This window comes from Nitrospirota bacterium, from assembly GCA_016219645.1.
GTDB lineage: Bacteria > Nitrospirota > Nitrospiria > Nitrospirales > Nitrospiraceae > Palsa-1315.
The window spans coordinates 2,552-57,524 of the sequence record JACRLR010000010.1; the positions used below are offsets into that span (position 1 = coordinate 2,552).

A 54,973-nucleotide genomic window follows, 5' to 3' on the forward strand; every position below is an offset into this window, starting at 1 on the left:
GGAAGTGGGAAGTGGGGGGGCGGCGGGTTGCCAGGGTCCAAGGGGCAAGGTGCAAGATCCAAGTTGGGGGGAGGAGGGTTGGAAGCGGATTAGGGAAGGTTGAGGTTGAGGCGTGGGAAGTGTTGGAGGTTAGAGGTGTGAGGCGCCAAGTCGGGGGTAGAGGGATATGGGGGTAAGGGGTACAGGCTGAAGGGTGCTGCGCGAGGCAGAATGGCTGAGCCACTGTCAACCCATTCCCGGCGGGACCGTAGTCGACTGGGGGTTATTACAAGTATTCCACATGCCCTTGCATCTCTCCTGGTTCAAGGAGCTGATGGATAAGCATCAGGCCACGAATGATGTCGCCGACAGCGGTTCCCTGAGGGGCGTACACGATTCCCGCGTGGGTGTATCCTGTGGCATGCAAACGTAAGAAATCGTCATCTTGAGTGAAGAGGACATAGCCACCTGTCTGAGCCCGAGCCAGATGGTCCTCATCCGACGCGCTCCGTAGGCCGGCATCGAGTACCGTGAGCACCTCGGCGCCACGTTGCCGCAGCCCTTTTACTACAGCCGTAGCTACGTGCTCATCGACGTAAAACTTAATCGGTTTTCTCATCTCGCAGCGGCTCTTGAAGCTTCAATTGGAGCTTGGAAGGACTGCGCTGCCGCAATGCTTCCACAAAAGCGGCACTTTCTTCGATGGTTTGGTCGATCTCGGCGCGGTGGTCAAAATAGTAGGCGAGTGCGGCGTAGACATCCGCCAGCGTCAAGTCGTATTCATCGGCGATTTCATCTGCCCCCTTGCCGAGCCGCTCATGCCAAATCGCAATAGTCTGAACCGTAATGCGATGTCCGGCGATACGAGGCTTCCCTCCCGCGATGCCTGGTGTAATCTCGATGTGCTGGTCCAGCATTTTGGTTGCCATCTCACTCCTCCATCTGGATTGAAGGGGGTCAGGCATCATTTGTCGGAACGACCCGCTGGGCGCTTTGCGCAAATGGTGCCTGACCTCCTGGCCCTCCGTATGCGCTACAGTGCCATAGCATCCACATAGCGTCAAGCGCTGTTCCCCCGATTGCGCGAGAGGCGAACGGCGAGCAGAATGAAGGTGGAGGTGGGCAATTGCATGCGAGGCTGGCGGGACGTGCGAGAAAGGCTCAAGTCGCGAGTGGGGAGGGGGTAGTAGTCAGTGGTCACTTGTAAGTGGACAGTAGTGAGTAGCGAGTGGGGAAGAGTGTTGGAGGGGTGAAAATTGGTGAGTCGTTAGTGGCGAGTGGCAAGTGGTGAAGATAGGGTGAGGCAATTGGGAAGGTTAAGGTTGAGGTTGAGGTTGAGCAGGAAGGCGGGGGAGAGAAGAAGAAAAGACATGATGGCGCACGCATGGGCATGCGCGACGATGACGGAATGAGAACAAAGAGGCGAATTCGGCTACATCACGAGGGTAACGGCCGAGCGGTCGATCTCGACCAGCGTGTGGGCTTGGAGCACAGTCTCATTGGTTGGCAGGTGACGTTCCAACAAGACACAGATGCCTTGAGAAGAGATGTTGCCCGTCTTGATCAAGAGCAACTTCCAGGGCCGTCCTTGCAGCACATGCGAATAAAAGAAATCCGAGTCCTTTGAAACAACCACCCGTTGTTCAAGCACCGAGACCTGATTGATGATGGAATCCTTCGTCTTGTTCCCGGTCGGGAGATCCAGCGTATGCGTCGCGTCGTGTCGTGTCCATGCTGAACGAGAATGGCACAGAGCCGACGCGGGAGATGCGCATCGACGAGAAATTTCACGTCAATGCCAAATGCACGCTCTTGGCCGCCAGCATTTTTCGCGAAAACTCAAGGCACGCAAGAATATCATCCCGTTCCAGATCGGGAAACTCGGCCAGCACACGTTCCACGGAATCGCCCCCGGCTAGGTATTCGAGGATGCTTTCGACGGGATACCGCAAACCACGGATACAGGGCTTCCCATGGCAAATTTCTGGATCAACTGTGATGCGCGTGAGTAAACTGTCGTTTGACATGGGGCTATTGTACAGATCCTCGTGGAAGATGCCAAGACGATTTCATGAAGCTTGTAGATCACTGCTGTCCAACACAGGCTTTAACCAGCGAAAAGATATGGGGTCATTGTGTGACTTTGCACAGCGCGCCACTGTTACGCGATAGGCCTTGCATCCGCCCATCTCCCCTCGTGCGTAGCCGTCCCAGCTTGTCTCTCTGGTCTGTCTCGTCTCTCTGGTGTCTCTAGTTAACCGGGTCTCTCAACCGAACAGCCGAGACGGCAGGACGGACAAGATGGACCAGACAGACAAGACAGACCAAATAGACCAACGAGAGGTATTATGGGGAAAACTTATCTGAATCAGCCGGTTAACACAACTGATTGGAGGTTTGGGGCAAAGAGTGTTGGAGGCGTGAGGTTTGAGGTTGGAGGCAGGAAGAGAGGTTGAGGTCGCGAGTGGCAAGTGGTGAGTAGTAAGTGGTGAGTGGGGGGAGCGGGAGGAACGTTGGAGGGCGGAGGGGGGAGGTTGGAGGCGGTACCAAGAGAGGTTGAGGTTGAGGGGAGGCGAAGGGGTGCAGGCTGAAGGCCGAAGGTGGGAAAGGCTGAGGGGGAAGAATGTTGGAGGTGGGAGGTCTGAGGGTGGAGCCGGCAGAAAGAAAGAGTGCCTCACCCTCTTCTACGCAGCCGTGTCGATCAGGCTTTCCAAAGGAATCTGTAACGCCTGATCATATCATCAGCCATCTCTACCTTGACGAACATGTCTCTGATTTAATTGCCGATTTGTTACGGCCTCACGGCTGAATAGTGGGTACTCTCCGGCTTCGCCAATATCCCGGTTTTCTACGCCCATGCGCGACGGCAACAATCCAAACTCTCGCCCCCTTCAAGAGATAAACGAGAATGTAGGGAAAGCGCCGGACCAAGATTCGCCTGTGAGCCGACCCGTATTTTGTCCATCGTTCCGGCGAGGCAGCGACTAATTGGACCGCCCTTTCTATCTCCTGCTCAAAACTTTGGCCAAGATGCTTGCCGCACCTTGTATACCATTCCAACGCCGTGGCGTATTCCTCAGAGGCCTCGGGATGGAAAACAACGTCATGGTTTTTCACGAATTCTCTCAGCAGCCAGCTTTCGTACTGTTGACCAGGGAATAGACTTGGCCTCCCCTCGTTCTATTTCTTTAGTCCGGCGTTCAATCTCTGCAATCCAAGCAGCCTCCGCTTCGGGATCAGTTTCTCCCTCAAGCCCCGCCAATAGTTCTTCCACGATCTGAATCTTTTCCTTCTCGGGAAGCTCCATTGCAGCATCCAGAACTTTCTTTGTGGTTTGTTTCATCAGTTATCACCTCCTCCAGAATAGCGAAAAGTGTATGCCTCTCTATAAAGCAAAGCAAGCCAATGCAGGGGGGAAGCGGTCTGAAGAGAGGTTGAGGTCAAGGTTGAGGTTGAGCAGGGGGAGGAGTTCTGAATTAGGAATGTGGAATGTGGAATTAGGAGTTGGAGGCGGGTTGGGAAGGTTAAGGCTGAGGTTGAGCAGGGAGGGGGAAGAAGGTTGGGGCTACGGAGACGCGGCTCTGTCAGAAACGTGTGCATCCACGCAGCAAGCCGTCCAGGCTGCTACCTTGTGGGTGTTGTGGGACGAGGGGCTGGGGCCCCGTGCAGCATGCCTTCCACGCTGATATCCTCGTCAATATCGGGCCAGCGCACACCCTCCCCGTCACCAAGAATCTCCCAGTGTTGTCGCTGCTCCCGGGTGGCATCCGCTAAGCGCCATGACCAGACCAATGGCACACTGATCGTCCGTCCGTCTACTAAGTGCGCGATAACCTCATCGTCGCTGACTTCGATACTCATCACCCGAGGTTCAACGATCTTCGCCGCAGTGCTCATGCCATGCCTCCATGATCTGGGTCCAATGGATACCTCACTGAGCGCTAACCGTTCGGTTTTCACTGCCCGCTCCGTGCACGCTTCATGGTCGTCTCCGAAGGGCTTATCAAGCAGGTGCCTTGAGTGGCATGTCCCTTGGCGGTTCTCTATGGGCCTTGGCGCTTGACTGTCGCTGCTTCAGCTCATTTGATCGCTCCGCCCAAAACGTCAATTCCTGTTGTACCGTTAAACGTTCGATTTTCTCCTTCAATTGCTCCGCTCCTCGGTGCTTCATCTCGACACAGTCAAAGGTCTTGGTCTTCATATACGATTACCTCCTGGGGCGAGAATATGGAAATCGGAGCATGTCCCTTAAGAACGTTGATGGCATTATACAGGGGAATCTTGTCGTAATGCACAATGTGCTTAAAGTTCCAACTGACAATCATGGTGCATCCTGCGATGGTGGCGATGGCGACGTGTAACGCATCCTCGGCCCACTTCGGCGCAACGACGCCTGCTTCCACATACGCCGATCTCAGGTCGAGCGCAGATTGATTGATTTCGGCCACTTCCATGAACCCAAGCATGTCGGCGAACAATCGTTGAACATCAGGGGGTGCAGGAGCAATTTCTTCCTGAACGAGCGCCGAAGTCACCAACGAAAATCTTCCGTCCCGTATTTGTCGGAACAACGTTCTGCTGGTTTCGCGAAACTCTTCGTCAAAAACCCCGCCAAACACGGACGTGTCGGCATACACCCGAGGGATTGCCATCATTCCTCCCCGTTTTCTTCTGAAATAAAGACTGTGTCTGGGGCGTCGATGCTCGCCGCCGGCACCTGGACACGACCATCACTATCGGTCACAAATCCCATGTGGCCTCTTGCATGGAGGCTGAGAATGAGCATTTTTACTCCATCATGAGGTTTCGCACAAGGTTGGAGGCGGTGGGGAAGGTTAAGGCTGAGGTTGAGGTTGAGCGAGAAGATGTTGGAGGTGGGAGGTTAGAGGTTGGCAGAAAGAAAGAGTGCCTCACCCTCTTCTACGCAGCGGTGCCGATCAGGCTTTCCAAAGGAATCTGTAACGCCTGATGGAGGCGACGGATCATCGGCAACGTCAGCCTCCGTTTCTTCGCCAGCACCTCTGAGACACGACCACGGCCACCAATGACCGCTTCGAGATCTTTCCGGGTCATCCCAAGTTGGTCCATCCGGAATTTGACTGCTTCAATCGGATCCGGTGGACATATCGGGTAATGCTTTGCCTCGTAGGCTTCAACCAGGACGGCCAACACGTCCAACTCATCTCCAGCCTTCGAACCAGGCTTGGCATCCATGAGCTGGTGAATTCGCCGTAGCGCCCGTTCATAGTCCCGTTCCGACTTAACCGGACGAATATCCATCATGTTCCACCTCCCTATACACGGATAACATCAATCCGGTCATACTCCCGGTGCGAGCCGACAAAGCGGACATACACAATACGAAATGGATAATTCAGTTTCGCCACAAGTCGATACTTGTTTCCCCCGATATTGAACACCACACGATTATCTCGAAGGAGACTCGCGGAGCTGAATTGCGCTTTCACGGCCGACGGATGAGCCCAGTCGGCTCGGGTGACTTCCTGATGCCATGCTTCCAACGGTCCTTTGGCCAGAGGGTGTTGTTCCCAAAATACTCGAAGAGTCCGCTTGGCAATAATCCGCACCGCGAGATGGTAACACGATCCCAATCCGGGAGCAACGCCCTGCTCTCTCGCTTCTATTCAGGTTGAGGGGGGAAGAGTGTTGGAGGTTGGAGGCGGTTTGAAGAGAGGTTGAGGCGGTCCCCTTTTTATTCGAATGGTAAGACACGTGCTCTGGCGCGCTGAGGATCAATGGAAATCAGCGCCCCCTCTTCCAGTTGGCGGCGGAATTGATTGATTGCATTGATAAGCACGTTTCGAAGTCCATCCGGCAGCACGTCCTGTGCGCGCACTTGGATGACACTGGGGCCGACCGCCTGTGTTGCCGCCAGTAATGCAGAGAAATCAAGATCGTGCGTCACCACCACATATGCATGCTCTCTGGCCCAGGCCATGATGGACTCGTCAGTTGCGCGATGAGTACCGACGGTCGACCAGTGCACGGCTTCCCACCCTTCCGCGGTTAGCACGTCGATCCAGTCCGGTGAGAGATTCATGTCGATCAGAAACTTCATCAGGACACCAGGGGAAGGTCCTTTTCCTCCGATCGCCATGCCGCGTATGTGAGGGCCTGCAACACATCTTCCCGCTCAATGTAGGGATAGGCTGCCAGCACTTCCTCAAGAGCCTTTCCCGATGCCATCAAGCCCACTATTGTGCCGACAGTCACCCGCATGCCCCGAATACAGGGCTTCCCTCCCATCACCGCAGAGTCCATTGTGATCCGATCCAACTGTTTCATGGTTTCCCCCACGCCATTAGACGGCCAACCTTCTTGAGCCGTTGACGAATACGATTGTACGGAATAGCTCGCTCTGCGCGACGCTCATACCATTTGACCACGTCGATGAGGTCTTCCTTCAACGCCGGGTCGGCGAAGAGTCGCTGCATAATCACGTCTCGCCCGGATTTCGGCAAGGCCTCAAATGCCGTCATGAACACTTCTGCTGTGGCCACTGCTCTTTTCATAATGGTTCCCTCCGTTGAACGAAGACTGTGTCTGGGGCGTTGATGCTTGCCGCCGGCACCAGCACACGACTATCACTATCGGTCACACATCCCATGTGATCACTTGCATGGAGATTGAGAATGAGCATTTTTACTCCATCATGAGGTTTCGCGCAAGGTTGGGGGCGGTGGGAGGAAAGAGCGCTGGAGGTTAGAGGTATGAGGTTGGAGGCGGGTTGGGAAGGTTCAGGTTGAGGCTGAGGTTAAGGGGGAGGGAGGGGGAGTGTTGGAGGTTAGAGGCCTGAAGAGAGGTTGAGGTTAAGGTTGAGCGGGGAAGAGGAATGTTAGAGGCGGTTTGGGAAGGAGCTGACAATACATGGGGTCGTTGCTTGACTTTGCACAGCGCGCCACTGTTACGCGATAGGCCTTGCACCCGCCCATGTCCCCTCGTGCGTAGCCGTCCCAGCTTGTCTCTCTGGTCTGTCTCGTCTCTCTGGTGTCTCTAGCAGGCTGTTGACAAAGTCCGCCAGCGGCGTTCTCGCGGCGCTCAGAGGCTCAACGTACTGCAGAGAGTACGCTTCGCCTCGTCGCTTGCTGCGGCCTTGCTGGACGGCCTTTCTGAACAGCCTGCGATGGCTTCTGACGGACAAGGCGGTGACTGGTAAGTAGTGAGTAGCGAGTGGCAAGAGGTGAAAGGCTGAGGGGGAAGAATGTTGGAGGGTGGAGGTGTGAGGTCGCGAGTGGTAAGTGGTCAGTAGTGTCCGGCAGAATCGAAAAGCGTCATTTATGTAGCCGTAACCGGTTGATTTGCAAAGAAGCAGATTTTCAGTTCGTTTTCAAATCGGAGACACCATGATATCAATGAAACGCCGTGCTGCCATTGGCTTCCCGTGATCGAAGCCCGTTTTCTACCGGACACTAGTGGTAAGTGGTGAGTGGGGGGAGGCTGGGAGTTCCGAATTAGGAATGAGGAATGTGGAATTATGAATGAGGGGTTGGAGGCGTGGGGAAATGTTGGAGGGTGGAGGTTAGAGGGTGGAGGCGTATGGGGAAGGTTAAGGGAAAGGATTCTTGCTCATCTACAACGATTCGGCTAGACTACATGCGATGCCACGAGTGCTACATCCTCACATTGTCAGCGATGCCCATCTGTGTGGGGGAAGTCCACGCATTGAGGGATCACGAATTCCCGTGAGGACCATCGCTGTCTATGTTCTGCACCACGGTACAGCTCCCGAAGCGTTGCTCGGTTACTATCCTCAACTGAGCCTCGCCGCCATCTACGACGCGCTTTCTTATTACTACGATAATCGAGAGGAGATCGATGCCGAGATTGCTGCGAATGCCGCCCTCGAACCACCGGCTCCGTCTCTCGCCTAATCCGTTCCTGTAAACTCAGGCCCTTTGCCAGACAATGCGGCTGTACTTCGACGAAAATGTTCCAGTGCCCCTCGCCACTGCTCTTGCAGAGCATGGGATCGATTGTCTGACAACTCGAGATGCCGGAAACCGAGGCCTTTCTGATGAGGAACAGCTCATGTTTGCCACGCAGGAGCAGCGATCTCTGGTGACCTTCAACTGCAAGGACTTCCTGTCCCTTGCGACGCGCTGGCAAGAAGTCGGTCGTTCGCATACCGGCATGATCCTTTCCAAAGAACTTCCATTACCGGAGTTGATCCGTCGGTTTCGCCACCTTGCGATTCGCTGCCGCGATCGCAATCTCAGGGACATAATCATCTGGCTGCCGGTCATACGCTAGCCTACAGTGAGGGCGAGTGCTGAATTAGGAATGTGGAATGTGGAATTAGAGAGTGGGACGTAAAGTCTCAAGGTCCAAGTTGCAAGGTCCGAGGTCGTGGATCGGAATCTTATAACTCAGAACCCAGAACTCAGAACTTGCCCCCGTCTCCCCTGCCCCGCTTGTCGCGCGGGTATCTAGCCTCAACCTTCCCAGCAGCCTCCAGCTCAAACCGTTTTCCGCTGCTGCCAGTTTCTGGCGCCAAGACCAATCAGGGCTACTAATCCTGCACCGAAGAGGAGCACAGCTGGCGGCAGCGGAACTGTTGTGAGCGAAGTGATTATACCGGTGACATGCGAGTTTGCCCCGCCCTCGAAGGTTACGCGGAATGCATTGCCGTGAATAAAGGAACTCACGTCCGGTGCCGTCGCCGGCAAGGAATTGTCGGCAAATATGCTTGTGGGGCCGGTCAGAGTGAATTCAAATGAGACAGGATCGCGGGGGGTGGTGATGTTCACTGGTCCTCCTCCCGTAATCCCCGACTCCACATGGTAGCTATCAAGTGGCGTATTATTACCCACGCTAATTTGATTCGGGGGGTCCGAGCTCTGCGTACTGGAGTAGGTACCAAGGGTGAAATTCAGACCACTGGGCACTGAGATCGCGTCGGGGTAGTTACCACTGTCACCAGATTCTGAAGTGGTTGATTCAAACGTATAAAACCCATGGAGTGGTGATAAAAAGGTGTAGCGTGAGTCCACCACGTTCGTGCCAATTTCAACCACCAGTCCATGAAATTCAAAGGTCACCGGCGCAGCCGAGGCTGGAGAGGTGGCAATGCCGACACAAAGAAGGAGACCGACCGTGATTCCGAGGCTTCGTAGACACCGCCCTAGCGTACTCATAGGTCCTCCTTTGCTTACTATCGCTGTCTTAAAGATCGACTCTGCCCCACAAGACGGCACACGTATATCTACTTGTGTGACAAGATGTCAACCACGAAATTTAACTAGCGAGTAGGAAGTGGTAAGTGGTGAGTGGGGGGGCAGGAAGAAAGGTTGAGGCGGAGCCGTTGGAGGTGGGAGGATGGAGGCGTGAAGAAAGGTTGAGGCTGAGGGATGGGAATGTTGGAGGATGGAGGTAGGAAGAAAGGTTGAGGCTGAGGCTGAGGTTGAGCGGGGAAGTGTTGGAGGATGGAGGCGTGAAGAAAGGTTGAGGTTAAGGTTGAGCGAAAGAGGTCGAGGCTGAAGGCTGATGACTGAAGGGGGAGGAAAGTTGGAGGTTGGAGGCGGGCAAGGGCATGGAGGCAGCTTGGTCTTGTGTGATGTTGACCGCGTACTTTTCAAATGCTATCATTCTGCTATCGTTGCGATGTCAGAACCAGGAGGCGCATATGGCACAGGTGCTTGTTCGGCAACTCGACAGCAAGGTAGTCGTTCGTCTGAAGAAGCGGGCGAAGGAGCATGGCCGCTCCCTGCAATCTGAAGTGAAGACGATTCTGGAAGACGCGGTGCCGGACTACGAGGCAGCCTGGAAACGAATCGAGGGATTTCGCAAGCGATTGAAAAAGTCACGCGTGGCATTCAGCGATAGCGCTGATCTCATCCGCGAGGACCGCGACCGGTGAGCGGCTATGTTGTAGATGCCAGTGTGGCGATCAAGTGGTTCATTCCTGAAATCCATTCTGAAGCCGCACTCCAGGCCACGCGATTACGCCAGCTGCTTCATGTTCCAGCCTTCATTACCATGGAACTCGGCAACGTCATCGCCAAAAAGATTAGACGAGGGGAACTATCCCGGGAGAATGGCAGAACCATTCTCAAAGAGTTGCCACATCTTCCATTTCAGCGACATGCCGATCAACGACTGTTCCCTGCCGCCTACGACCTGGCGCTGGATACGCAGCAAAGTCTGTACGATTGTCTCTATCTTGCCCTCGCCGAGGCCATCGATGGGCGATTGATCACCGCCGACCGGAAATTCTACAAGGCATTAACCGGTGGGGTCTTTGATCAGCGATTGGTGTGGGTGGAGGATCTGGCGAGTCGTAAGTGGTGAGCCGCAAGGTTGGGGCGATTGGGAAAGGTCAAGGTTGAGGGGCTGAAAATTGGTGAGTAGTAAGTGGTTAGTGGCGAAGAGCGTTGGAGGTTGGAGGCGGGTCGGAAGGTTAACAAGGTTGAGGTTAAGGGGGGAAGGGAGGGAGGCAGTCAGGATTTAGGGGATATGGGGGAGGGAAAAGGACGGAGCTTTGGCTACTGGTCTTCCACCTTGAGGCGACGGATTCGAAGTTTATGATCAGTAATGACAATAAAGGCGCGTTTCCAGGATTCGACGGGCTCCGTCTGAAAGGCCGCCTGAACTCGTCTGGCGAGGGCGTCCCGGCCTGGTGCACGAAGTCGAACCAGCAAAAGTCCATGATGTGTTCCCGGGGCATAGCGGCGGACGTCGGAAAAGTCTAAATCCTGCATGATCAGGAAACGCTTGGTAGTCTGGGCAGCCTTCCAGATGTCGCTGTCCGGTCTGCCCGTCAACCCTTCTTGCGGAACCGAGTCAGTATCATGTCCCAGCTCAGCCAGCAGTCGGACCAACCGGACCGGGAGGTTCTCGTCCAGTTTGATCTTCATGCAATATGGGGGATGCTCGGAAAAGGCAAATCCTCTTCAGCGGAAGAAGCGGCGAAGGCAATCACCGCACCGACAGCACGCTCCGTCAAGGTGGGAAAATCATCAAGAATATCTTGGATGGTTGCCCCCTCGGCCAGGCTCGCTAGGATTGTGCGCACGGTCACCCGTGTGCCCTTGACCACAGGCTCCCCGCCGCAAATTGTGGCATCTCGCACAATATACTCTTCATAGTTCATAACTTTTCCTCCAATTAGTCGGATGCCTGTTCATTCCTTACATAAGGAACGGTCACAGGGCCCGTTTGGGGCTAACTCTCAGTGCGGGCCGTCCAATTCTAGCATGGTAACGCCTGTCTGACACCATAGGATTACTTCAACACTTCCAGAAGAGGTTGGGTCGGCAAGGTTCAAACTCCAAGGTGCAGGGTTCAAGTTGGGGGGGGAAGTTGGAGGTCTGAGGTTGGAGGCAGGAGGAGAGGTTAAGGTTGAGGCTAAGGTTGAGCAGGGGGAGGAGTTCTGAATTAGGAATGTGGAATGAGGAATTATGAATGAGGGGTTGGAGGGCTGAAAATTGGTGAGTAGTAAGTGGTGAGTGGCAAGTGGGGAGAAGAATGTTGGAGGTTAGTCAGGATAATAGCCTGACCATATCGGTCAGCGGTGAATCGGTAGATTTTGACCAGATCGAGTTCCGGGTCGATGATCCAATATTCAGGAACGGCATAATGCGCATAGCGCTGCCGCTTAATCGTCTCGTCCAGTTTTCGATTCCCTTCGGAAAGGATTTCAACGAGCAGTGCAGGGACGCCACGAATGTTCGCTTCTGTAATGATCGATCTTTGCGCGTGCGTTACAAAAATCAGATCGGGTTGAACCACATCAAAATCCGAAAGAACGACATCGCACGGAGCGTCGAAAACTTCTCCTAAAGGATGTTGCTGGAGAAAGTTATACAGCGCAGCGAACAGTCTTCCCGAAATACGTTGATGTTTGATGTTAGGCGAAGGGGACATGCAATGTTCTCCTTCGATCAACTCATGACGTTTCCCGTCATCAGGAATGAGTCGGTAGTCTTCATACGTGAGTTTAAGGTGTCCGGTCTCGGTCGTCATACGTGCCTCACGGGCTGCTCACCATTCGTGCGCATACAGTAACAAGGATATTGCGAAATCACAAGAAAGAAGAATGAGCCCCCTCCCCGATTTCTGAGGAATCGCGCCCTGTTTCAATCGGGTCTGTCTGGTCTATCTTGTCTATCTGGTCGTTCTGGTCTATCTAGTCTGTCTTGTCTATCTCGTCTGTCTGGTCTATTTGGTTGAGAGTCGGATAACAAGGGAGACCAGATGAACCAGATGCGGAAAACTTATCTGATTCTGCTGGTTTCCACAACTAAGTTAGGTATATAGGCTGAAGGGCTCAGAATTGGTGAGTAGTGAGTAGTCAGTGGGAAATGGCAAGTTGTAAGTAGTAAGTGGCGAGTGGGGAAGATAGGTTGAGGCTAAGGTTGAGGGGGGACGAATTAGGAATGTGGAATGTGGAATGATGAATGAGGGGGTGGAGGGCTGAAAATTGGTGAGTAGTCAGTGGTGAGTGGGAAATGGCAAGTTGTAAGTAGTAAGTGGCAAGGGGGGAGAAGAATGTTGGAGGTTTGAGGGGTGAGGTTGGAGGCTGAAAATTGGTGAGTAGTAAGTGGCGAGTGGCAAGTGGGGAAGATAGGTTGAGGTTGAGGAGAGTGTGCCTAGGGAGATCCTCTCCAGAGAGTCGCGAGGTTGCCGTCGTTCGGGGTCTGCGCGCTAGTGTGCTACGGGGTGGCCAGTAAGTGCTCCATGCGTTCGACGATGCAGGGGGTGGCAGTTCTAGTTCGTCTTACTAGCAGTAGCTGATTAGCTTGCGTATATATAATAGGGGCCGTCTGATAGGGAATTGAGTGGACTCCGTGGGACGTCGATCTCAAAGCGTGCCAAGCACTATCTCGCGGAAGCTGCAGACGCTCCCTCCATCAAAACAGCTAGAAGTTTTGGATTTTGTCGACTACCTCGCATCGCGTACGAAAGCCAATGCGCCAGGAGCCGCTGTCTACGCCTACTCCGCCGCGCTGGTGAGACGTAAACGATTGAAAAAGTTCTCGCTTCAGAAAATTGCAGCGCTCGTGCATGAAGTCCGCAATGGCACCCATTCGGCGCGCGGTCTTTGATACCAACTCCTGATTTAGGCCTATCTCTGGCCTGGTACACCGCGACAGGCCCTGGAGATGGTGCGCAGCGGGCGCTGTGCGCTCGTTTCGGCCGATGCCGCGATTGAGGAATTCGTCCGCGTGTTGGGCTACCGGAAATGTGGGCTGTCGCCGGAAGAAATCATCCCCCTCGTCTCTCCCCAACATGACGTGCGTGTCATCACCCAAGACATAGCCGACAACCTCTTTCTCTCAATTGCATTGGAGGGTGGCTGCACCGTGATTGTATCCGGCGATCACCACCTGCTCGACCTTCGGCGCGCTATCAGCAGGTCCGGATTGTGTCTGCAGCGACTTTTGTGCGCGCTTTGCAGCCAGATTAAGGGGTGAGGTTAAGGTTGAGGGGCTTGGGGGTTCTGAGTTGGAATGCTGAATTAGGAATTTGGGATGATGAATGATAGAGTAGATGTTGGGCAATGAAGCGGAAAGATCAAATTGGGGAAGAACTTATCGGTTGAGGCTATCTGACGAAGAGATGGGCCTTGCGTGAATGGCTCCCGCACTAGGCCGCAACGTGGCGCTTGATTTTGCGGAGTTCCTGTTCGAGTCGATTCAGACGGGATTGGATCGACTCCTGCTGTGTGATGTTGGTTGTCAGCAGAGTGTTCAAAAGTCGCTGGTAAGGGATTCCGGCGTTGCGCGATAGTGTCTTCAGTGCCTTGAGACTATCCGAGTCAAGATTGGCTGTAATCGTCACCCGGTTTTTCTTTGAGAGCCGTACGGATCTTGTTGCCGCGCTTAGGAACTAATGGGATCCGGCATGAGTGGCCAAGTGTCACCAAGATCAATCAATCCTCCGGCATTCGATCTACAATTCGATCCCATTCTTTGATGGCAGGCTTTACATGGTGATTCAGGTGTGTAAGAGCGGCATAGAGTCGCCCCTCGTATTCATCCCGGTTTGTGTCGTCCGGCGGAATCACTCTCAAGGTGGCTGACAGATTATGGATCTCTTCCACGGCCTCAAGGATATCTTCAAAGTGATGCTCGAGGGTTGGGGTGGAGGGCATTACCAGCGTCTCCGGTTCAGAAAAGGCTACGCGCGATGTTCGTTTAGTCTTCATGATGCCTACCTTTCATCAATCGCCGTTCAAGATTCTTGACCGTTCGCTGCCAGGCTGTAATTTCCGTCTTCCAATGCCCAATCAGTGTGTCGTCCGGAACCGACCGGTTCTGCTCACGAGCGATTTTTCTCAAGTGGATTGCGATCACGCTGCGCAAACCTGCGATCCTTGTTCGCAGTTTCTTATTACGCCCCATGCCTCTCCCAGTATCGGTAACGGTAACCGTACAGCCGCCTACCACAACCTGTCAATTCTGTGCTCCCTCGCCGATTGGAAGGGCGACAGTCCCCTCCCTCGCGGCTGTCCCTTCCTTTTCGAAGGCCAGAACATACGCGTTCAGGCCTTTCGCTTCAACAGCAGACTAGGGGCTGGGGGGCTGGGTTCTGAGTTGGAATGCTGAATTAGGAATTTGGAATGATGAATGATGGAGTAGATGTTGGGGAATGAAGCGGATAGATCCAAGTTGCAGGGTTCAAGTTTGAGCTCAGATCTTATAACTCAGAACCCAGAACTCAGAACTTCTGGCCCAAGATAGGGGGACAGGCGGCGCCGAGGAGGGCGGAACCTGATTCAACGGCCTGCCAGTAGGCGCTCGAGATGTTCGACGATTCGGGGAGCGGCTTTGCCGTCCCACATTGGGGGGATTGCGCCCTTCTTCCACTCCCCTGCCATCAATCGTGCGAGGGGGGGTGGGAGTTTCCGCGGATCGGTGCCGATGAGTTCATTCGTCCCGATCGTGACGGTCTCAGGCCGCTCGGTGTTGTCTCGCAGGGTGAGGCAGGGTACTCCGAGAACCGTCGTCTCCTCTGTGATGCCGCCGGAATCGGTAATCACCCCTTTGGCATGTTTCACGAGGTAGTTGAATTCCAGGTAGCCGAGTGGATCGACATAGTTCAGTTGCGGGGTCTTGCTGTCGAGCTCGCGCAGGTTCTTGGCGGTGCGGGGATGGACGGGAAAGACCACCGGCAAGCCGCCAGTTCCCTGGGCGATGGCATGCAACAGTTGCAGCAATTGCTGCTCCCCGTCCACATTGGCCGGCCGATGGAGTGTGACGACAAAGTAATTGTGCGGCGTCAGCTTCAGCTGTTCCCAACAGGCAGGCGGACGCAGGCGCAGGAGCTGCTTGAGCAAGGTGTCGATCATCGTATTGCCGACGAAGAAGATGCGATCGTCCGCGACTCCCGAGCGACGAAGTGTGTCGTTGGCTGTTTCGCTGGTGGTGAAAAACCAGTTGGTGATCGAATCGGTCACGACCCGGTTGATTTCCTCCGGCATGGTCCAATCACCTGAACGGATGCCGCCCTCCACATGCGCCACCGGTACGCCCAACTTCCGGGCGGCGATGGAACAGGCCATGGTCGAGGTGACGTCCCCGACGACCAGGCAGAGATCGCTCTTGTCTTTGAAGAGTACCTTTTCATAGTTCACCATGATGGCGGCAGTCTGTTCGGCATGGGAGCCGGAGCCGACTTCCAGGTTGATGTCCGGATCGGGGATGCCGAGTTCCTCGAAGAAACTGCCGGACATGGCGCGGTCGTAATGTTGACCGGTATGGATCAGGCGAAACCGGAGCGGCCCTCCCCGCTTCTCTGCTGCCTTCAACGCGTCGATGATCGGCGCGATCTTCATGAAATTGGGCCGTGCCCCTGCGATGAGATCGATTCGTTTCACTTTTGTTGGCCTCGTTTATTTGGTTTGTTTGGTTTGTTTAGTTGGGAGAACTCTCAACGAGAGGAACCAAATGAACAAAATAAACCAAATGAACCAAACAAACCAGAAAGACCTACCAGAGGTCTCATGGGGAACTACTTATCGTATTTATTCTTTTTCCACAACTTAAGATAGATTTTTGACAGACGGCGGGGCGAGAGCCGTTGGAGGTTTGAGGCTCAAGGGGAAGGGAAGTGTCGGAGGTTAGAGGCAGTTGGGGAAGGAGAGAGCGTTGACAGAGCACCACAAAGGCGATATTGTGGTGCCTATGGCTCGTGGAACTAAACGACTGTCCGTGGCGCTCGATCACGCCCTTCTGGCCGAAGCCAGGCGTTTGACGCGCTCGCGAAGCAAGCGAGCGACCATTGCCAAGGCTCTTGAAGAACTTGTGAAGTTGGAACATCGCAAGGCATTGGCGCACGCTGTAGGCACAGGCGTGTTTGAAACCACCGAAGCCGAATTCCGCTCTCGCCGCCGTCGCATACATGCCCGCCGTTGATCTCGGACCTCGCCTTATCGATACCAGCGTGTGGATCCGGGCAGACCGCAAAGCCCATGATGCTGTGAAGCATCGACTCAAGGAATTACTAGTTGCGGGGTTCGTGCATATCTGTTGGCCAATTCGAGCAGAGCTACTCATTGGCGTAAAAACTCCAGAACGGTGGGCAACCCTCAATGAGCAACTGGGGGCACTTGAACAGGCGCCACTATTGAATGAAGTATGGGAACGAGCAGCCCGTTTAGGTCATCAGCTTGCTCGAACAGGCCAAAGCGTTCCACTGCCTGATCTCCTAATTGCTGCCACTGCACTGCTGTATCGCCTTCCGCTTTGGAGTGTGGATAGCGACTTTAGGCGCATCGCTTCTGTCGCTCCGTTGGATCTTGACCTATGGGAAGGTTGAGGTTGAGGCTGAGGTTAAGGGGGAGACAAGAAGGCTGGAGGTATGAGGGTTGAGGTTCGAGGACTGCACTCTTCCCTGCTCAACCTCAACCTGAACCTCAACCTCTCTTTCTGGTGCTCAAGGACTCGATTCGCTGGGCGACATCCCGATATTCCGGGGCTTCGCGGCGGAGCCATCGGTAGGCCTCTAGCGCTTCAGGCATGCGCTCGAGGGATTCTAAAGTCCTTCCCAAAAGGTAGAGGATCTGGACTTGCTCTTTGGAGGTGGCAGAAGGGACGTGCAGGGCTTTACGAAAGGCTGCGACGGCGTCTTCCAGCTGGCCACTCTTCTTGAGGCACAGACCCATTTGGGCCAAACCCTTCAGCGCGAATGCGATATCCTGCGCGGCCTTCTCAAAATGTTCCGCTGCCTGTCTGAACAGACCGACATTCTTGAGCGTCGTGGCTCGTTCGTAGGATTCATGTGCATCAGGAATCTCGGTCGATGCTGCGGTATTGATGGTCAATTGCGGCGGTTCCGATAGGGGGGCAGGAACCATGACCCCCTCTCCTGAGGACAAGTCCGTTTCTTGCGTGAGGGACAATGCGTTGGTTTCATTCATGTTCTTAGTTCCGCTCGGCCATTAAATCATTGGCCTGCCGGTCGCAAATCTTGGACCATTCACGGTGCTGCTCAAACCCTTTAGGTTTCAAAGTCTTCGCGCATGCGAGCCTTGGGCCACGAGAGGGTAAAATGCGCGTGCTTGGGCAGGGCTGTGCAAAATTGGTGAGTAGTAAGTGGTCAGTGGCAAGTGGGGAGGAGAATGTTGGAGGTCTGAGGTTGGAGGCGGAATTTGGGAAGGTTGAGGTTAAGGTTGAGGTTGAGTGGGGAAGGGGGAGCTGTTGGAGGTTAGAGGTTGGAGGCTGGAAGAAAGGTTAAGGCCTGAAGAGAGGTTGAGGTTAAGGTTGAGGTTAAGTGAAGAAGAGCGTTGGAGGTTCGAGGGTGAAGGCCTGAGGAGGGTGAGGTTCCAGAGCACCACTAGTTAATATAAACTACTATCAATCAGTTAGGTTTAATCTAGTAATATATTTATACTTAGTAATTAAAGTTACATACTGTAAATGCAGCCATATTTATTAGTATCATAAACTTAGTGTATTAAATCCAATCGCGCCTCGCTTTTCCCGCCAGCCTCCTTCTCCGCTCAACCTCAATCTTAACTTTGACCTTTCTAAAAGTGGACTTCCCGCAGCGACTTGCGGTTGGCGTGGAACCACTGGATGGTTTTTTTGAGGCCTTCGCGCAGGGTGTGACGGGCTTGAAATCCGAACTGTTCTTTCGCCCGGCTGACATCCAGGCAGCGTCGCGGCTGCCCGTTGGGCTTGGTCGTATCCCATGAGATCTGTCCGGTAAAACCGGCTTCTGCCGCAATCATGGTGGCGAGATTGCGGATGGAGACTTCCTCTCCCGTTCCCAGGTTGACAGGCAGACTTCCTTCATACTGTTCGGCAGCGAGCAGGATGCCTTCCGCCGCGTCCTCCACATATAAAAACTCCCTTGTCGGAGACCCGTCCCCCCACAGGGTAAGCGTGGGGCTCTTTTCTTCTTGAGCCGTCACGCACTTGCGTATCAAGGCCGGGATGACGTGCGAGGTTTTCAGGTCGAAATTATCGCGAGGGCCATAGAGGTTGACCGGGAATAATACGATGGAATTGAACCCATACTGTTCGCGATAGGCCTGTGATTGAACCAGCATCATCTTCTTGGCGAGCCCATAGGGGGCATTGGTTTCTTCCGGGTACCCGTTCCAGATCTCGTCCTCTTTAAATGGAATTGGAGCAAACTTGGGATAGGCGCAGATGGTCCCCAAGGCCACGAACTTTTTGAGGCCACGTTGGCGGCCGACTTCGATGAGCTGGGTACCCATCATTAAATTGTCATAGAAAAACTTTCCCGGATTGGCCTGGTTTGCGCCGATCCCGCCGACTCTTGCTGCCAGATGGATGACCATATCGGGAGTGCGATCGCTATAGAGTTGCTTCACGGCCTCCATCTGTACGAGATCGTAGTCGTTGCTGCGTGGGACAAAGATCTCCCGGCAGCCTTTCGCGCGGAGCTGTTCCACGACGAACGATCCCAGGAAACCGGCTCCGCCGGTCACCACTACTCGTTGCGTACCCCAGAAGGTCATAAGACTAAGAAGGTTAAGGTTAAGGTTGAGGTTAAGGTTGAGTGGTCAGCATAAAGAAGGTTGAGCGATCAACATAATAAAGACTGAGGTTAAGGTTGAGTAGTCCTGCGAAGTGAACGAATCAATGAGTTTAGTTCTTTCTAGACTTCCTCGATCAACTCCATTGCAGGAACGCATTCACTCTGTTTAAAATATGCCACATTCTGTCCATAGATAAGATGATTTTTCGTTTCAGCTAATGAGCCGCGAGACGCGTAATAGAAATTCAGTTTGTCTTTTGTGTGTTGACGACCATATCCTTCGGCAAGATTGCCGGGAACCGAGAGGGCGGATCGTCTAATCTGTGACGTCAGCCCATAATCTTCCTTCCTCGGTAGACTCTCGGTCAGTGAAAATACCTCCTGAGCCAATTCCATGGCCTTTTGCCAAACCGGCATATCTTCAAATGATTGATACACGCGGTGCTCACCCCTCAATCTGATCGGAAGGTTAAGGTTGAGGTTAAGGTTGAGTGAAGAAAGTACCAAACCTTGTGTCCGGAACCTAAGGTCACTCAACCTCGACCTTAATCTTACCCTCTCTTTAAGGCCTTCCCCGCTCAACCTTCCCCTTAACCTTCCCCAACTCCCTCCCTGCTCAACCTTAACCTCAACCTCAACCTTTCTTGCGGGTTCCTTCCAGCTTCTCCCGCTCTGCTGCTAGGTCTGCGTCCACCATCATATAGGCGAGTTCCTGGAATCGTACCTTCGGCTCCCATCCCAGATCCCGTTTGGCTTTGCTCGCATCACCGATCAGGAGGTCTACCTCTGTCGGGCGATAGTACTTCGGATCGAGTTTGACATGTTTCTGCCAGTCCAGTTGAAGCCGACCGAAGGCCAGTTCCAGGAACTCCCGCACTGTGTGCGTCTCTCCAGTTGCAATCACATAATCTTCCGGCCTGGGGGCTTGCAGCATCATCCACATGGCTTCGATGTAGTCACCGGCAAAGCCCCAGTCGCGTTTGGCATCGAGGTTTCCCAGGAACAGATCCTGTTGGACACCCAGCTTGATGCGGGCTGCGGCTTTCGTGATCTTGCGCGTCACGAAGGTTTCGCCGCGCCGGGGCGATTCATGGTTGAAGAGAATGCCGTTGCAGGCGAAGAGGTCGTAGGCTTCCCGATAATTGACCGTGATCCAGTAGGAATAGACCTTGGCTGCTCCATAGGGGCTGCGGGGATAAAATGGCGTGGTCTCACGCTGCGGGATCTCTTGCACCTTGCCGAACATCTCGCTGGACGATGCCTGATAAAACTTCGGCTTCAAGCCTGACTCCCGGATGGCTTCCAGAAGCCGGATGGTTCCGAGTCCGGTAATCTCGCCGGTATACTCGGGAATATCGAAACTCACCCGCACGTGGCTCTGTGCTCCCAGGTTGTAAATTTCATCAGGCTGGATGGTCCGGATGATGCGGTTCAGTGAACTCGCGTCGTTGAGGTCGCCATATACCAGGTTGAGCCGGCGATGCGGCACATGCGGATCTTCATAAATGGGATCGATCCGTCCCGTATTGAACGAACTCGACCGGCGAATAATGCCGTAGACCTCATAGCCCTTCCCGAGGAGAAACTCCGCCAGATAGGATCCATCCTGCCCTGTAATGCCGCTGATCAGCGCTTTTTTCACAAGAACCCCTCTCGATACTGTGTTGGAAGTGGCTGAAGTATGTCTCGATTACGCGCGGTTGTCTAGCTCCTTTTGGGAAGGTTAAGGTTGAGGCTAAGGTTGAGCGGGGAGGCGGGAAGAGCGGTTAAGGTTGAGCGGGGAGGAAGACGAGAAGGGATGTTGAGGCAATTGTCCGAACTTTACCATAAGCCTTGACCTCAACCTTCCGGCTCGCTTTCTCAACCTTAACCTTAGCCTCAACCTTCTGATATCCTTCTCCCCCTCTTTAGTTGCACTTGCGCCTGACATTCGGCACACACTAGAATGCCCTGCCTGATGAGAGGAGTGTTCGACGTTGGGCTCGAAGATTATGGATGTGCGTCGAGGGGTTATACTCGCCTATATCATTTGCGGCACGTTTCTCGTGGCCCACATCATCAACGCAGTGATTGCGGAGGCCTTGTCTGTACCGGGTGGGCTGGTACGCCTCTCCCCTGCTCCCCACAGCGAGGCTGAGGTCAAGGTCTCAGTTCCTGCGATGGTTGAGCAGATTCGGACAAGCGGAATCTTTCCCCTTCCAGCCGATCCCCTCAATGTGAACAGCGATGGAGTCGATGCGCCCCCACCCCGTGCGCCGCTGAATCTGGCGTCGAAATTCACGCTCCTGGGCGTCGTGGTCGGCGATCGTGGAGGGGTCGCTGTCATTGTTGAAGAAATTCCGAGTAAACGCCAGCTATTTTTCCGGTTGCATGATCAGATCCCGGACGTCGGTGAGATCAGCGAAATACGCAAGGATGGGATGCTCGTTCGTCAGGGCGCCCAAGAAGAGTTCCTTGCGCTTGCCGCCTCCCTGATCGAAAAACCTCCGGCTCCGCCGGCCATACCGGAAAAAGCCGCAGTTCCCCCGCCGAAGAGTCCACTGCGTACCGTGCTTGATCGGAGAGAAGTCGACCAAGCGATGGGCGATATGTCGAAGTTGTTGACCCAGGCGAGGGCCGTGCCTTTTCTGGTGAATGGCGCAATAACCGGCTTCCGCTTGGACTACATCGCGCCCTCCAGCTTTTATGAAAAAATCGGTTTGAAGTATGGAGATGTCCTCCAGCAGGTCAATGGAGTAGAGATTCGCGACCCGGGGACGATGCTCTCCCTTTTCCAGCAGCTTCGAAGCGAGAAGACCGTAAAACTTGACATCCTGCGGAACAACCAGCGAACCGCGATGACGTTCGACATACGGTGAGGCGTACCGGAAGGTTGAGGTTGAGGTTAAGGTTAAGTGGGTCTTTTCCGATCCTTGACCGAATGTGAGTCCCTCTTCTCGCCTCCCTGCTCAACCTTAACCTTCCGATTCCCCTCCCCCTGAACCTTAACCTTAACCTCAACCTTAACCTTTTCCCGGATGGGCTTCGTGCCTTGTCATGGGATCGGGTAGAGAGTATTCTTCTAGGGTTGTGGGCCTGGATCTTGCTCCACGGGGAATCGACTTTCCAAGGGAATGATTTTTGTAGGATTTTAGGTATTCGACCATGAGCGAGGAACATTCCGGTCGGCCCCTGCTCGGTGCGATCCTTGAGAACAAATTCGGCTTGACCGAAGCCAAATTGATTGAGGCGATCAATATTCAAGAGATCAAGGGGGGACGTCTCGGTGAGATCTTGATCCGGCTCAGGGCGATTACCGAAGATCAGCTCCTCCAGGCCCTGGCCATTCAGTTCGAGCTGACCTGGCTCCCGGATCTTGATGTGATCCAGGTCGATCACGAATGGGTCAAGAAGGTTCCGATCCATTTCGCCCGCCGCTATCACGTGCTGCCACTCAAGACAGAGGACGGTTGCGTGCTCGTCGCGACGATCGATCCTATGGAAACAGCCGCGCTGGACGACCTCCGGCTGTTGCTCGGACTTCCGATCAAACCGGTGCTCACGAGCAGCCTCTCGCTCTTCGCCTGCCTGAATCGCGTCTACGACGAAGCAGTGAGCCCTGCCGGGGCCGAGCAGGTGATGGAGGATATGGCGGCGAATGAGAGCCTGGACCAAATTGCTCATGAGTTGGATGAACCCCAAGACCTCCTCGACGCTACCGACGAAGCCCCCATCATCCGGTTGGTCAACTCGGTGCTCTTCCAAGCGGTGAGGCAGCGGGCAAGCGACATTCACTTCGAATCGTTCGAACGAGGGTTGGTTGTTCGGTATCGCATCGATGGCGTGCTCTATCCGGTTCTCACTCCCCCCAAACACCTGCAGGCCAGTATTATCGCGCGGTTGAAGATTATGGCGAGTCTCAATATCGCCGAGAAACGATTGCCGCAGGATGGCCGCTTTCGAATCAGGACGGCGGGGAAGGACGTGGACCTGCGTGTCTCGGTGCTGCCGACCTCACATGGCGAACGGGTGGTCCTGCGTCTGTTGGAGAAAGAGAACCGTTTGCTGAATCTGTCGGAGATGGGTTTTTCGCAGGAACGGTTGGGGATCATCCAGCAACTGATACAGTTATCGCATGGCATCATCCTTGTCACCGGGCCCACCGGGAGCGGGAAGACGACGACGCTCTATGCGGCCTTGACGCACATCAATGCGCCGGACAAGAACATCATTACCGTCGAAGACCCGGTGGAATATCAGTTGGTGGGCGTGGGCCAGATGCAGGTCAATCCCAAGATCAACCTGACGTTTGCGGCAGGACTGCGGTCGATTCTCAGGCAAGATCCCGATGTCATCATGATCGGCGAAATCCGCGATCGTGAAACCGCGGAAATCGCTATTCATGCTTCGCTCACGGGACATTTGGTCTTTTCCACACTCCATACCAACGATGCGGCGAGCGCGGCCACCAGATTGATCGACATGGGTATCGAACCGTTTCTGGTCGCCTCTTCAGTTGTGGCAGTCCTCGCACAACGATTGCTGCGGCAGCTCTGTTCGGACTGCAAGCAACCCTATCACCCGGACGACGAAGAACTGGTCAAGCTGGGTATTGTTCCGCCCAGGGTGCGCCCCACCTTCTATCGGGGAGTCGGGTGCCCGGCCTGTTCGCAAACCGGCTATCGAGGACGAACCGGTATTTTTGAACTTCTCGTGTTAGACGATGAGATTCGCCGCCTGATCGGCAGTAAGGCGGACGCGACGTCGATCCGTCAAGCGGCGATGGCGAAGGGGATGGTGACATTGAAAGACGAAGGGGCGGAGAAGGTCTTTCACGGAGTGACAACCACCGAGGAGTTGATGCGGATTACGCAGCAGGAAGTGGAAATCTAGGAGGAAAGGTTAAGGTTAAGGTTGAGGTTAAGCTTGAGATGAAGAGATGAATTTCCTCAAAATCTTTGCTCAACCTTAACCTCAACCTCAACCTTCTCAGTACCGTCTGCTAAACATATGCCTGTCTACCACTATAAAGGGTATCGGAACGACGGCGGGGCGGCGACCGGCATCATCGATGCCGAAAGTCCGAAGATTGCGCGCGTCAAATTGCGGAAGGTCGGCGTGTTTCCCACCGACATGGTGGAGCAGGGCTCTGCCGCGGCCGGTTCGACAGCGAGAATTTCCGGCAGACCCTCTGCCGGGATCGGCCGCTCCCCTGCCCTGAGTACGAACGACGTGGCGATGATGACCAGACAGTTGGCAACCTTGCTGGTCGCAGGTCTGCCGCTGGTCGATGCGATCGGGGTCATGGTGGATCAAACCGAGAAGAAGTCCGTAAAGAGTCTGATGGCTGATATCCGTGAAAAAATCCGTGGCGGTGCGTCCTATAGTTCCGTGCTGGAGACCTATCCGCGCGAGTTCTCCCAGATCTATGTGCATATGGTCCGGGCCGGCGAAGCCAGCGGGGCGTTGGATCAGATCTTATTCCGCCTCGCGGAGTTTCTGGAAAAGCAGTTGGCCCTCAAACACAAAGTAACCAACGCCGTGCTCTATCCCGCGCTGATGATGATCGTCGGGGTCTCGGTGCTGTTTTTTCTGATGACCTTTGTCGTCCCGAAAATCACCGCGGTTTTTATAAGTTTGAAGCAGGCCCTTCCCTGGCCTACCGTCGTGCTGATGAGCGTCAGCCATTTTCTTGCAGACTATTGGGCGGTGATCCTCGCGGGGGTGGGGCTGATCGTATGGGCGGTGCGGCGGGCCATGAAGACGGAGGCCGGCCAGCTCACAGCCGACCGATGGCTGTTGAAGGTTCCGCTCATCGGCGAGGTCAGCCGGATGGTCGCGATCTCGCGCCTCGCGAGCACGCTCGCCACCATGTTGGCGAGCGGTGTGCAGTTGTTGGATGCGATGGATGTCGCAAAACGCGTGATGAACAATCGAGTGCTGGAACAAGCGGTGGAGGGAGCCAGACAGAATATTCGCGAAGGAGAAACGATTGCCGAACCGTTGAAGCGCAGTGGAGAATTCCCCGCCCTGGTGACCCACATGATTGCGGTCGGTGAGAAGAGCGGTGAGATGGAGGAGATGTTGCGCCGGATCGGAAACATTTTCGATGGAGAAGTGGACCGGGTCATTACGCGGTTCACATCCCTGTTGGAACCGATCATGATTCTGGTGATGGGAGTCCTGGTGTTTTTTATCGTGGTGGCCATTCTGCTGCCGATCTTTGAGATGGGGCAGATGGTTGGGTGATGGGAGTGGCGGAGACCAGGTGCCCTTCTTGCTCGCGGAACGCGCACGATAGGAATGTGCTCGTTCGACGCGCGCAGTAAAGGGCAACCTTGGCCTCCGCCCCTCCCCTCCTAATGAGCGGTGGAGGGGGAAGAGTGTTGGAGGTTAGAGGTTGGAGGCAAAAAGAGAGGTTGAGGCTGAGGTTACGGGGGAGAGACGAAGCCTTGAGGTTGGAGGCGGGAAGAAGGAAGAATGTCGGAGTGGTGAGGTTTGAGGCGAATGGTTTGAGGTCTGCATTTTCCGGAACGCCTCCAACCTCTAACTTCCAACCTCAAACATTCTTCCTCGCTTAACCTTAGCCTCAACCTTAACCCTATGCTAACTGGAGGTGTTCGATGAGCGATAGAGAGCTGGTTGAGAATGCGCAGTTGCTTTTGGATAAGGAGCGCAGGTTTCTGAATTCCCACCACTCACCACTCACCACTCACTACTTACGCAATGTTCGTGGATTTACGTTCATCGAGATTATGGTCGTGGTGGCCATTCTCGCGATCCTTGCCGCCCTGGTCATCCCTCGCATCATGGGGCGAACAGACGATGCCAAGCGGACAGCGGCTAAAGTTCAAATCCGGAATATCGAAGGGGCCTTGCAGCTCTACAAGCTGGATAACGGTGTCTATCCTTCGACTGAACAGGGGTTGAAAGCCCTCGTCGAAAAACCTTCTGTCGGAGTGATCCCGAAGAAGTGGAAGCTCGGAGGATATCTGCCGAAACTTCCGGAGGATCCTTGGCAGAATCCGTATAAGTATGTGAGCCCCAGTCAGAAACGCACCCCTGCTGGCACGCCTCTCGGGGAGTACGAAATCATGTCTCTGGGAACCGATGGCGAAGTCGGCGGCGAAGGAATCAATGCCGATATCACGAACTTAAATCTGGATAAAGACTAGCTAATGAACGTGAGGCGTAAGGCGTGAGGGGTGAGGCGCGCGAGGACCGGGGGTCCGAAGTTCGAGGTTCTTGGAACTTCGTTTCACGCCTTACGCCTCACGCCTCACGCCTCACCCCTTACCCCTTACGAGCTTCGGCAGGTTTCACCATCATCGAAATCATCATTGTGCTCTTTTTGCTCGTCGGGTTGCTGGGCATCGTTCTGCCCCGCATTTCACTGGAGGAGACTCTTGGCTCAGTCGGCCGGAAAATGGTCGGGAATGTGCGGTCGCTTCAACACCTGGCCATGTCGACTCAGAAGACGGTCCACCTCTATGTCGACATCGATCGCGGCATCTATTGGTCGATGATTCTGGAGGGGAACCAGGAAAAAGTTCCGGGCGACCCTGCCTGGCTCACACCCTTGACACTCCCGGACACGATTCGCATTTCCGATATCCTCGTCAGCCAGGGAAAAAAGGAATCCGGCCGGGTCGATGTCTTTTTCTATCCCACTGGACGAATCGATACGGCGACGATGCATTTGAGAAATGATCGCAATGAAATTCTGGCCATTGCCATCGAGCCTGTCACAGGAGCGATCCGCATGAGTGATGAACGGATCGAGCCCCCCAAATTCCTCGTCATTCCCGACCGTGTGAGGGCCTTGCTCAAGACGCCGGCGCCTGGTGTGTAATCCCGTCAACGCATAGAATGCTGTGTCACCTCGAGCGGTGTTTCCTATGGACAATGAACGCGGCTTTACATTAATGGAAGTCTTGATCGCGCTCTCCATTCTTGCGCTGGCGTTGCCGATCCTGTTGGGACTTCGCAATTTTGACCTTGACCTCCATGCAAGAGCCAAGGAACTCACGACTGCCACGATCCTCGCGCAGGAAAAGTTGGCCGAGACGGAACTGGGCGCGGTCCTTCCTGTCGGAGAAACACGTGGCGAGTTTCTGCCGACGCCGCTGGGATCGCTACCGACAGCCGCGATCACCAACCGCCCTGCGAATTATCGATGGAAGCGCATTGTCTCCCCCACGCCGTTGCAGATGGTGCGGGAAGTGAAGGTTCAAGTCATTTGGCCGAGAGGTGCAACGGAAGAGATGGTCGAGGTGAGTACCTATGTCTTCTCAACGAACTAGCAGGAAGAGGGCAGCCTGGTCGTCCTCCTGCTCGCGGAACGCGCACGATCAGAATGTGCTCGTTCGACGCGCGCAATCGAGGATCGACCAGGCCACCCTTGAAGGGTAATAGCGTTGGAGGTCTGAGGGTGGAGGGTGGAGGCGGCCTGAAGAAAGGCTGAGGTTGAGGTTGAGTGGTGGGGAAGGAGAAGTGCGGTTGGAGGCGATTTGGGAAGGGAAATGGGAAGGTTGAGGTTGAGGCTCAGGTTGAAATGAAGAAAGTCAGATCTTTGCTCAACCTTGACCTTAACCTCAGCCTGCACTCTCAGGGCGGGTTCACCCTGATCGAGGTTCTCCTGGCGGTCTCTCTGGTCGCCTTGATGGCGACCTTGGTTTTCGGGTCGCTCTATGTCACCACGAGCGCCATCGATGTGGCGCGAGCGAATTCCGCCAATGAACAGATTGTCCGCAGCACCATGCGTGTCATGATCGATGAATTGTCGGTCGCCAAGGAATCCCCTGCAGGCCGTTGGATGGGAGTCAACGGCCTGTTCGACGGTCAGCCTGCCGACTCTGTCGCGTTTCTCACGGTGGGCCAGTTTCGAGGGTCTGACTCGGCGAAGGACAGCGAACTGGTTCGTATCGTCTACACCAGAGAAGGCGACCTCCTGCTTCGATTCGTGCGCAAGAATCTCTACGGTCTCACGGATGAATCTATCGAGCGGGTGGAGTTGGCCCGCAAGGTCAAAGGATTCAATGTGCGCTATTACGACGGCAAGGCCAATCTGTGGGTGGATGAGTGGAATGGCGCTGTGCGCGGCGTCCCTAAAGCGCTGTTGCTTGAGCTGATGCTGCAACAAGAGAACGAGGAGCTTCAGACCATACGCCAGTGGGTGACGGTGGGGGCGCCATGATAAGCTGGCCGCTTGCCCTGCCTGAAACCCTGAAAGTGAAGGGTCCCCTCGCCTGGGGGATGGTATCGCTGGCCTGTTTTATCGTATTTCTATTCCTGACCTTTCCCTATGGCCCGCTGCAGAGCCGCCTGCTGGCTGAACTCAACCGGTCCAGTGGGTGGGAGATTCGAGCCTCCGATTGGTCGATGGGTTTTCCTGTCGCCATTGAATGGCATGATGTCGTCCTTACGGGACCGACGACGGTCGGGGCGATTTCACTTGAAGCCTTCCGGACAACGGTGGGAGTGGTACAGGCATTCTTGGGACGACTGGTGTTAGACTACGCCGTCCAGCTTCCCGGTGCGGGACAATCAGGATCTGGAAGAGCCACCGGGTCTCTGATATCGGATTCGTGGTCGTTACAGGGTTCTGTTGCGGTCAATGGCCACCTCCAGCAGATTGATCTTGCGACGGTCCTGAAGCCCTATGTGACCAGGGGCCTGGTTCAGGGAGATTTTTCGCATCGCTGGGACAGCGCCCAAGGCGGCAACGCTGCCCTCAAGGGGGAAGGAACCGTGAAGCTTGAAATCAAGGATCTCGAAGTCGAACGGATCCCTGCCGGCGCCACCTCGATTCCCGCTCTTACGTTTGGCCGTATCCAGGCTACCGTGGCCTGCCGCGATGCAGCCTGTGATGTGACGGAATTGAAGGGGGACGGAGTCGATGGATCGTTTACGGCTCAGGGACGTCTGATGCTGCGGCAACCGCTGCAACAGAGCCTCCTGGATCTGACGGTTACCGTGGTTCCCGGCGCCGGGTTTGCCCAAAAGGCAGCGAGCCTCTCATTGCCCCCGTTCCAGCCAGGAAATCCTGTGACGTTCAAGCTGGTGGGACCGATTATGAGTGCGAGAGTGGCGCTCTAAGATGGTTTGTTTGGTTTATTTGGTTTGTCTGGTTGGTTTGGTTGAAGAAGACCGGTCCATGAACAAAAAAGTCTTATCAACTAAACAAACCAAATAAACCAAACAAACCAGATAAACGAGGAGTCGGATGTCGATAACTGCTGAATGTGTCGGGCTCGATATCGGACAAACGGCCATGAAGGCTGTCCGGTTTCGCCGGCGTCTGACAGGGCGTGAATCGGTGGAATACTTCCACCAGTCCGTTCCCTATGGGCGTCGGGAACAGACGGATCCGGCGCATCGAGCAGCCATGCTCCGAACTTTCCTCTGGCAGCATGGTTTATATAGTAGTGGGGATATTGTCACCGCACTCCCCTGCCAGGATGTGTTTGTCAGGACCCTCTCTTTCCCCTTTCGCGATGCCACCAAGTTGGCCCAGGTTGTCCCATTTGAAATGGAAAATCTGATTCCCATGCCTTTGGAGGACGTCACGGTCGGCAGTCTGTTGCTGCCGGCACGTGAAGCGCCAGAAGGCGCAGACAAAACCAAGGGCGCTGAAGTCCTTGTCACGGCTGCGCCTAAAGAAAAACTTGCGGAGCATCTGCGGTTCATGGCTTCCGCTGATCTGAGCCCCTCTGCGATCACCATTGACGGCATGGCTCTGTTTTCTGTCAGCCAATTTCTGAAAGAGGAAGGGGCCCAGGTTCCCGGCGATATGGCCATCATCGATGTCGGCGCCTCGAAGACCACCCTCTGCCTGGTGCAAGAAGGTCGTCCCGTGCTGTTGCGGACCGTGCTGTGGGGCGGCAATCATCTGACCCATGCGCTCGCCGTCCGCTATGCCTGCAACTTCGCTGAAGCGGAACGGCGGAAGCGCACCATTGCCGTACAGGAGGTCGATACCTGGCTCGATCCGGTCATCAAAGAGTTACGCGTCTCCCTCCATGCCTATGAAGGAACCATCCATCAACGGTTGACTCACTGTTGGGTATCGGGCGGCGGCTCTAAACTGCGGGAGCTGAGCGGGTATATGGCGCAACAACTCGGTCTACTCCCGGTCGGACCGCGCCAAGGTTTCGGGTCGAACTGTCCCAAGGCATTTTCCATCGCGTTCGGATTGGCCATCCATCCGAATATCGTCCGGCCCCGCTGGAAGCCGAGGCGGGCGGGATCAAGTCTCGCCCTGGACTTCAAAACCGGTGTCGACATCGAACCGGGGGCGGGAACGATCACCAAGCAGGACCGCCGATTGGCTCTGTGGGGAGGGATCGTGCTGGCTCTTCTGGCGTTGACGGATCTTTCCCTTCGCGTCATCCTGAAAGATTCGACGGTCAAGAATCTCAAGCGAGAGATTCAGGCGCAATATGAGCAGACATTCGGTCCGGGCGCCTCGCCGGGGGAAGAGGTGGATCAAGCCAGATATCGAGTATCACAGGTGGAGAAGGGACTCTCAGTCGTCGACGGCACGAGATACAACGTTCTTGCCGGCCTTGCGGAATTGTCGAAGCAGGTGCCGCGGGGCGTCCCGTTAAAAATACGAGAGCTGACCATCGACGGGACGAGTATCCATCTGGAGGGGGAAACGACGACCTTCGATGCGGTCGAAAAGATCAAGCAGGCCTTCGAGGCAGATGACACCTTCCAGGACGTGTCCATCAGTGATACCCGCGTCGGAGCCCAGCCGAACCAGGTCGTGTTCCGGCTCACCTATACGGTGCAACGGCCATGATACAGATGCTGAAAGAACGATGGCAGCAGTTCTCACAACGCGAACGCATCATCGTGGCTGCGGGCGGCGCCATCGTCGCAGCAGCGCTGATCTTCCTGCTGATCATTGACCCCCTCATGGAAACGATCGACAAACTCGATCGACAGGCGCGACGAAAAGCGAAAGACAGCCAGGAACTGGCGCTCATCGCACAGGAATACGTGGTCAAGCAATCCCGTATCGCCAAACTCGAAGAGCGCATGCCGGTCCCCCCGGCCCAGTTTTCGCTGCTGGCCTTCATGGAGGAAGCGACCACGACGGCCCAGATCCGCGATCGCATCGTCGGCATGCAGCCACAGGCCCCTGTCGTCGTCCAGGGCTATCAGGAGACTTCGGTCGATCTTCGACTTGATGGAGTGTCGCTGCCCCAACTTCTGGCGCTGCTGGTGGCTATTGAAAGGGCCCCTTACGACGTTCAGGTGCATCATCTGCAGATGAAACCGAAATACGATAATCCGGTCAATCTCGACGCTACGCTGAGAATCGTGACCTATGCCAAGGTCTGATGAACGGGGTATTGCCCTTCTGCTCACCCTCCTGGTGCTGACCATTCTGGTCGCGCTGATTCTCGAGTTTGATGCAGAGGCGAGGCGGGAATACCGGGACGCCGCTGCCTTCCGCGACAATTTCAAAGCCACGGTCCTCGCCCGTGCGTCGGTGCAGGCAGCCCGTGGCGTGTTACAACAAGATCTGCTGAAGGACAAGCAGGCGAACCAGTTCTTCGACGCCCCGACCGACATCTGGGCCCTTCCCATCGCAAATTACACCATCGGCGACGGCCTGCTGAACGCGAAGATCGAAGATGAACAAGGCAAACTGAACCTGAACGACCTGGCAGTCAATGACACAGCCGATGCTAAGGCGAAAAAAGTGCTCCGGTTCAAGCGGCTGTTCGAGCTCCTGCAAATTAATCCGGATCTGGTCGACGCCATAGTCGATTGGGTGGATAAGGATGACGCACAGGAACCTTCCGGCGCAGAGAGTCTTCACTACCAGGCGCTCCGCCCTCCCTACAGGGCGGCGAATGCCCCATTAGAATCGCTCTTAGAATTACGCCTGATCAAGGGAATGACTCCGGCGATCCTCGATAAACTGTCGAAGGTCGTGACGGTCTATCCGATACAAGGAGGCGAGACCCCGATCAATATCAACACCGCCGACCCCTTCGTGATTCAAGCCCTCAACAGTGGCATTACACCGAGCATGGCTGCAGCCATCGTTCAGGCCCGCCCTTTCAAGCAGGATAAGGTCGAATTGGATCGTGTGAGTAGCTTTGAAGAGATCGGGAAACAAATCCGGCCGCTCTACGACATCAAGAGCAGAGTGTTCCTGGCCCGCATGACCGTGCGTGTCAACGAAGTAACCAGGAATGCCACAGTGGTGCTCGAACGCGATCCCAACAAGGGAACAAGCTCGGTGTTGTACTACAGGGTGCTCTGAAGAAGGTTGTAAATCGGTTTATTTGGTTCATTTGGTTGCCCTAGTGACGTCCCTCCGGGCCTACGCCCTCTGCAAGCAGACCCCACTGTAATCAGTTTACAGACTGTTAATAATTTAACGCACCGTTAACACTCCGGTATCAGGCCCATAACATTCCAGACCTATATTCCCACTGTGTCCTGGTCTGCGGATCTAATCCGTGGCTGGTTCGAACTGAGTCAATCATTGTCTTCAATAATATGGAGTTAGCCCAATGAAACGTACTTATTCCATCACCCTCACGGGTTTTCTGTGCGCTGTGCTATCCGGGTGCGCTCCTAACGCGCCGTTTCCGCCGGAAGTCATGGAGAAGGTCTCTCCGACCTTTCAGTTTGAGGCGTGGCGTGACGCTGGTCCTACGAACGAGTCGGGAAAATCCGATGCCGGGATCAAAGTCATGCTGGGAGGCCGGATTGTCCAAGCTACCAAGAACGGCAAGGGCATGGTGATTGTCGCGGAGCAACTTCCGATCGTCAACAATCCCGTGTATGGCCCCACGGAAGATGTCAAGAGAACCGGCGACCATGAATTCGCATTTCTCTATGAGGGAGGGCTTGAACCGCTGGATTTGATGAAAGGCAACCGGTTCATTGTTGTGGGAACGACTACGAGCAGACGGCCGGTCCTGTTGAACGGAATACCCAAAACCGAGCCCTTCATCATCGCGGACTGTATCCATATATGGCAGACAGGCGGAGCCGAAATCGCCGAATTTAAAGAAGATGCCGGTGGAGGCTATTCACCCCTTCCGGAAAAGACCCATTGCGTCACGAAGAAGTAAATGGACGAGGAAGAACGTCATGATGGAGGTATTCGAATGACACGACTGTGGTTCGTCACTATCGCTTGTGTGATCAGCCTTGGGTTGATTGCCCAGGCCGAACTTGCTCACGCAGCCCTTGAGGATCTTCTCTATGAGAAGGGACAGATCACCAAAGAAGAATGGCTCAAACTCCAGGCCGACCGTGAGAAAGCAGGACCGGGAGTACAAGGGGCACAGGCGCCTAGTTCCGCCACGCTAGGACCAGATCCCGTCACAAATCTCGATTCGCGGCTAGGCATGATCGAGGAGTGGAAAGCCAAGATCGAACGGCTTCCATCGCTAAGCGGCAAGTTTAACATCGGATTGAACGCCCTGCAGTTTCTCTACACGCACCAGGACGCCCATGTCGCCGAAGGCAAAAGCCAAGACAACCTCTCAGTCCGACGGTCCGAGGTGCTCATGTACGGAAAAATCAATGAATACATCCCGAAATGGCACACCCTGTTGGAAATGCAGAGTAATAACCTGAGCACCAGTACACCGGGCTGTTCGGCGGGCGCAAACTGTAGCACAGCCGCACCAGGGTCTGCGGCTGCAAGCACGATGTTTCGTGAAGCCTATATCGATTTCAGACCGATGCCCAGCATCGCTCCCAACCTCAACGTCATCCGGATGGGTGTGTTCCGTATGCCTTTCGGCATTTTCACCGAACAATCCGGTGGTCTCCGTGATGTCATCAGTTCACCTTACCTCAACTCGGTCGGCAGCGGCACCGTCCAGCGTAACGGATCCGGGAATAGCACCGTCGGTACGATCGACTTCATTCAAGAACGCGACTATTTCGTCGATGTCAGAGGCACCCTCTTCCACAAGTTGGACTACGTGGTCGGGATCATGAACAACAATAACTACCAGGCGAACGCCACGGGAGCGAACGGCCCCAAAGTCGGCTACGGGCGGGTGCGGTTTCTAGTCACGGACATTTCGTTTATCAGTTTTACGATGATGGCGGGAGAAAGCAATAATACCAACACCGAAATCAACGGGCGTGGGAAGGGCGAGTTTGACCGGTACGGGATCGATGCCCGCTATACCTCTCGTTACCTTCCTGGATTGATGGTGCAGGGCGAGTGGTGGCAAGGCCATGACGGAGCCAACCAGACGACTGTCGGCACCCCGGCTCAAGGAGCCTGTTTAAACGTGGTGCAGTGCGGCGGAAACGGATCCCCCGGTGTTCAACGGCGGACATGGTATGTCCTCGGGAAGTATTTTATTTCTGATGGGCCTCTCCAGAATTTTGAGCCGGTGGTGATGTATGAACAGTTCGACCCCAGCACCTCGATGAGCAACGATCTGTATACGCGCACCATCGTGGGGTTCAACTACTACTTCGAGAATCTCCCACCCAAGATCCAAAGTAAGATCTCGATCAATTACGAGTTTCGTCACCACCAGGGGATAGGCCCGGGTAATACGAACTACAATAGCGAGACTGATGCCTTCGCGCAAAACGTCTTTTTGGCGCAATTCCAGGTCCGGTACCAATAACGAGGTGTGAATCGGCCAAGACTGAAGAGGAAAATGGAGGCCTGAGAGGTGGCAGGCAACATTAGAGGTGATTATAATGTATTATCTTCGGTCACATGTAGTAAGGACCGCACCTCTGACCATTCCCTTGTATGAGAGAAGACCATTATCCGCGAAAAGACAGATTGCGATTGCATTGTTCTGAACCCCAGGATGTTGCTTCGGGGAAGCAACTCGTCATACTGGTTCTGTTGTTACTGACTCTCGCAAACTGTGCACCGACCGCTGAGCTGGTCAATGAAACAGCATCGGGAGGGACAGTGCTCTACACCTATGTGGAGGAACAGGATGTGCTGACCTCGCCGGAGCGAAGAGATGCGCTTCGCCTCCTTTCTGAAAAATGCCCGGCCGGTTACCGTATATCTCGTGAAGGGGAAGTGCCGAGAGTCGACCAAGCGGTTGATCGAGCCTGGATGGGGCAGCTATCCCGGGATGGACAGGTGTCCCGGGACAGGCGCTGGGCGATCCTATTCACGTGTAAATAGGCCCTGCCCTTCCGACATTGAAACGCGACTCACCAACTATGCCCCTGGTCTCACAAAGGTAACAAGTATGCGACGGCCTGCCCATACACCTCTTGCTTGTGCCATCTCGTGGCTTACGAAGCAAGCTGGTCTTGTACAGAGCGAATGTTCCAAGGTTGGACTCCTGTTCGGCATACCGTGCCTGCTGTTGCTGACAGCTTGCGGGGCAACCAGCCAGGAGCGTCTGCTCTATCAGGCGTCGGGCATTCAAGTCGGTATCGTGACTGACTTATCAACAAATGAACATGCCACGCCCCCGGTCAAGAACAAGCACCCGGTCGCTCTCACTCCGCAAGAGATTCGCTCGCTTCTCGGGGCGCTTGAAGTCTCCGGGTGGAGTGGGGCTATCGTCGGGTTGTTCAGTGCCCCTCAGCCAAAGGCGCTGTTCACCTGGGCAGAACTTGTCGAGTTGACTCAGCCTCTTGTCGCAGCGTTCCATGAGGTCACCCCGCGAGAACGGGTCTTCTTTTCACTCCAAAATCCAACTGCGCCCTATGATACCGACCGGACGTCCGGGAGCTTATTTTTTCGAGACGATTACCTGCATGTGGTGCTCACGGATCACTACGGTTTTTTACAGGCTGACCCGGGAGGGGGGGAGGCGCGAGATCCGCGCGATACCAAAGGCATGAAATTATGGGTAGTCGCACCAGCCCAGGCCGCCACGGTCCCTGAACAAAAGGAGCCGTACTGGAATGCGTTTGAAAAGATCCATATCTCGCTCAACCCACGAGAAGTTCTGGCAGGCCAGAGGCTGCCACAAGCGGGAGAGGGCTCCTCTCCCACCCCGGTGACAATGCCTGCAGGAGGACAGCCGGCATTAAAAAGCGACAGCCCGACAACAAACACGACAGAGTCCGTGAAGGACCTTCGTCTGCAAATCCGGGAACTCAACAAGGCCAATCTCGACCTGAGATCGCAACTGAAAGAACAATCAGTCATCATGGAGAAGCTCCAAGCCGAATTCGAGGAGCTGCGCAACGAGAAGAAAACGGGAACTCCCAAGCCATCTGCAGCGCCGAAGCCTTCTCGTAAATGAATCTTCCGGTAAAATTAACCGTCCTGTAATACCCCTGTCATCCCGCCTTAATCGATTCGGCATATCCTTGGGCGTTCTTTCGCACTTGGAACCATGAAAGAGCTGAAATTCGTGGAGAGTTAACACGTCTGTAACATCAATGTTACGTGCTGTTAACGCACAGTAATCATCCTTCTGGATAATGAAAGGAGTGTCAATGAAACAATCAACTGTGTGGCCGGGTCTTTGGTGTTGCCTCGTCCTTCTCTGCGCCCTCGTTTTTCCGGTCCCGTCGGCATTCGCTGATGAGGCAATTACGCTCGACCCAGCCTTGAAAGCCTACGTCAAAGTCAGCGGAGTATCCGGCAATGTCAACAGTATCGGCTCGGATACGCTTAACAATCTCATGACGCTCTGGGCTGAAGGGTTTCGCAAGCAATATCCCAACGTGAAGATTCAGATCGAAGGCAAGGGCTCGAGCACGGCGCCTCCGGCCTTAATCGAAGGTACGGCGCAGCTTGGACCGATGTCCCGCGCGATGAAAAACACCGAGATCGATGCGTTCGAAAGAAAATTCAGATACAAACCCACGGCCTTCCCGGTCGCCATTGACGCTCTGGCTGTCTATGTCAACAAGGACAACTCTGTCAAGGGACTCACGATGGCACAAGTCGATGCAATTTTTTCCAAGAGTCGCCGCTGGGGTCACAATGAGAACATTCAGGTGTGGAAACAGGCAGGTTCGGCTGACGGCTTGGGCGACAGCCCCATCAGTATCTATGGACGGAACTCGGCGTCCGGCACCTATGGGTTTTTCAAGGAGCATGCCCTCAAGAACGGAGATTTTAAGGATGAAGTCAAGGAACAGCCAGGGTCAGCCTCCGTGGTCCAAAGTGTGAGCGAAGACCAAGCCGGCATCGGGTACAGCGGCATCGGGTACCTCACATCAAACGTGCGCGCCGTTCCCCTGGCGGAGAAAGATGGCATGCCCTATAAAGAGGCGTCCCAACAAAACGCAGACGAGGGGTCCTATCCGCTCTGGCGCCATCTCTATCTCTATATCAACAAGGTGCCTGATAAACCGCTGGATCCGATCGTCAAAGAATTCATCAAGTTTATCTATAGTAAAGAAGGTCAAAAAGTTGTGATCAAAGACGGGTTTTTCCCGCTGAAGGCCGAGATGATCGAAAAGGAAATCAAGCGGCTTGACTAGCGAATCCCAGTCCGCCCCGGGCGCTTCTCCTACTGCGGGGGTGTATGGGCATACACCCCCGCACAGCATCGCACAACCTTCACACAGTCTGACGTGGCGCCGCATCTTCGACCGGCTGGCGCAAGCCGTCATCACCATGGGCGGGATCGGCGTCATTCTGAGCATTATCGGTATTTTTGTATTTTTGGTGAAAGAAGTGACTCCCTTGTTTTTCGCTGCGCAAGGGGATCAGACCGGTCAGGTTGCAGGGGCTCCTCCAGTAGAAACACTGCCTCAATCCAGTCTGGTCGGAATGGATGAGCATCAGGAGTTGATCTATCAACTCATTGGAGGGTCCGACCGCCAGATTCGCTTCTTTGATGCACGTTCCGGTACGCCCCTCCCCTATGACCTGCCCTCTGAGCTAGCCAAGATTCACATTACCTCCATTGCGCGTGCAGTCGGGACCGGTGATCGGTTTGCCTTCGGCACGGATGATGGCAGACTCATTCCCGTGATGCTCGAATTCACAGCCGGATTTGGAGAAACACGCCGGATCGTTCCTACGATTACCCTCGGCTCTCCGGTTCAATTGACGCCCGCCACAGAGCACATTATCCGGTTGGCCTATCAGCCGACGGAGCGAGGGACCCTTACGGCTGCCCTGACGGATCGGGGAAGCCTGTGGTACAGCGCCTCGCCATTCGACCATGCTCCAGTTGCATTGACCAGCCACGGCTCTGAGCCTGTGACGGCCTTAATCTTTGACAGCCGTGGCGAAACACTCGTGGTTGGGACAGCCGGCGGGAACCTTTATTCGTACGATGTGCGGGAGGGCGGCCAGCCAAGTTTAGCGGAGACCCTATCCGTCGCTCCGTCCGGCGCTTCAGTCACAGCCCTGTCCTACTTGATTGGAGATCGTTCCCTGGTCATCGGCAACAGCGCCGGAGGCGTCTCAGTCTGGATGCCGGTGCGTCAGGATCAAGAAAGTGCCATCACGCGTATTCGCCCGATTCATCACTTCGATACCCATCCTGCTTCTGTCACCGGAATCTCTCCGTCGCTTCGCGACAAGGGATTTATCACCGGCGATGCGCAGGGAAACCTGTTTGTCCACTACTCCACCTCCGCACAGACCCTGCTGAAGCTGTCAGGGAATGATCGGGCGATTCGCACCCTGACTTTTTCTCCCAAAGCCGATGGAGCCGTGGCCCTCACAGACCGGGGGGGATTGATCACCTACACGATCCATAATCCCCATCCTGAAACGACAATCGCAACTCTCTTCACGCCGGTCTGGTATGAAGGGTACGAGAGACCGGAACATGTGTGGCAATCTTCCAGCGGCGCCGACGACTTCGAAGCGAAGTTCGGCTTTCTTCCCCTGATCTATGGCACGCTGAAAGGGACTTTCTATGCCATGCTCGTCGCGGTGCCGCTGGCCCTCTTGGGCGCGATCTATACCGCGATGTTCATGCACCCCGATCTTCGAGCCAAGATCAAACCGACCATCGAGATTATGGCGGCGCTCCCGACCGTCATCCTGGGTTTCCTGGCCGGCTTGTGGCTGGCGCCATTGCTCGAACGGATATTTCCGGCCTTGATTGCCATGATAGTGGTTGTGCCGGCAAGCGTCGCCATCACAGCGACGCTTTGGCAATATCTCCCGGCGACAATTATTCGCCGCCTGCGTCCCGGGATGGAATCGTTCATCCTGATTCCAGTCATCATCGGCATAGTTTGGATCTGTCTAGGATTCAATCAGCCGATCGAGTCGTTTCTGTTCGGAACTGATTATAAAACCTGGTTCACCACCCATTGGGGGCTGCGATACGACCAGCGAAATGCTCTTGTCGTGGGGTTTGCGATGGGTTTCGCCATCGTGCCTATTATCTTCAGTATTTCTGAAGAAGCCCTGTCGAACGTCCCACGACATTTGATCGCCGGGTCTCTTGCGCTCGGGGCCACCCGCTGGCAGACCCTCGTGAAGCTCGTGCTGATCTCGGCAAGTCCGGGAATTTTTTCTGCGATCATGATCGGCTTCGGCCGGGCCATCGGGGAAACCATGATCGTTCTCATGGCAACGGGGAACACCCCCATCATGGACTGGAGCCTCTTCAACGGCTTCCGCACCTTATCGGCCAATATTGCCGTGGAAATTCCGGAAGCCCCTTATGGAGGCACGCTCTATCGCCTCCTATTCCTTGCAGCTGTGCTCTTATTTGTCTTTACGTTTCTGATCAATACGGTTGCGGAACTCGTCAGGCAACGGTTGCGGACAAAATATAGTCAATACTGATGCGTACCCTCTTCAAAAGATTTTTCGCCTCAGGCAGTGTCTTCATCTGGGGATGCGCCGCCGGCGTCTCTGTCTCCCTGCTCATGGTCTTCGGGCTGTTGCTGCTCATCATCATCAACGGACTGGGATACTTCTGGACTTCGAACGTCGTCGATCTCACCTTAAAGGGCGGCCAGCATGTCATGGGCCAACTGGCTGGGCGGGAAGTCATCCCTCGCTCGGTCACACCGAACCACCCGGAAGGGAAAGGCCGCCTCAGGGTGAAGATCGGAAATCGTGATTTATACGGGCTCGATTTCAAATGGGTCAATGACGAGCAGATCGTCTCACAGGCCTATCCGGCAGATGCCGTCTTATTAGAACGGCGCGAATGGGGCAACATGTATGCCCGGATCAAGGCTATCTATAAAGGAGAAACGCTTCAGACAGAAGGAAATGAAGAGGCGTGGGTCGCGTTAGCCCCGCTGCTCAGCACCACGAACGATCTCCATACACAGATCTCACGGATTGAAACCATTGATATTGGGGCTATTAACGCAGAGATCGAGCAGGGGCGGTTGAAGATTCGAGCCTTCGAAATGGGAAGGGAACAAAGGCCGATCAATAACCTCAAAGCAGAAGTCGCTGCAGCTGAATCTCGTTACCAGGCAAAAACCATGGAGCTGGAGGCGTTGCGCACCCAATTCGACGAATACTCTGTCGTCATGGTGGATGCGAACGGACAAGAGAAACAGATCCCGCTTGGACAGATCATTCGCGCCCTGCGGCCGAACGAGATGGGCCTCTTCCAGAAAAGCTGGATCTACCTCACGAATGCGTGGTCTGTCCTCAGTACCGAGCCTAGAGAATCCAATACTGAAGGCGGCATTTTTCCCGCCATTTTCGGAACCGTGATGATGGTCATCATCATGAGCTTCGTCGTGGCCCCCTTCGGCGTGCTTGCTGCGCTCTATCTGCGGGAATATGCCAAACAAGGCACCCTGGTTCGTCTTGTACGAATCGCCGTCAACAACCTTGCCGGTGTGCCGTCGATTGTATTCGGTGTATTCGGATTGGGCTTTTTCATCTATGCCATAGGTGGAACCCTCGACCAGCTCTTCTTTCCTGAGCGGCTTCCGACTCCCACCTTCGGCACCGGCGGCATTCTCTGGGCGTCATTGACGTTGGCCTTATTGACGGTGCCGGTGGTCATCGTCGCCACAGAAGAGGGGTTAGCCGCTGTGCCCAGAGAGTTTCGTGAAGGATCGTTGGCTCTTGGCGCAACGAAGTTGGAAACCATGCTCAAAGTCGTGATACCCTCTGCCCTGCCCGGCATTCTGACCGGATTGATTTTGGCGATGGCCCGCGCAGCCGGTGAGGTTGCGCCGCTGATGCTGACAGGGGTCGTGAAGCTCGCCCCCTCGCTGCCCCTGGACGGTTCCTGGCCGTTCTTCCACTTGGACCGGAAGTTTATGCATTTGGGATTTCATATTTACGACGTGGGCTTTCAATCTCCCAATGTAGAAGCAGCGAAGCCGATGGTTTACATCACAACCCTGGTGTTGATCACTGTCGTCGTTCTGTTAAATTTTACCGCAATAGTCCTCCGTAACCACCTCCGCAAGAAATATGCGGGTTCCGTGTTATAGAGGAACTGTATGTATCCTGCTTTACCTGTGGCACAAGAACCGGCCCCATCACAACCTCTCAGCCCGCAGAGGCCTCCTGTGCAGGACGCCCATATTGAATCACCCGACAACCGTTCAAGCGCTTCTGCTGTGAAACTCACGTTGCAGAAGGTCAACTTCTTTTACGGGGCCAGCCAGGCTCTGTTCAACATCGATATCGAGATCATGAAGAATCAGGTCACGTCGTTTATCGGGCCATCCGGCTGTGGGAAATCGACCCTGCTCCGCTGCCTTAACCGGCTGAACGACTTGATTGAGGGCGCCAGGGTGGAAGGCGCCATGCTGCTTGACGGTGTGGATATCAATGGTCCTGATGTGGATATCACCGACCTGAGAAAACGTGTCGGCATGGTCTTTCAGAAATCGAATCCCTTCCCGAAATCCATCTATGAAAATGTCGCCTACGGGCCGCGCCTTCATGGAATCCGAAATCGCGGTCAGTTGGATCAAATTGTCGAAGAAGGGCTCAAAGGCGCGGGGCTGTGGGAAGAGGTGAAAGATCGTCTCCACACGAGCGCGTTCGGTCTCTCGGGAGGGCAACAACAGCGACTCTGCATCGCCCGAGCGCTTGCCGTGAAACCGGATGTCTTGCTGATGGACGAACCCTGCTCGGCCCTGGACCCCGTGGCCACAGCGAGAATTGAAGAATTACTCTTTTCCTTGAAACAAGAATTGACGGTCATTATAGTCACCCACAATATGCAGCAGGCAGCGCGGGTGTCCGATTGGACGGCGTTCATGTACCTGGGTGAAATGGTGGAGTTCGGGCTCACCAAGCAGCTCTTTACCAACCCCTCTAAGAAACAGACCGACGACTACATTACCGGGAGATTTGGATAACCACTATGTCTCAGCGCCACTTTGATGAAGAACTCGCTGATTTGAAGAGCAAGCTCCTGCGAATGGCCGGCCTCGCGGAAGACCAGATCGACAAGGCGCTTACCGCACTGGTCACACGCGACTCAGCCCTGGCCCGCGAAGTGATTGAGCGGGACCATCAGGTCAACACGTTGGACGTGGAAATCGATGAAGAATGTATCCGGTTGCTGGCGCTCCATCAGCCTGCCGCGCGAGACCTGCGGTTGGTGACAACGGCGATGAAAATTTCCACAGAACTCGAGCGAATCAGTGACCTGGCGGAAAATATCTCCGAGCGGGCGATTGAACTGAATGAAGAACCGCAGCTCAAACCCTACATCGATATCCCGATGATGGGAAAAATGGCGCGCGCGATGGTGAAGGAAAGCATCGACGGGTTTGTCAAGGATGATTCCACGATCGCCCGGAAGGTACTCGGAAACGACGATTTTGTCGATGATCTGATGGAGCAGATATTCCGCGAGCTGCTTTCATTCATGATCGAAGACACCCGGACGATTACACGCGCCATTCGGCTGAGCTTTATTGCTAAATATCTCGAACGGATCGCCGACCATGCCACCAATATCGCCGAACTGGTCGTCTATCTCGTGGAAGGCAAGATCATCCGCCACACCGTCCCGCCAGGATCTTTAGAACACAATCCCGCACGGCAGTAAGCCCCCGATCCGGTTCATCTGGTTTGTTTGGTTCATCTGGTTTATTTGGTGCTTCGAACGAAATAAACCAAACAAACCAAATGAACTAAAGAAACCAGAGAGACCGTCTATGCCAGAAAATGAGGAGAGAAGAGCATGTACTCAAACCCGTGGCGGCGGAGGACGACTTTGTTACAGCGGGTCAGTCGATCGACGCAGTGGAAGACCTGATTCCAGGTGTACTGCGGGATCAGACAGACGAGCGTATCCAGGCTGATGACGGCTTGCTCATTGAGATGATCGAGAATAGTCGCGGTGAGAAGATCGATATGAAAAGACCCCCTCTGCTGAGGATGAACATCTGGATCCGATTCCAGAAGAGAACTCATAGGCATAGGTACCTCTGGTTAAGATGAGGGGATTGAAAGCCCCTGTTGCTCGGCCTGTTGGGTTGACGGCGGCGGTGCCGGGCTGTATCGGATGGCGATGATACGCATGACACCCAACGTGAGTATGATGCCTCCCAGGATTGCGAATTGATGCCACTCCCCGCTCGTGAACCATCGTGAGATGACTTCCGTCAACATGACGACAAGGACAGTATCGATGATAAAGGTGACCCGGACGCGCCCGTCTGAACAGTATGTGAGTGTGGTCTTCAACACTTCGACGACGGCCAGCAGGGTCAGGGTGTCGACCAAGACTTGGCGAAGCGCAACTTCCACGCCTGTGGACAGAAGAAGGCGAAGGTCGAGAAACGTCTTTACGACGCCGCCTGCCAGACCTAGGAGAATCGTCAAGGTGAGGAAACTCAGAATGATTCGCGTGCCTGCCTCCCAGACACACATGATGTCATAGGTCATGAGAGTGGCAATAAATCGCTTGGACCAGTTGTTCGACAGAATATGTTCCATGAACTGACCTAGAGTGCCCCACCTCCTCTGCTTGACCTGCTGCTAGCCTAACCGGAACAGGTTCCAGTCATGTGAATTTCCCGTAAACAATGTGTAAATTGTGCACTGAGCGAAGCGATAGGCCGCTCCTGATATGGTCTGATTCTACAGATTATTCAGATGAACACGAAGACAGGCGATTTTACAATGAAACATAATGTAATAGTTTTACAATAGCTTACACATCTGTCTTAATTCATTACATGAGTATTGCAATCACGCAATTGCTGTATCGACGGCGCGTCTGCTACTTTCCTGGCTCCATCACTTGATTAAGAGGCGCCTGTGGCCGCCATCGATCGCCTCATGCTGGAAGCAAAGCAAACGATCCTGGATGAACATCATCGACATTTTCAAACCCTATTAGCCTCAACCGTAACCTTCCAATATCAACGGCGGACTTTATCAATAGCCTGTTGATAGGGGTTCTCAATGAATCAATCTGACAGCCCTATTCCTCTTCACCATCGCTCCGGCGCCGTATCCTCGAAGATCGAGCGGGAAATCAAGTTGTCCATCGATTCCGGATTCCGGCTGCCCACCCTCCCCGGCACCCATCTCCCGCGCCATTTCGTGACCTCGACCTACTACGACACCTCCGGGTACGATCTCGCCCGGGCGGGCATTACACTTCGCTATCGAATCGAACGCGGGAAACAGGCCTGGCAACTGAAACTCCCTCTGATAAAGGACCGGCAGGAGATTGAGATCGTCGATCGCCAGCAGAATCCGCCGGCGATCCTCCAGGATCTACTGTTTCTCCATATCGAGCAGCAGCAACTTGTGCCGGTCTCGACGCTGCGGGTCTGGCGCACAGGGGTTCGCGTGCGCTCAAACCATACCCCTGTCGCAGATGTCACGCTCGATCACGTATCGGTACTCAAGGACGGAGCAGTCGTTCAGCGCTTTCGGGAACTTGAAATCGAACAGGTCAATGGGAAGAACAGCACTCTGTCTGACCTCGAACAGCAACTTCGCCGAGCGGGAGCCACAGATCATGATGGACGCCCCAAACTCTTTCGCGCCCTCGATTTACCCGCACCTGATCGTGGGCCGCCGCCGGCACCGGATGCGCCGGTAGCGGAGCATGTGAAATGGACCCTCGCACGGCATGTCCGATGGCTGCTCGCCCATGATCCGGGCGCCAGGTTCGGCAGGGAGCCCGAAAGCCTGCATCAAATGCGTGTAGCGACGAGACAATTGCGTGCGGTCCTGCGCGCGGCCAGGCCCTTGCTCGGCCCTGACTGGTCCGACTCGCTCCAAAACGAATTACGCTGGCTCGGTCAACTGTTAGGACATGCACGCGACCTCGACGTGCAACTCGCCTACTTTCGCGAGGAATCAGCCGCAATGGATGCACGGGACCGTCGACCACTGGCGCAATTCATCGCCCACCTGGAAACCGAACGAAACCACGCCCATGGAATCCTGCTGAACGAGTTGAAGAGCGCGCGATATCTGAACCTCATCAGGAGGCTTCAGCAGACGGCGCAAGATCTGGTCGTCATTGAAGCCACCATCGCCCTGAAGGACCTCGCAAAGAGTTCGTTCAAAAAGCTCCGGAAATCGATTCTGCGCCTGGCGGCAGCGCCAAGCGATGTAGCTCTCCATAAGATTCGCATCAAGACGAAACGGGCTCGCTATGCAGCCGAACTCGCGGAGACAACGGTCGGAAAGGCTGCCACTCGCTTTATCAAGCGAGCCTGCACCCTGCAAGACATCTTAGGTATGCACCAGGATGCCATTCAAGCCGAAGCGCATGTCCGAGCCTTCCTCAAACAATCAACGAATGTGCGGGCGGCCTTTGTCGCCGGACGTATGGTCGAACGTCAACGTGAACGGCGTAAAGAGGCTAGAAAGAACATGCGACATATTTGGAATAGATTGTTGAAACGGGGCGAAAAGGCCTGGGGGTAGAGGTTGGAGACGGCAGGCGTTCTGGATTATGAATTACAAATGAGGAATGAGGAATTATGGATTAGGGGAAGGAGGGTCAGTTCTGCACCGGTTTGCTTGACAGCTCCATACGCAGTTGTTAGGTTTTCGGGCGGGGCGTAGGATCATCGAGCGCTCTCATCTCATTCAGGCTGGCGTAGCTCAATGGCAGAGCAGCGGTTTTGTAAACCGCAGGTTGGAGGTTCAATTCCTCTCGCCAGCTCCATAACTTCCGCTGACAATTCAACCTCTTTGCGACTTACAGCACTGCTGCTCTCCCCTCGTAATTCAGCCAGTGTAACCGCGAGTGTAACCGTCTGCTGCTCGAAGTAGGCCGACAAGGACCGCGCGGCCTGTTCCAGGTCTTTCTCGTTCACGATGTTGTACCGGTCGAACACGCTCCGGGTCTTGTGGCCTGAAATCGCCATCGCAACCTTTTCGGGCACACCGGCCCGCACCATGTTCCGCACGGCGGTCCGTCTGAAATCGTGAGGGATCTTGCCCTGCCAGATCTTGCGGCCCTTCGTCGCATCCTTCACCATTTGGCCGACTCCAACTGCCTGACAGGCCTTTCTCCAGGAATGCTTCAAGCTCTGTAGCCGAATCCCACCTCGATGACAGATCCACGGGCACGCTGGCCACTTCATGTCACAACGGCCTTTCCACGTATGGAGAACCCGATAGAGGTCTCCGGTAAGGTACAGCACTCGCGGAGTATTGGTCTTGGTGTCTTGAGCTTGAAGGAATAGCTTCCCTTCCGTCCAGTTCACCTGCCGCCATTGCAGTGAACAGACTTCGCCCATTCTCATGCCACTGTAGTAGGCCAGGCTCGCTGCGACTTGAGCATAATCGGGTAACGCACCTCGGAGAGCGAGGAAGTCTTCGTGCTCGAAGAAGCCTGATCGAATGTTGTGCTCTTTCAATTGGGGAATATGTGGTACACGAGCCACCAATTGGGGTGTCTGTTGGAAGCCGAGGCGAAACATCCGCTTCAGGCACCCCAGTTCTCGATTAATGGTGCCATTCGCCGCTCCCTGATGTTGACGCTTCACGATGTACGCCTTGATTCGCTCCGTCGTGATACTGGTCGCGCGCATCTTTCTGAAAAATACCTTCAAATGATTCATGTACTCATCAATACGCCGGGCCGTCTTTCGTTTGTTGATTTGGTAATCTTGTTTCACGAGCGCGGCGAGGTCCTCGAACCGGATACGCTCAATCTTTGGTCCCCGATATAGCCCCGTGGCAACCTCTCCTTCTTTCTCCTTCAGCAGTCTCTTGGCCTCCACCTGATCGAGAGTCCTTGTGCTTTCCTGAATCGGCCTCCCGTCAACGAAGTACTGTATCCAATGAGGACCGGTCTCGACCAAGAGTCCCGTTGTCGGATCTCGCTTCTTCCTGCGGTAAATCATGCCCATCCGTGGCCTCCCGTTTGTATTTCTCAATAAACAAATCCATGTCCAGCAGGTCGATCATCACGCGCCGCCAATTATCTGCAGGGCTTACATTCTGCTACGCCGTTCAGCTCACCGAGTGACCACACGAACACCCTGCAGGCATGGGTCATTACCGCCGCCGGTGGTCCCGTCGCCTTCATCGACGTGATGCTGGCAGCGAGGGGAGGCATCATGGTGAAGGAGCAAAAATCCAATACAGAAGCGAGAGACTCAAGGCCGCATCGACTCGCAACAGGATGTCAGATGTCGTCAGGTCGACGACTCTGAGAAGTTGCTGATCTCTGGCGATTAAGATTAAGAGGATCGGAAATCTTGGATCCTATTCGTCGCGCCTCCTCAATTCTATTTAGTCGCTGAACATACGCATTCAACGCCATTAGCCCGAGGATAACGGCCGCCGCCACAATGGCCCACACTATATCTCCCAATACCTAATCCCTATCCTCCATCAGAGCAGCTCCTTGTTGAGTGAGTTTTTCGACATACTACCTTCCAGACAATACTTTATTTCAATTAAATAAATGCATGCCTCATGGCTTTCAAGCACGAAATCTGCCCCAAGAACAGAGATACAAATTCCGTCTTGTTCGTTGGTGGGGCTCCATGACCTGTGATTTAGCTCAGATTTCTCATGGCCCAAAGGCCGAAAAACATGGCCGCGACTGAGAGACCAACCGAAAGAACAACATAAAGTGCAGATACTGAATATTGGCCACGCTCCAGTAACAGAACGATATCCTGCGAGAAAGTGGAGAAGGTGGTATAGCCTCCGCAAATTCCTGCTGTGAGAAAGAGCCTCCAATGCTGTGACGCGTCACCTTGAAAGGCCCAATATCCAGCCAGAAGTCCTATAACTAAGGAGCCGGTGACATTGATCGTGAGAATGCCAAGAGGAAACTTATTGCCAGGAAAATATGGGATAAGCTCATTGACCCCGTGGCGGATTGCCCCCCCGATACCGGAACCCAAAAAGACAATGAGGTACGGGAAGAATCTCATTTAGGTATCCTTGTCTCTTTCAGGCTGTTATTTCCGACTACCTGAATTGCCACTCATGTCGTAACTTTAGTAAGCGTGGATGCCGTTAGATCGATGCTGCGCACGTCGAAATGCCCAGGATCTTGCGCTCCAATCGCACGAATGACCTAAGCTGGCCCAGAATATCCTGGACATTGTTGTAGGGCTCGGCGGGGGGAGTCCCCGCCGAGCATCGCTAGCCTCCAGAACGTCAAGCGTCGTCAGATCCGACGACGCTGAGAAGCTACTTGCTCATCTCCTCCATCTTCATGTCCTTGTGAGCCTCCATCATCTTCCCGTCCAGCATTACCGTTTGGCCCTCCTGCAGCTGCATTTCTGTCCCGTCCTTCGTTTTCATCTTGCCGTTCATCATGATCTTCGTACCGTTGGACAAGGTTGTCTCGCGATCCATCGGAGCAACCTCCCTCCCATCATGTATCATTATCAGCTTGCCATTCTTCATCATGATGCCATCCTTCTCGGCCGCCACAACGGGGGAGCCAAGGAATGACACGGACAAGAAGAGCCCTACAACTGCTAGTGTGACGGTTTGGTACTTCATCATGGCTTAACTAATCCTCCATTGAGTAATATTCAATGATGCGAATGAACTGCGCCTGACAACATGGGCACTGGAGTGGTAAGGAGGAGCGCCTGGTCCTGTACCGCTCCGTGAACGGTTTAGGATCGTTGTCGCGTAAGAAGTGTAACGCGAGTAACGAAACGGCGAGCCAGGCGATGAGAAAGAAATGAACGGGGCCAGCGGGCGTCCAGAGCGCCAAGGCTGTCCCAAAGGCATCGGTGACGCCCGATAAAGAGGCCAGCGATACAAAGAAAATGATCGTTGTGGCGGATGAGTCGGCCAGAAGATTAATCGAGACTGAGATAGGAAATGTAAGAGGAGCGACAAGCTCTGCTGTGAACCCATAATAACTCCTACCAGTTGGCTTGGTAGGAGTTATCAGTCCTGCGTTCATGCGAACGGCAGGACGGTTCTGGTCAACCCCATGACCATTGTTTATGGTGCGATGTATATAGAAAGCGATCGGGAGAGTCAAGGCCCTGATCAGTCACGTTAGAAGACTTCCTATGCGGCGACATAACGCTTGATCCTGAGTTTCTTGGCATGGCTGCGGGTCTGTGCCACATCGTACGCAAGCTGCATCCGAAGAAGGTGGTCCATGTCAGGGCCGAACGCTTTCTCAATGCGGAGGGCCATTTCAGGGGAGAGAGACGCCTTGCCGGCGAGAAGATCCGACAGGGTCGCGCGGCGAACTTTGAGAATGTCTGCGGCTTTGGATACGCTCAAGCCCAGAGCGTCGATGATCTCGGTTCTGATAAGGTCGCCCGGATGGGGCGGGTTCTTCATGGTCATTGTACCGTCTCCTTTCAGTGGTAGTCGATTAAATCAATGTCGCTGGCGGTGTGTGTTGGTTCGTGATAGCGGAACACAATGCGCCAGTTTCCAGTCACGGTTACACTCCAATAGCCCTTCATGTCACCTTTCAACGGGTGCAGCTTCCAGCCCGGAAAGCGGCCCACCTGTTCAAGGGTGAGGGCGGTCTCAAGGGCTAAGAGAACCTTCCTCACCTTATCGAGATGTGATGCTAAGACGCCTTTCGCATTACCCTCTGTGTAGAGCTGCAGGAGCCCTTTATGGCGAAATCTGATAAGGCGCATATAGCTCCCTTCATCATTCCAGTATGTACGGTATAGCCGTACATGTCAAGAGACTGTTTGTACAGTACAGGATGGTTGGCGCCCACTTCCTTCACATCGACGAATTTGACTCCTGCGCCGGAGTTTGCGGCGGGCTTGCTGTGTTTCTGCTCCAGTGACAAGCCGGGTCTTCGAAGCCTGATATCCATCCAAACGTTCCTGCCCCTCCGATCCAGTGCCTGACCGTGCAGTAGTCTCCAACCCGACGTAACGTGTCGTTGAACATGAGGAAGAAGAGTTTCGATTCCGCTTCTCTCGCGTGGCGCGTCAGGACAATCTGAAAGCGCTCTGTCGGCACGGCGATCCCTAACGAGCAAAAGTACCGGTGCTCCTCAAACTCCCGTGGCTGACTGTCGATATCTTTGCTGATGTACTTGGAAAGATACCGGGCCAGTTTGACCGGGGAGGTTCCAGGCCGTGGCCCCCTCACGTTCACCTGACCCTGTGCTTTTCCGACAATCTTGTACCAACAACGGCGCAGGAGGCGAATATCCTGGAAACCACGGACAGCTAAATGCGGATGGATCGCCCCGCGCTTCTGGCATTCCAACACCGCCACGTAGGGCATCGAGTAGCCACTACGCGAAAGCATGCGCCGTAAGCGTTCCAGGTCGGTCAAGACTCTCTCACGGTCTTCGACATTGTCGCGGTAGGTCAGTGTGACCAGATGGTCTGCTCTGATCGAGAGACATTTCCGCCTGATCTCGCCGGTCGCCCTGGCTCGTGCTCGTTTTTCGTTCTGTTCTTTGTTTAATGACTTGCCCTTGAGCCCTCGCTTGCCCGGATGCGGATCAACCTTTCCCCACGGACTCTCAATCCACTGCTTCCCAAAGTCATGAATCTTGACTGACCACGTTGACCCGCCCGATGACTGTGTGTGTGTGTGTGTGTGTGTGTGGGATTCCGTGTGATCGACGAGAAATGTCTTTCTGACAAGTTTAGGGGCTGCCGGGGGACCGGCAGCCGCGCGCCGGTGGCTCTCGCCATCCGGCGCATCGGTTGGCCGCTGCCCGTCTTCCTTCGCCACTTGATAATCAAGGCTTTGACTGGACACTCCATACCTCGTCGATTTACACTTGCGTCTGAGTCACCACCCTGTTGAAGGAACTAAAACGATGGACGAACGTATCGTAGTTGATCCCAACATCTGCAGCGGAAAGCCGACCATTCGAGGCACTCGGATCATGGTGAAGAACATCCTTGGCATGGTCGCGGGCGGCTACACCAGAGCGCAGATTCTGGATGCCTACCCCGAGATGACTCCTGACGACGTGACTGGAGCCCTTGAATACGCGAGTCACGTGGTTGATGAGGAGAAAGTCATTCCGCGTGCGTGACCGTCTGATCGTTCTGCTTGACCAGAACGTTCCGCGCGCGGTTGCTTCTTGGCTTCGCAGCGTGAGACCTGCCTGGATGGTCCACCACACTAGCGACATCGGATTGTCCGGCCAGAGCGATGAAGCCGTCTTCTCCTGGGCCATCCAGCACAACGCGCTCATCATTACTTTTGATGAGGACTTCGCCGATGGCCGGTCGTTTCCAGCCAGGCAGCACCACGGGATTGTCAGACTTCGCGTGTGGCCCACAACAACGGAAGAGACCCAACAGGCTCTTGACCGCCTGTTTCGTGAAGTATCCGATGACGAGCTGAACGGTGCATTAGTCATTGTTGGTCCCTCCCGCATTCGGGTTAGGTTACGACCGACATAACAGGCGCGCCCCCGTTAATGCGAGGCGCGCAGTGTAACCGAAAGTGTAACCATACTCGTGCTAACTGCCCTCTCCACACGCAAACGCGCGCAACTCGGCTGATTCACCTAACCTGGCCATTCCATTGGTGATTCTGTTGGTTCTGGTGAGGGTGAAGAAGGGGGAGACAGTGGGTCTGTCGCTATTTGTAAACCGCAGGTTGGAGGTTCAATTCCTCTCGCCAGCTCCAGAATTGAACCTCCGACCTAGGGGTTTCGAAGGGGATGTGTCCCCTTCGTGGGAAGTGTGCAAGGGGGCCAGCCCCTTCGCAGGAGCCGCGAGGCAAGTTTCAGAGCCGACCCGGCAACGGTTGGATGGTTCAATTCCTCTCGCCAGCTCCACAACTCCTGCGGTTAGCATGCGCTGGGGGACCTCAGCACACACCGCTTTCCGATCGGAGTGCGGTTCCATGGGAGTGGGATGATGGGAGGGCTCTTCACCGTGCTCGCGGTCATTGCAGCCGGCGCGGCCTCGGTCTATTTCGTCACTTCATCGGTGGCGGCACAACTCATTCGCAAAAGGAGCGTGACAACCATCTTGAACGATGTGAAAACCCGACAACGTTCAGCGCCTCAAACCCCACTCCACGAGATCTATTATTCTCTTGCCGAAGAAAGGGCCCAAAAGAATACCTGGCTCACGGATTTCAATTATTTGAACGTGTTACGGGAGGCAGGCTGTTTCAATCCGGGAACGGCTCCACCACCTGAGGAATTCGCTCAGTTTATAGCGGGGATTGAAGAGAATATTCGACAAGGTCACGGCGACGATACAATCTCACGGCGATACGGACTCAGTGTTTCCATGAACTTCGTGAAACAGGGCGGACAGAACGTGTGCGTGAGAGGGAAATTGGCCAGCTTCACGCCATGGGTCTGTCGATACGTCCGCGGTGTGACCCAGTGCTCATGATCAGAGGAAGATCCGGTCTCATCTCGGATCTTCCTGCAGAGACAACAGACAGGCAGCAAGGTCGGAGGGATGAACGACTCTCTCATGAGAGCGATCGGCGCCTCATGAGTGATCTGAGCGACAGGTCCTTTACTAGCCATACAGCACCTCCTTCTTTCACCCGCCAGATAAGGGCAAGCAACGCGGCGATGTGTTGAGCCTGATAAAGGGTCCGTATATATCAGTATGCTAAAGCCCGTATGGCCGTTCGTGCAAATGAAATGCGAAATCCGCAGTTTCACTCCCCACCTGTTAGCGATGGTGTTGGTGGGTGATCTGCAGCCGCGCGCCGTGTGAGTGGCGAAAGGGAAAATACCGGCTATATTGTATGTGTGACTGTAGCGCTCAGGTCTACGATGCTGTCGGCACTATTGAAAGGTAGGTACATGATGCGACGTGCTCTCTTCGCGGTGATCTTGGTCCTCACGTATGCAACAGGCGCAGCGGCAGATTCTTTTGAAGATGCCCTCTCTGCTCTTCAACGTGGAGACTCCGCTCTAGCGGCTCAACTCTTCCGCCCCCTCGCTGAGCAAGGCAACCCACAGGCACAAGTCAAACTCGGCTGGATATATGAGAAGGGACAGGGTGTCAAACAGAGCGATCAGGAAGCCGTGAAGTGGTACCGCAAGGCGGCAGGGCAGGGCAACGCAGAGGGACAGGTCTTTTTGGGAGGGATGTATTTCAAAGCAGTTCCTCAGGATAATGTGCGCGCCTATCTGTGGTTCGATCTCGCTGTCCAGGAATATCTACGACAAGGCGGAAAGAATCTGGAGACAGAACAACGGCGAGATACGATAGGTGCGCAGCTCACTTCCGCACAGATTGCAGCGATCCAGCGACTCGCGCGACAGTGTCGAGTGTCCAACTATACAAACTGTGAGTCGCTCGCAGCCTACTAACACCTAGGCTGGCCTGGACCGTCACGCGGTTGGCTCCTACACAGGCCGTCGCATAGCCCCAGCATAGAGCCCGCATCTAGCCCGCATTATTCATGACTCTTCTGCTACAATCGCCGATCTGCTGTTGCGACAAGCCTGCGGCCGGCGGGCTCGCCCCTCAGACCTTCGACGTACTGCACGAGTACGCCTCAGATCCTCCGGGCTCCGCGCGCCGGTCTCACGACGCGGCTTGGCGATTTCGCCACGAACAGTCATGAATACTGCGGGCTAAGAAACCAGCATCCGCACATTGGCTCATTTATCTTCCCCCTTCGTCTCGCCCTATGCCGGTGGTCTTCATGTCATACCGGTTCGTCCAGGTTTAGTGCCAATGTTGCCTGTTACATTACTGAACAGTCTTACAAAATTACGCACATATTTCACGCACGATCGATATATTTCAATTAATATTCAATGACATATGGGTGGCCTGCGATGGTCTCGCTCTTGCTTTACGAGCAGGCTGTCCGTTCATGCCTGTTAGTGCGCGTTTATTAAGCTGGAGGAGAAGAACAATTGTCGAGGAAAGGCTTTTTCTTACCCAAGATTGCGCTACATTTGCTTCTGCGAGGTCCCGAACCAACGCGGCGAGCCCGTCTCTCCTTTCTGAAGGTGGCTTTCACGGCAGGCATGCTTCTCTGGGCATGCATCGCGGTCACTCCGGCCACTGCTGTGACCGTTCAGTATTCCTTCACCGGAACAGTGAATCAAGTGTCTCCCCAACTATCATCAACATTTATCACGAATCCAAGCCCAACGGCTATGTCAGGGCTCATGACAGTGAATACGACGGACACGAATACTGCCAGTGCCATCCTCGGCAGCTACACCATCACAAATTTCAGCCTGAATATTGGAGGCTATACCGCGACAATGGGGACTTCCGGTAATGTCGTGATTAGAAACGGGCCACCAGGGACCGATTGGTTCAATGTGACCGTGAATGCGCCTAATGGACCGGTAGTGAATGGCTTGGCCCCGAGAATATTCGAGATTCAGCTTCGTGGTCCTAACAGTATATTCACCAGTGACGCACTGCCGCCATCCTCTCCGAGCATGACTTCTTTTACTAATCGCAATCTGTGGCGTCTGGTATTTGGGACGGGAACTACGAGAACCGTTTCGGGGGTCATGACCGCCGTGACACCTGTGCCATTGCCACCCACGGCGATCTTGTTCGGCGCGGCGCTGGTGGCGCTAGTTGGTCTCGGGGCCGGGAATTGGAAACAGAGAAGCGCAGGATCGCGTGGACAAAGTGTTGGAGGTTAGAGGTTTGAGGGTGGATGTTAAAGGCGATCGGGGAAGGTCGAACTCAACCTTAACCTTCTTGAATTCTGACCGGCCTCCAACTTCTAACCTCCAACCTCAAACATTTCTGAACAGCCTGCGATGGTGAGCTAAAAGGCCTGGGCCAGGCTCAGCTGGACCATGTGCCG

The 54,973-nt window shown here is 54.6% G+C and carries 67 protein-coding genes, 1 tRNA gene and 2 pseudogenes (1 of these 70 only partly in view); 35 read left to right on the forward strand and 35 right to left on the reverse strand.

The features are described 5' to 3' along the window. Positions 1–265 precede the first annotated feature (265 nt). From HZB34_02165 to HZB34_02230, 14 genes and pseudogenes are all read right to left on the reverse strand, one after another. Complete coding sequence (locus HZB34_02165; GenBank protein ID MBI5314758.1) at positions 266–598, reverse strand: DUF5615 family PIN-like protein; 333 nt, start codon at positions 596–598, stop codon at positions 266–268. Continuing rightward, a complete protein-coding gene (locus HZB34_02170; GenBank protein MBI5314759.1) occupies positions 582–908 on the reverse strand; it encodes a DUF433 domain-containing protein in 327 nt (108 codons plus the stop codon). Before HZB34_02170 ends, HZB34_02165 begins: the two co-directional genes overlap by 17 nt. Before the next feature lie 503 nt (positions 909–1,411). After that, positions 1,412–1,770 (reverse strand): annotated as a pseudogene (locus tag HZB34_02175) (DUF5615 family PIN-like protein). Further along, positions 1,767–2,006, reverse strand: a complete 240-nt coding sequence (locus HZB34_02180; GenBank protein MBI5314760.1) for a DUF433 domain-containing protein — start codon at positions 2,004–2,006, stop codon at positions 1,767–1,769. Before HZB34_02180 ends, HZB34_02175 begins: the two are co-directional and overlap by 4 nt. A gap of 772 nt (positions 2,007–2,778) precedes the next feature. Continuing rightward, the gene (locus HZB34_02185; protein MBI5314761.1) at positions 2,779–3,096 is read right to left on the reverse strand and encodes a type II toxin-antitoxin system RelE/ParE family toxin; all 318 of its coding nucleotides are present in this window, start codon (positions 3,094–3,096) and stop codon (positions 2,779–2,781) included. Beyond that, on the reverse strand, positions 3,083–3,322 hold the full coding sequence (locus HZB34_02190; protein MBI5314762.1) for an addiction module protein: 240 nt from the start codon (positions 3,320–3,322) through the stop codon (positions 3,083–3,085). The genes HZB34_02185 and HZB34_02190 overlap by 14 nt, the downstream gene beginning before the upstream one ends. 281 nt (positions 3,323–3,603) lie before the next feature. Then, positions 3,604–3,876, reverse strand: coding sequence for a DUF2442 domain-containing protein (locus HZB34_02195; protein MBI5314763.1), 273 nt, complete (start codon positions 3,874–3,876; stop codon positions 3,604–3,606). Positions 3,877–3,982: 106 nt separating this feature from the next. Continuing rightward, positions 3,983–4,180: a hypothetical protein gene (locus tag HZB34_02200; GenBank protein ID MBI5314764.1), complete on the reverse strand. Its 198-nt coding sequence runs from the start codon at positions 4,178–4,180 to the stop codon at positions 3,983–3,985. Next, on the reverse strand, positions 4,161–4,625 hold the full coding sequence (locus HZB34_02205; GenBank protein ID MBI5314765.1) for a type II toxin-antitoxin system VapC family toxin: 465 nt from the start codon (positions 4,623–4,625) through the stop codon (positions 4,161–4,163). The genes HZB34_02200 and HZB34_02205 overlap by 20 nt, the downstream gene beginning before the upstream one ends. A gap of 274 nt (positions 4,626–4,899) precedes the next feature. After that, positions 4,900–5,259 carry a helix-turn-helix domain-containing protein gene (locus HZB34_02210; GenBank protein ID MBI5314766.1) on the reverse strand — a complete coding sequence of 120 codons (360 nt, stop codon included), beginning with the start codon at positions 5,257–5,259 and terminating at the stop codon, positions 4,900–4,902. A gap of 14 nt (positions 5,260–5,273) precedes the next feature. Beyond that, positions 5,274–5,567: a type II toxin-antitoxin system HigB family toxin gene (locus HZB34_02215; protein MBI5314767.1), complete on the reverse strand. Its 294-nt coding sequence runs from the start codon at positions 5,565–5,567 to the stop codon at positions 5,274–5,276. Between the two features lie 125 nt (positions 5,568–5,692). Next, positions 5,693–6,058: a DUF5615 family PIN-like protein gene (locus HZB34_02220; protein ID MBI5314768.1), complete on the reverse strand. Its 366-nt coding sequence runs from the start codon at positions 6,056–6,058 to the stop codon at positions 5,693–5,695. Further along, positions 6,058–6,285: a DUF433 domain-containing protein gene (locus HZB34_02225; GenBank protein ID MBI5314769.1), complete on the reverse strand. Its 228-nt coding sequence runs from the start codon at positions 6,283–6,285 to the stop codon at positions 6,058–6,060. The genes HZB34_02220 and HZB34_02225 overlap by 1 nt, the downstream gene beginning before the upstream one ends. Beyond that, positions 6,282–6,512: a hypothetical protein gene (locus HZB34_02230; protein MBI5314770.1), complete on the reverse strand. Its 231-nt coding sequence runs from the start codon at positions 6,510–6,512 to the stop codon at positions 6,282–6,284. The genes HZB34_02225 and HZB34_02230 overlap by 4 nt, the downstream gene beginning before the upstream one ends. 1,050 nt (positions 6,513–7,562) lie before the next feature. Here HZB34_02230 and HZB34_02235 point away from each other — a divergent pair. Both HZB34_02235 and HZB34_02240 read left to right on the forward strand, forming a co-directional pair. Beyond that, on the forward strand, positions 7,563–7,871 hold the full coding sequence (locus HZB34_02235) for a DUF433 domain-containing protein (GenBank protein MBI5314771.1): 309 nt from the start codon (positions 7,563–7,565) through the stop codon (positions 7,869–7,871). Positions 7,872–7,935: 64 nt separating this feature from the next. Next, positions 7,936–8,250 (forward strand): DUF5615 family PIN-like protein, encoded by a 315-nt coding sequence (locus HZB34_02240; GenBank protein ID MBI5314772.1) that lies wholly within the window; start codon positions 7,936–7,938, stop codon positions 8,248–8,250. 206 nt (positions 8,251–8,456) lie between these two features. On the opposite strand, the gene HZB34_02245 is transcribed toward HZB34_02240, so the two are convergent. Next, entirely contained in the window at positions 8,457–9,134 is a 678-nt protein-coding gene (locus HZB34_02245) for a hypothetical protein (GenBank protein MBI5314773.1), read from the reverse strand. Positions 9,135–9,622: 488 nt separating this feature from the next. Here HZB34_02245 and HZB34_02250 point away from each other — a divergent pair, with 488 nt between their 5' ends. Together HZB34_02250 and HZB34_02255 are read left to right on the forward strand one after the other, a co-directional pair. Beyond that, positions 9,623–9,856, forward strand: coding sequence for an Arc family DNA-binding protein (locus tag HZB34_02250; GenBank protein MBI5314774.1), 234 nt, complete (start codon positions 9,623–9,625; stop codon positions 9,854–9,856). Then, on the forward strand, positions 9,853–10,287 hold the full coding sequence (locus HZB34_02255; GenBank protein ID MBI5314775.1) for a type II toxin-antitoxin system VapC family toxin: 435 nt from the start codon (positions 9,853–9,855) through the stop codon (positions 10,285–10,287). The genes HZB34_02250 and HZB34_02255 overlap by 4 nt, the downstream gene beginning before the upstream one ends. Positions 10,288–10,481: 194 nt before the next feature. On the opposite strand, the gene HZB34_02260 is transcribed toward HZB34_02255, so the two are convergent. From HZB34_02260 to HZB34_02270, 3 genes are all read right to left on the reverse strand, one after another. After that, positions 10,482–10,853, reverse strand: coding sequence for a DUF5615 family PIN-like protein (locus HZB34_02260; GenBank protein MBI5314776.1), 372 nt, complete (start codon positions 10,851–10,853; stop codon positions 10,482–10,484). Then, complete coding sequence (locus HZB34_02265; GenBank protein MBI5314777.1) at positions 10,850–11,089, reverse strand: DUF433 domain-containing protein; 240 nt, start codon at positions 11,087–11,089, stop codon at positions 10,850–10,852. The genes HZB34_02260 and HZB34_02265 overlap by 4 nt, the downstream gene beginning before the upstream one ends. A 305-nt stretch (positions 11,090–11,394) precedes the next feature. Then, positions 11,395–11,961: a Uma2 family endonuclease gene (locus tag HZB34_02270; GenBank protein MBI5314778.1), complete on the reverse strand. Its 567-nt coding sequence runs from the start codon at positions 11,959–11,961 to the stop codon at positions 11,395–11,397. An 824-nt stretch (positions 11,962–12,785) separates the two neighbouring features. On the opposite strand from HZB34_02270, the gene HZB34_02275 reads away from it, so the two are divergent. After that, on the forward strand, positions 12,786–13,043 hold the full coding sequence (locus HZB34_02275; protein ID MBI5314779.1) for a DUF2281 domain-containing protein: 258 nt from the start codon (positions 12,786–12,788) through the stop codon (positions 13,041–13,043). Positions 13,044–13,100: 57 nt separating this feature from the next. Further along, positions 13,101–13,412, forward strand: coding sequence for a hypothetical protein (locus HZB34_02280; protein ID MBI5314780.1), 312 nt, complete (start codon positions 13,101–13,103; stop codon positions 13,410–13,412). Between the two features lie 172 nt (positions 13,413–13,584). Here HZB34_02280 and HZB34_02285 read toward each other — a convergent pair whose 3' ends face one another. The 4 genes from HZB34_02285 to wecB all read right to left on the reverse strand — a co-directional run bounded on the left by HZB34_02285 (position 13,585) and on the right by wecB (position 15,817). Next, positions 13,585–13,779, reverse strand: a complete 195-nt coding sequence (locus HZB34_02285; protein MBI5314781.1) for a hypothetical protein — start codon at positions 13,777–13,779, stop codon at positions 13,585–13,587. Positions 13,780–13,870: 91 nt separating this feature from the next. Beyond that, a complete protein-coding gene (locus tag HZB34_02290) occupies positions 13,871–14,146 on the reverse strand; it encodes a hypothetical protein (protein ID MBI5314782.1) in 276 nt (91 codons plus the stop codon). Next, on the reverse strand, positions 14,136–14,342 hold the full coding sequence (locus tag HZB34_02295; protein MBI5314783.1) for a hypothetical protein: 207 nt from the start codon (positions 14,340–14,342) through the stop codon (positions 14,136–14,138). Before HZB34_02295 ends, HZB34_02290 begins: the two co-directional genes overlap by 11 nt. A 374-nt stretch (positions 14,343–14,716) precedes the next feature. Next, the gene (gene wecB / locus HZB34_02300; protein ID MBI5314784.1) at positions 14,717–15,817 is read right to left on the reverse strand and encodes a UDP-N-acetylglucosamine 2-epimerase (non-hydrolyzing); all 1,101 of its coding nucleotides are present in this window, start codon (positions 15,815–15,817) and stop codon (positions 14,717–14,719) included. A 271-nt stretch (positions 15,818–16,088) separates the two neighbouring features. On the opposite strand from wecB, the gene HZB34_02305 reads away from it, so the two are divergent. Then, positions 16,089–16,355, forward strand: coding sequence for a type II toxin-antitoxin system VapB family antitoxin (locus HZB34_02305; protein MBI5314785.1), 267 nt, complete (start codon positions 16,089–16,091; stop codon positions 16,353–16,355). Then, on the forward strand, positions 16,342–16,758 hold the full coding sequence (locus HZB34_02310) for a PIN domain-containing protein (GenBank protein MBI5314786.1): 417 nt from the start codon (positions 16,342–16,344) through the stop codon (positions 16,756–16,758). Before HZB34_02305 ends, HZB34_02310 begins: the two co-directional genes overlap by 14 nt. 97 nt (positions 16,759–16,855) lie before the next feature. On the opposite strand, the gene HZB34_02315 is transcribed toward HZB34_02310, so the two are convergent. The 4 genes from HZB34_02315 to gmd form a co-directional block, all read right to left on the reverse strand. Continuing rightward, complete coding sequence (locus HZB34_02315; protein MBI5314787.1) at positions 16,856–17,359, reverse strand: tetratricopeptide repeat protein; 504 nt, start codon at positions 17,357–17,359, stop codon at positions 16,856–16,858. A 609-nt stretch (positions 17,360–17,968) separates the two neighbouring features. Further along, entirely contained in the window at positions 17,969–18,928 is a 960-nt protein-coding gene (locus HZB34_02320; GenBank protein ID MBI5314788.1) for a GDP-L-fucose synthase, read from the reverse strand. 140 nt (positions 18,929–19,068) lie between these two features. Further along, complete coding sequence (locus HZB34_02325; GenBank protein MBI5314789.1) at positions 19,069–19,386, reverse strand: four helix bundle protein; 318 nt, start codon at positions 19,384–19,386, stop codon at positions 19,069–19,071. A 196-nt stretch (positions 19,387–19,582) separates the two neighbouring features. Then, a complete protein-coding gene (gene gmd / locus HZB34_02330) occupies positions 19,583–20,590 on the reverse strand; it encodes a GDP-mannose 4,6-dehydratase (GenBank protein ID MBI5314790.1) in 1,008 nt (335 codons plus the stop codon). Positions 20,591–20,924: 334 nt separating this feature from the next. Here gmd and HZB34_02335 point away from each other — a divergent pair, with 334 nt between their 5' ends. From HZB34_02335 to phoU, 20 genes are all read left to right on the forward strand, one after another. Further along, a complete protein-coding gene (locus tag HZB34_02335; protein ID MBI5314791.1) occupies positions 20,925–21,806 on the forward strand; it encodes a hypothetical protein in 882 nt (293 codons plus the stop codon). A 286-nt stretch (positions 21,807–22,092) separates the two neighbouring features. Then, positions 22,093–23,820 carry a type II secretion system ATPase GspE gene (gene gspE / locus HZB34_02340; protein MBI5314792.1) on the forward strand — a complete coding sequence of 576 codons (1,728 nt, stop codon included), beginning with the start codon at positions 22,093–22,095 and terminating at the stop codon, positions 23,818–23,820. A gap of 117 nt (positions 23,821–23,937) precedes the next feature. Next, positions 23,938–25,176, forward strand: a complete 1,239-nt coding sequence (gspF, locus tag HZB34_02345; protein MBI5314793.1) for a type II secretion system inner membrane protein GspF — start codon at positions 23,938–23,940, stop codon at positions 25,174–25,176. A gap of 374 nt (positions 25,177–25,550) precedes the next feature. Then, entirely contained in the window at positions 25,551–26,102 is a 552-nt protein-coding gene (gspG, locus tag HZB34_02350) for a type II secretion system major pseudopilin GspG (GenBank protein ID MBI5314794.1), read from the forward strand. Between the two features lie 167 nt (positions 26,103–26,269). After that, entirely contained in the window at positions 26,270–26,779 is a 510-nt protein-coding gene (locus HZB34_02355) for a hypothetical protein (GenBank protein MBI5314795.1), read from the forward strand. 46 nt (positions 26,780–26,825) lie between these two features. Beyond that, on the forward strand, positions 26,826–27,230 hold the full coding sequence (locus HZB34_02360; GenBank protein ID MBI5314796.1) for a prepilin-type N-terminal cleavage/methylation domain-containing protein: 405 nt from the start codon (positions 26,826–26,828) through the stop codon (positions 27,228–27,230). Positions 27,231–27,481: 251 nt separating this feature from the next. Continuing rightward, positions 27,482–28,123: a prepilin-type N-terminal cleavage/methylation domain-containing protein gene (locus HZB34_02365; protein MBI5314797.1), complete on the forward strand. Its 642-nt coding sequence runs from the start codon at positions 27,482–27,484 to the stop codon at positions 28,121–28,123. Continuing rightward, positions 28,120–29,025, forward strand: a complete 906-nt coding sequence (gene gspN, locus HZB34_02370; protein ID MBI5314798.1) for a type II secretion system protein GspN — start codon at positions 28,120–28,122, stop codon at positions 29,023–29,025. Before HZB34_02365 ends, gspN begins: the two co-directional genes overlap by 4 nt. Positions 29,026–29,152: 127 nt before the next feature. Beyond that, positions 29,153–30,733: a pilus assembly protein PilM gene (pilM, locus tag HZB34_02375; protein ID MBI5314799.1), complete on the forward strand. Its 1,581-nt coding sequence runs from the start codon at positions 29,153–29,155 to the stop codon at positions 30,731–30,733. Further along, positions 30,730–31,278 carry a type II secretion system protein M gene (locus HZB34_02380; protein ID MBI5314800.1) on the forward strand — a complete coding sequence of 183 codons (549 nt, stop codon included), beginning with the start codon at positions 30,730–30,732 and terminating at the stop codon, positions 31,276–31,278. The genes pilM and HZB34_02380 overlap by 4 nt, the downstream gene beginning before the upstream one ends. Beyond that, a complete protein-coding gene (gspK, locus tag HZB34_02385; GenBank protein MBI5314801.1) occupies positions 31,265–32,212 on the forward strand; it encodes a type II secretion system minor pseudopilin GspK in 948 nt (315 codons plus the stop codon). The genes HZB34_02380 and gspK overlap by 14 nt, the downstream gene beginning before the upstream one ends. A gap of 253 nt (positions 32,213–32,465) precedes the next feature. Beyond that, the gene (locus HZB34_02390) at positions 32,466–33,032 is read left to right on the forward strand and encodes a Slp family lipoprotein (GenBank protein MBI5314802.1); all 567 of its coding nucleotides are present in this window, start codon (positions 32,466–32,468) and stop codon (positions 33,030–33,032) included. A 36-nt stretch (positions 33,033–33,068) separates the two neighbouring features. After that, positions 33,069–34,562, forward strand: coding sequence for a hypothetical protein (locus tag HZB34_02395; GenBank protein ID MBI5314803.1), 1,494 nt, complete (start codon positions 33,069–33,071; stop codon positions 34,560–34,562). 131 nt (positions 34,563–34,693) lie between these two features. Further along, entirely contained in the window at positions 34,694–35,086 is a 393-nt protein-coding gene (locus HZB34_02400; protein ID MBI5314804.1) for a hypothetical protein, read from the forward strand. A gap of 67 nt (positions 35,087–35,153) precedes the next feature. Then, entirely contained in the window at positions 35,154–36,164 is a 1,011-nt protein-coding gene (locus HZB34_02405) for a hypothetical protein (GenBank protein ID MBI5314805.1), read from the forward strand. Positions 36,165–36,360: 196 nt separating this feature from the next. Beyond that, positions 36,361–37,356, forward strand: a complete 996-nt coding sequence (locus tag HZB34_02410) for a phosphate ABC transporter substrate-binding protein (GenBank protein ID MBI5314806.1) — start codon at positions 36,361–36,363, stop codon at positions 37,354–37,356. Beyond that, on the forward strand, positions 37,349–39,634 hold the full coding sequence (locus HZB34_02415) for an ABC transporter permease subunit (GenBank protein ID MBI5314807.1): 2,286 nt from the start codon (positions 37,349–37,351) through the stop codon (positions 39,632–39,634). Before HZB34_02410 ends, HZB34_02415 begins: the two co-directional genes overlap by 8 nt. Beyond that, the gene (gene pstA / locus HZB34_02420; protein MBI5314808.1) at positions 39,634–41,262 is read left to right on the forward strand and encodes a phosphate ABC transporter permease PstA; all 1,629 of its coding nucleotides are present in this window, start codon (positions 39,634–39,636) and stop codon (positions 41,260–41,262) included. The genes HZB34_02415 and pstA overlap by 1 nt, the downstream gene beginning before the upstream one ends. A 9-nt stretch (positions 41,263–41,271) precedes the next feature. Beyond that, entirely contained in the window at positions 41,272–42,141 is an 870-nt protein-coding gene (locus HZB34_02425) for a phosphate ABC transporter ATP-binding protein (GenBank protein ID MBI5314809.1), read from the forward strand. 5 nt (positions 42,142–42,146) lie between these two features. After that, positions 42,147–42,839: a phosphate signaling complex protein PhoU gene (gene phoU / locus HZB34_02430; protein ID MBI5314810.1), complete on the forward strand. Its 693-nt coding sequence runs from the start codon at positions 42,147–42,149 to the stop codon at positions 42,837–42,839. A gap of 107 nt (positions 42,840–42,946) precedes the next feature. On the opposite strand, the gene HZB34_02435 is transcribed toward phoU, so the two are convergent. Together HZB34_02435 and HZB34_02440 are read right to left on the reverse strand one after the other, a co-directional pair. Then, complete coding sequence (locus tag HZB34_02435) at positions 42,947–43,207, reverse strand: hypothetical protein (protein ID MBI5314811.1); 261 nt, start codon at positions 43,205–43,207, stop codon at positions 42,947–42,949. Between the two features lie 18 nt (positions 43,208–43,225). Continuing rightward, positions 43,226–43,732 (reverse strand): phosphate-starvation-inducible PsiE family protein, encoded by a 507-nt coding sequence (locus tag HZB34_02440; GenBank protein ID MBI5314812.1) that lies wholly within the window; start codon positions 43,730–43,732, stop codon positions 43,226–43,228. A 471-nt stretch (positions 43,733–44,203) separates the two neighbouring features. On the opposite strand from HZB34_02440, the gene HZB34_02445 reads away from it, so the two are divergent. Next, on the forward strand, positions 44,204–45,688 hold the full coding sequence (locus HZB34_02445; protein MBI5314813.1) for a CYTH and CHAD domain-containing protein: 1,485 nt from the start codon (positions 44,204–44,206) through the stop codon (positions 45,686–45,688). A gap of 169 nt (positions 45,689–45,857) precedes the next feature. After that, a tRNA-Thr gene (locus tag HZB34_02450) sits at positions 45,858–45,932 on the forward strand. Positions 45,933–46,077: 145 nt separating this feature from the next. On the opposite strand, the pseudogene HZB34_02455 reads toward HZB34_02450, so the two are convergent. From HZB34_02455 to HZB34_02480, 6 genes and pseudogenes are all read right to left on the reverse strand, one after another. Then, positions 46,078–47,124, reverse strand: a pseudogene (locus HZB34_02455) (tyrosine-type recombinase/integrase). A 654-nt stretch (positions 47,125–47,778) separates the two neighbouring features. Next, the gene (gene crcB / locus HZB34_02460) at positions 47,779–48,162 is read right to left on the reverse strand and encodes a fluoride efflux transporter CrcB (GenBank protein ID MBI5314814.1); all 384 of its coding nucleotides are present in this window, start codon (positions 48,160–48,162) and stop codon (positions 47,779–47,781) included. 262 nt (positions 48,163–48,424) lie between these two features. Further along, positions 48,425–48,745, reverse strand: coding sequence for a hypothetical protein (locus tag HZB34_02465; GenBank protein MBI5314815.1), 321 nt, complete (start codon positions 48,743–48,745; stop codon positions 48,425–48,427). Between the two features lie 522 nt (positions 48,746–49,267). Beyond that, a complete protein-coding gene (locus HZB34_02470; protein MBI5314816.1) occupies positions 49,268–49,555 on the reverse strand; it encodes a HigA family addiction module antidote protein in 288 nt (95 codons plus the stop codon). Between the two features lie 14 nt (positions 49,556–49,569). After that, complete coding sequence (locus HZB34_02475; protein ID MBI5314817.1) at positions 49,570–49,860, reverse strand: type II toxin-antitoxin system RelE/ParE family toxin; 291 nt, start codon at positions 49,858–49,860, stop codon at positions 49,570–49,572. A 91-nt stretch (positions 49,861–49,951) separates the two neighbouring features. Then, complete coding sequence (locus HZB34_02480) at positions 49,952–50,953, reverse strand: hypothetical protein (GenBank protein MBI5314818.1); 1,002 nt, start codon at positions 50,951–50,953, stop codon at positions 49,952–49,954. 61 nt (positions 50,954–51,014) lie between these two features. On the opposite strand from HZB34_02480, the gene HZB34_02485 reads away from it, so the two are divergent. From HZB34_02485 to HZB34_02505, 5 genes are all read left to right on the forward strand, one after another. Then, a complete protein-coding gene (locus HZB34_02485) occupies positions 51,015–51,236 on the forward strand; it encodes a DUF433 domain-containing protein (GenBank protein MBI5314819.1) in 222 nt (73 codons plus the stop codon). Further along, positions 51,229–51,609 carry a DUF5615 family PIN-like protein gene (locus HZB34_02490; protein ID MBI5314820.1) on the forward strand — a complete coding sequence of 127 codons (381 nt, stop codon included), beginning with the start codon at positions 51,229–51,231 and terminating at the stop codon, positions 51,607–51,609. The genes HZB34_02485 and HZB34_02490 overlap by 8 nt, the downstream gene beginning before the upstream one ends. A 459-nt stretch (positions 51,610–52,068) precedes the next feature. Next, positions 52,069–52,560 carry a hypothetical protein gene (locus tag HZB34_02495; GenBank protein MBI5314821.1) on the forward strand — a complete coding sequence of 164 codons (492 nt, stop codon included), beginning with the start codon at positions 52,069–52,071 and terminating at the stop codon, positions 52,558–52,560. A 425-nt stretch (positions 52,561–52,985) separates the two neighbouring features. Next, positions 52,986–53,498 (forward strand): sel1 repeat family protein, encoded by a 513-nt coding sequence (locus tag HZB34_02500; GenBank protein MBI5314822.1) that lies wholly within the window; start codon positions 52,986–52,988, stop codon positions 53,496–53,498. 669 nt (positions 53,499–54,167) lie between these two features. Then, entirely contained in the window at positions 54,168–54,806 is a 639-nt protein-coding gene (locus tag HZB34_02505) for a hypothetical protein (protein ID MBI5314823.1), read from the forward strand. A gap of 128 nt (positions 54,807–54,934) precedes the next feature. On the opposite strand, the gene HZB34_02510 is transcribed toward HZB34_02505, so the two are convergent. Continuing rightward, on the reverse strand, positions 54,935–54,973 hold the final stretch of the coding sequence (locus tag HZB34_02510) for a hypothetical protein (protein ID MBI5314824.1). It continues 1,305 nt past the right edge of the window; only the last 39 of its 1,344 coding nucleotides appear in the window; its start codon lies off the right edge, out of view; its stop codon occupies positions 54,935–54,937.

Excerpts from the sequence above, each read along its gene's own strand:
- HZB34_02165 (MBI5314758.1), bottom strand. The coding sequence starts at position 598 with ATGAGAAAACCGATTAAGTTTTACGTCGATGAGCACGTAGCTACGGCT.
- HZB34_02170 (MBI5314759.1), bottom strand. The coding sequence starts at position 908 with ATGGCAACCAAAATGCTGGACCAGCACATCGAGATTACACCAGGCATC.
- HZB34_02180 (MBI5314760.1), bottom strand. The coding sequence starts at position 2,006 with ATGTCAAACGACAGTTTACTCACGCGCATCACAGTTGATCCAGAAATT.
- HZB34_02190 (MBI5314762.1), bottom strand. The coding sequence starts at position 3,322 with ATGAAACAAACCACAAAGAAAGTTCTGGATGCTGCAATGGAGCTTCCC.
- HZB34_02195 (MBI5314763.1), bottom strand. The coding sequence starts at position 3,876 with ATGAGCACTGCGGCGAAGATCGTTGAACCTCGGGTGATGAGTATCGAA.
- HZB34_02200 (MBI5314764.1), bottom strand. The coding sequence starts at position 4,180 with ATGAAGACCAAGACCTTTGACTGTGTCGAGATGAAGCACCGAGGAGCG.
- HZB34_02210 (MBI5314766.1), bottom strand. The coding sequence starts at position 5,259 with ATGGATATTCGTCCGGTTAAGTCGGAACGGGACTATGAACGGGCGCTA.
- HZB34_02220 (MBI5314768.1), bottom strand. The coding sequence starts at position 6,058 with ATGAAGTTTCTGATCGACATGAATCTCTCACCGGACTGGATCGACGTG.
- HZB34_02225 (MBI5314769.1), bottom strand. The coding sequence starts at position 6,285 with ATGAAACAGTTGGATCGGATCACAATGGACTCTGCGGTGATGGGAGGG.
- HZB34_02230 (MBI5314770.1), bottom strand. The coding sequence starts at position 6,512 with ATGAAAAGAGCAGTGGCCACAGCAGAAGTGTTCATGACGGCATTTGAG.
- HZB34_02245 (MBI5314773.1), bottom strand. The coding sequence starts at position 9,134 with ATGAGTACGCTAGGGCGGTGTCTACGAAGCCTCGGAATCACGGTCGGT.
- HZB34_02250 (MBI5314774.1), top strand. The coding sequence starts at position 9,623 with ATGGCACAGGTGCTTGTTCGGCAACTCGACAGCAAGGTAGTCGTTCGT.
- HZB34_02260 (MBI5314776.1), bottom strand. The coding sequence starts at position 10,853 with ATGAAGATCAAACTGGACGAGAACCTCCCGGTCCGGTTGGTCCGACTG.
- HZB34_02265 (MBI5314777.1), bottom strand. The coding sequence starts at position 11,089 with ATGAACTATGAAGAGTATATTGTGCGAGATGCCACAATTTGCGGCGGG.
- HZB34_02270 (MBI5314778.1), bottom strand. The coding sequence starts at position 11,961 with ATGACGACCGAGACCGGACACCTTAAACTCACGTATGAAGACTACCGA.
- HZB34_02280 (MBI5314780.1), top strand. The coding sequence starts at position 13,101 with ATGGTGCGCAGCGGGCGCTGTGCGCTCGTTTCGGCCGATGCCGCGATT.
- HZB34_02290 (MBI5314782.1), bottom strand. The coding sequence starts at position 14,146 with ATGAAGACTAAACGAACATCGCGCGTAGCCTTTTCTGAACCGGAGACG.
- HZB34_02295 (MBI5314783.1), bottom strand. The coding sequence starts at position 14,342 with ATGGGGCGTAATAAGAAACTGCGAACAAGGATCGCAGGTTTGCGCAGC.
- HZB34_02310 (MBI5314786.1), top strand. The coding sequence starts at position 16,342 with ATGCCCGCCGTTGATCTCGGACCTCGCCTTATCGATACCAGCGTGTGG.
- HZB34_02315 (MBI5314787.1), bottom strand. The coding sequence starts at position 17,359 with ATGAATGAAACCAACGCATTGTCCCTCACGCAAGAAACGGACTTGTCC.
- HZB34_02320 (MBI5314788.1), bottom strand. The coding sequence starts at position 18,928 with ATGACCTTCTGGGGTACGCAACGAGTAGTGGTGACCGGCGGAGCCGGT.
- gspE (MBI5314792.1), top strand. The coding sequence starts at position 22,093 with ATGAGCGAGGAACATTCCGGTCGGCCCCTGCTCGGTGCGATCCTTGAG.
- gspF (MBI5314793.1), top strand. The coding sequence starts at position 23,938 with ATGCCTGTCTACCACTATAAAGGGTATCGGAACGACGGCGGGGCGGCG.
- gspG (MBI5314794.1), top strand. The coding sequence starts at position 25,551 with ATGAGCGATAGAGAGCTGGTTGAGAATGCGCAGTTGCTTTTGGATAAG.
- HZB34_02360 (MBI5314796.1), top strand. The coding sequence starts at position 26,826 with ATGGACAATGAACGCGGCTTTACATTAATGGAAGTCTTGATCGCGCTC.
- HZB34_02365 (MBI5314797.1), top strand. The coding sequence starts at position 27,482 with ATGAAGAAAGTCAGATCTTTGCTCAACCTTGACCTTAACCTCAGCCTG.
- gspN (MBI5314798.1), top strand. The coding sequence starts at position 28,120 with ATGATAAGCTGGCCGCTTGCCCTGCCTGAAACCCTGAAAGTGAAGGGT.
- pilM (MBI5314799.1), top strand. The coding sequence starts at position 29,153 with ATGTCGATAACTGCTGAATGTGTCGGGCTCGATATCGGACAAACGGCC.
- HZB34_02380 (MBI5314800.1), top strand. The coding sequence starts at position 30,730 with ATGATACAGATGCTGAAAGAACGATGGCAGCAGTTCTCACAACGCGAA.
- gspK (MBI5314801.1), top strand. The coding sequence starts at position 31,265 with ATGCCAAGGTCTGATGAACGGGGTATTGCCCTTCTGCTCACCCTCCTG.
- HZB34_02390 (MBI5314802.1), top strand. The coding sequence starts at position 32,466 with ATGAAACGTACTTATTCCATCACCCTCACGGGTTTTCTGTGCGCTGTG.
- HZB34_02395 (MBI5314803.1), top strand. The coding sequence starts at position 33,069 with ATGACACGACTGTGGTTCGTCACTATCGCTTGTGTGATCAGCCTTGGG.
- HZB34_02400 (MBI5314804.1), top strand. The coding sequence starts at position 34,694 with ATGAGAGAAGACCATTATCCGCGAAAAGACAGATTGCGATTGCATTGT.
- HZB34_02405 (MBI5314805.1), top strand. The coding sequence starts at position 35,154 with ATGCGACGGCCTGCCCATACACCTCTTGCTTGTGCCATCTCGTGGCTT.
- HZB34_02410 (MBI5314806.1), top strand. The coding sequence starts at position 36,361 with ATGAAACAATCAACTGTGTGGCCGGGTCTTTGGTGTTGCCTCGTCCTT.
- pstA (MBI5314808.1), top strand. The coding sequence starts at position 39,634 with ATGCGTACCCTCTTCAAAAGATTTTTCGCCTCAGGCAGTGTCTTCATC.
- HZB34_02425 (MBI5314809.1), top strand. The coding sequence starts at position 41,272 with ATGTATCCTGCTTTACCTGTGGCACAAGAACCGGCCCCATCACAACCT.
- phoU (MBI5314810.1), top strand. The coding sequence starts at position 42,147 with ATGTCTCAGCGCCACTTTGATGAAGAACTCGCTGATTTGAAGAGCAAG.
- HZB34_02435 (MBI5314811.1), bottom strand. The coding sequence starts at position 43,207 with ATGAGTTCTCTTCTGGAATCGGATCCAGATGTTCATCCTCAGCAGAGG.
- HZB34_02440 (MBI5314812.1), bottom strand. The coding sequence starts at position 43,732 with ATGGAACATATTCTGTCGAACAACTGGTCCAAGCGATTTATTGCCACT.
- HZB34_02445 (MBI5314813.1), top strand. The coding sequence starts at position 44,204 with ATGAATCAATCTGACAGCCCTATTCCTCTTCACCATCGCTCCGGCGCC.
- crcB (MBI5314814.1), bottom strand. The coding sequence starts at position 48,162 with ATGAGATTCTTCCCGTACCTCATTGTCTTTTTGGGTTCCGGTATCGGG.
- HZB34_02465 (MBI5314815.1), bottom strand. The coding sequence starts at position 48,745 with ATGATGAAGTACCAAACCGTCACACTAGCAGTTGTAGGGCTCTTCTTG.
- HZB34_02470 (MBI5314816.1), bottom strand. The coding sequence starts at position 49,555 with ATGACCATGAAGAACCCGCCCCATCCGGGCGACCTTATCAGAACCGAG.
- HZB34_02475 (MBI5314817.1), bottom strand. The coding sequence starts at position 49,860 with ATGCGCCTTATCAGATTTCGCCATAAAGGGCTCCTGCAGCTCTACACA.
- HZB34_02485 (MBI5314819.1), top strand. The coding sequence starts at position 51,015 with ATGGACGAACGTATCGTAGTTGATCCCAACATCTGCAGCGGAAAGCCG.
- HZB34_02495 (MBI5314821.1), top strand. The coding sequence starts at position 52,069 with ATGATGGGAGGGCTCTTCACCGTGCTCGCGGTCATTGCAGCCGGCGCG.
- HZB34_02500 (MBI5314822.1), top strand. The coding sequence starts at position 52,986 with ATGATGCGACGTGCTCTCTTCGCGGTGATCTTGGTCCTCACGTATGCA.
- HZB34_02505 (MBI5314823.1), top strand. The coding sequence starts at position 54,168 with ATGCTTCTCTGGGCATGCATCGCGGTCACTCCGGCCACTGCTGTGACC.